The sequence below is a fragment of the Polaromonas sp. genome (assembly GCF_039930745.1).
In the GTDB taxonomy this organism is placed as follows: Bacteria; Pseudomonadota; Gammaproteobacteria; order Burkholderiales; family Burkholderiaceae_C; genus Polaromonas.
Genome location: NZ_JBDTTH010000005.1, coordinates 57,672 through 110,763, shown reverse-complemented (window position 1 = coordinate 110,763; position 53,092 = coordinate 57,672). Strand labels below are relative to the sequence as shown.

At 61.6% G+C, this 53,092-nt stretch carries 50 protein-coding genes, 1 pseudogene and 2 riboswitches (1 of these 53 running past the window's edge); of the genes and pseudogenes, 24 read left to right on the top strand and 27 right to left on the bottom strand.

Features of this window, described 5'->3' with window-relative positions:
- Positions 1–195: 195 nt before the first annotated feature.
- Entirely contained in the window at positions 196–1,416 is a 1,221-nt protein-coding gene (phaZ, locus tag ABI660_RS03620) for a polyhydroxyalkanoate depolymerase (RefSeq protein ID WP_348065033.1), read from the bottom strand.
- Positions 1,417–1,574: 158 nt separating this feature from the next.
- Here phaZ and ABI660_RS03615 point away from each other — a divergent pair, with 158 nt between their 5' ends.
- A complete protein-coding gene (locus tag ABI660_RS03615; protein WP_348065031.1) occupies positions 1,575–2,234 on the top strand; it encodes a glutathione S-transferase in 660 nt (219 codons plus the stop codon).
- Positions 2,235–2,423: 189 nt separating this feature from the next.
- Here the strand turns inward: ABI660_RS03615 and ABI660_RS03610 are convergent, their stop codons facing one another.
- Together ABI660_RS03610 and ABI660_RS03605 are read right to left on the bottom strand one after the other, a co-directional pair.
- Positions 2,424–2,843, bottom strand: coding sequence for a cupin domain-containing protein (locus tag ABI660_RS03610; protein ID WP_348065030.1), 420 nt, complete (start codon positions 2,841–2,843; stop codon positions 2,424–2,426).
- Positions 2,844–3,075: 232 nt separating this feature from the next.
- Positions 3,076–3,471, bottom strand: coding sequence for a nuclear transport factor 2 family protein (locus ABI660_RS03605; RefSeq protein ID WP_348065028.1), 396 nt, complete (start codon positions 3,469–3,471; stop codon positions 3,076–3,078).
- A gap of 144 nt (positions 3,472–3,615) precedes the next feature.
- Between ABI660_RS03605 and aroC the strand changes: the two genes are divergently transcribed.
- On the top strand, positions 3,616–4,710 hold the full coding sequence (gene aroC / locus ABI660_RS03600; protein ID WP_348065026.1) for a chorismate synthase: 1,095 nt from the start codon (positions 3,616–3,618) through the stop codon (positions 4,708–4,710).
- A 14-nt stretch (positions 4,711–4,724) separates the two neighbouring features.
- Positions 4,725–5,936, top strand: a complete 1,212-nt coding sequence (locus tag ABI660_RS03595; RefSeq protein ID WP_348065024.1) for an MFS transporter — start codon at positions 4,725–4,727, stop codon at positions 5,934–5,936.
- Between the two features lie 100 nt (positions 5,937–6,036).
- Here the strand turns inward: ABI660_RS03595 and ABI660_RS03590 are convergent, their stop codons facing one another.
- Positions 6,037–6,918 (bottom strand): DMT family transporter, encoded by an 882-nt coding sequence (locus ABI660_RS03590; protein WP_348065022.1) that lies wholly within the window; start codon positions 6,916–6,918, stop codon positions 6,037–6,039.
- Between the two features lie 162 nt (positions 6,919–7,080).
- Positions 7,081–7,833, bottom strand: coding sequence for an IclR family transcriptional regulator C-terminal domain-containing protein (locus ABI660_RS03585; RefSeq protein ID WP_348065043.1), 753 nt, complete (start codon positions 7,831–7,833; stop codon positions 7,081–7,083).
- Positions 7,834–8,059: 226 nt separating this feature from the next.
- On the opposite strand from ABI660_RS03585, the gene ABI660_RS03580 reads away from it, so the two are divergent.
- The 11 genes from ABI660_RS03580 (at position 8,060) to ABI660_RS03530 (ending at position 18,153) form a co-directional block, all read left to right on the top strand.
- Positions 8,060–8,986 carry a shikimate dehydrogenase gene (locus ABI660_RS03580; protein ID WP_348065020.1) on the top strand — a complete coding sequence of 309 codons (927 nt, stop codon included), beginning with the start codon at positions 8,060–8,062 and terminating at the stop codon, positions 8,984–8,986.
- 44 nt (positions 8,987–9,030) lie between these two features.
- Positions 9,031–10,020, top strand: a complete 990-nt coding sequence (locus ABI660_RS03575; protein WP_348065018.1) for a tripartite tricarboxylate transporter substrate binding protein — start codon at positions 9,031–9,033, stop codon at positions 10,018–10,020.
- 74 nt (positions 10,021–10,094) lie between these two features.
- The gene (locus ABI660_RS03570; RefSeq protein ID WP_348065016.1) at positions 10,095–10,595 is read left to right on the top strand and encodes a tripartite tricarboxylate transporter TctB family protein; all 501 of its coding nucleotides are present in this window, start codon (positions 10,095–10,097) and stop codon (positions 10,593–10,595) included.
- A complete protein-coding gene (locus ABI660_RS03565; RefSeq protein ID WP_348065014.1) occupies positions 10,592–12,085 on the top strand; it encodes a tripartite tricarboxylate transporter permease in 1,494 nt (497 codons plus the stop codon). The genes ABI660_RS03570 and ABI660_RS03565 overlap by 4 nt, the downstream gene beginning before the upstream one ends.
- A 30-nt stretch (positions 12,086–12,115) precedes the next feature.
- On the top strand, positions 12,116–13,015 hold the full coding sequence (locus tag ABI660_RS03560) for a 4-hydroxyphenylpyruvate dioxygenase (protein ID WP_348065012.1): 900 nt from the start codon (positions 12,116–12,118) through the stop codon (positions 13,013–13,015).
- Between the two features lie 8 nt (positions 13,016–13,023).
- Positions 13,024–13,929: a sugar phosphate isomerase/epimerase family protein gene (locus ABI660_RS03555; RefSeq protein WP_348065010.1), complete on the top strand. Its 906-nt coding sequence runs from the start codon at positions 13,024–13,026 to the stop codon at positions 13,927–13,929.
- A 25-nt stretch (positions 13,930–13,954) separates the two neighbouring features.
- Entirely contained in the window at positions 13,955–15,208 is a 1,254-nt protein-coding gene (locus tag ABI660_RS03550) for a lyase family protein (RefSeq protein WP_348065008.1), read from the top strand.
- A 170-nt stretch (positions 15,209–15,378) separates the two neighbouring features.
- On the top strand, positions 15,379–15,816 hold the full coding sequence (gene arfB / locus ABI660_RS03545; RefSeq protein WP_348065006.1) for an alternative ribosome rescue aminoacyl-tRNA hydrolase ArfB: 438 nt from the start codon (positions 15,379–15,381) through the stop codon (positions 15,814–15,816).
- Between the two features lie 415 nt (positions 15,817–16,231).
- Positions 16,232–17,002: a transglutaminase family protein gene (locus ABI660_RS03540; protein ID WP_348065004.1), complete on the top strand. Its 771-nt coding sequence runs from the start codon at positions 16,232–16,234 to the stop codon at positions 17,000–17,002.
- A gap of 116 nt (positions 17,003–17,118) precedes the next feature.
- Entirely contained in the window at positions 17,119–17,463 is a 345-nt protein-coding gene (locus tag ABI660_RS03535; protein ID WP_348065002.1) for a hypothetical protein, read from the top strand.
- Between the two features lie 33 nt (positions 17,464–17,496).
- Positions 17,497–18,153, top strand: a complete 657-nt coding sequence (locus ABI660_RS03530) for a phospholipase (RefSeq protein WP_348065000.1) — start codon at positions 17,497–17,499, stop codon at positions 18,151–18,153.
- Positions 18,154–18,262: 109 nt separating this feature from the next.
- Here ABI660_RS03530 and ABI660_RS03525 read toward each other — a convergent pair whose 3' ends face one another.
- From ABI660_RS03525 to ABI660_RS03490, 8 genes and pseudogenes are all read right to left on the bottom strand, one after another.
- Entirely contained in the window at positions 18,263–19,051 is a 789-nt protein-coding gene (locus ABI660_RS03525; RefSeq protein ID WP_348064999.1) for a hypothetical protein, read from the bottom strand.
- A 502-nt stretch (positions 19,052–19,553) separates the two neighbouring features.
- The gene (locus ABI660_RS03520; RefSeq protein ID WP_348065041.1) at positions 19,554–20,309 is read right to left on the bottom strand and encodes a sulfite exporter TauE/SafE family protein; all 756 of its coding nucleotides are present in this window, start codon (positions 20,307–20,309) and stop codon (positions 19,554–19,556) included.
- A 12-nt stretch (positions 20,310–20,321) separates the two neighbouring features.
- A complete protein-coding gene (gene gcvP, locus ABI660_RS03515; protein ID WP_348064997.1) occupies positions 20,322–23,219 on the bottom strand; it encodes an aminomethyl-transferring glycine dehydrogenase in 2,898 nt (965 codons plus the stop codon).
- Positions 23,220–23,251: 32 nt separating this feature from the next.
- Positions 23,252–23,617 carry a glycine cleavage system protein GcvH gene (gene gcvH / locus ABI660_RS03510; RefSeq protein ID WP_348064995.1) on the bottom strand — a complete coding sequence of 122 codons (366 nt, stop codon included), beginning with the start codon at positions 23,615–23,617 and terminating at the stop codon, positions 23,252–23,254.
- 25 nt (positions 23,618–23,642) lie between these two features.
- The gene (gcvT, locus tag ABI660_RS03505; protein WP_348064993.1) at positions 23,643–24,785 is read right to left on the bottom strand and encodes a glycine cleavage system aminomethyltransferase GcvT; all 1,143 of its coding nucleotides are present in this window, start codon (positions 24,783–24,785) and stop codon (positions 23,643–23,645) included.
- 43 nt (positions 24,786–24,828) lie between these two features.
- Positions 24,829–24,931, bottom strand: a riboswitch (glycine riboswitch).
- A 23-nt stretch (positions 24,932–24,954) separates the two neighbouring features.
- Positions 24,955–25,057, bottom strand: a riboswitch (glycine riboswitch).
- Between the two features lie 15 nt (positions 25,058–25,072).
- Positions 25,073–25,627 (bottom strand): hypothetical protein, encoded by a 555-nt coding sequence (locus ABI660_RS03500; protein WP_348064991.1) that lies wholly within the window; start codon positions 25,625–25,627, stop codon positions 25,073–25,075.
- A 70-nt stretch (positions 25,628–25,697) separates the two neighbouring features.
- Positions 25,698–25,883, bottom strand: a pseudogene (locus ABI660_RS03495) (TRAP transporter large permease subunit); the annotation flags it as partial.
- A 135-nt stretch (positions 25,884–26,018) separates the two neighbouring features.
- Complete coding sequence (locus tag ABI660_RS03490; RefSeq protein WP_348064989.1) at positions 26,019–27,026, bottom strand: acyltransferase; 1,008 nt, start codon at positions 27,024–27,026, stop codon at positions 26,019–26,021.
- 350 nt (positions 27,027–27,376) lie between these two features.
- Between ABI660_RS03490 and epsA the strand changes: the two genes are divergently transcribed.
- From epsA to epsG, 6 genes are all read left to right on the top strand, one after another.
- Complete coding sequence (epsA, locus tag ABI660_RS03485) at positions 27,377–28,129, top strand: XrtB/PEP-CTERM-associated transcriptional regulator EpsA (protein WP_348064987.1); 753 nt, start codon at positions 27,377–27,379, stop codon at positions 28,127–28,129.
- Entirely contained in the window at positions 28,122–29,549 is a 1,428-nt protein-coding gene (locus ABI660_RS03480; RefSeq protein WP_348064985.1) for an undecaprenyl-phosphate glucose phosphotransferase, read from the top strand. Before epsA ends, ABI660_RS03480 begins: the two co-directional genes overlap by 8 nt.
- A 199-nt stretch (positions 29,550–29,748) precedes the next feature.
- On the top strand, positions 29,749–30,912 hold the full coding sequence (gene epsL / locus ABI660_RS03475) for an XrtB/PEP-CTERM-associated polysaccharide biosynthesis outer membrane protein EpsL (RefSeq protein ID WP_348065039.1): 1,164 nt from the start codon (positions 29,749–29,751) through the stop codon (positions 30,910–30,912).
- Between the two features lie 51 nt (positions 30,913–30,963).
- Positions 30,964–31,848 carry a polysaccharide export protein EpsE gene (gene epsE, locus ABI660_RS03470; protein WP_348064983.1) on the top strand — a complete coding sequence of 295 codons (885 nt, stop codon included), beginning with the start codon at positions 30,964–30,966 and terminating at the stop codon, positions 31,846–31,848.
- A gap of 2 nt (positions 31,849–31,850) precedes the next feature.
- Positions 31,851–33,239 (top strand): chain length determinant protein EpsF, encoded by a 1,389-nt coding sequence (gene epsF / locus ABI660_RS03465; RefSeq protein ID WP_348064981.1) that lies wholly within the window; start codon positions 31,851–31,853, stop codon positions 33,237–33,239.
- On the top strand, positions 33,236–34,168 hold the full coding sequence (epsG, locus tag ABI660_RS03460; protein WP_348064979.1) for a chain length determinant protein tyrosine kinase EpsG: 933 nt from the start codon (positions 33,236–33,238) through the stop codon (positions 34,166–34,168). The genes epsF and epsG overlap by 4 nt, the downstream gene beginning before the upstream one ends.
- On the opposite strand, the gene ABI660_RS03455 is transcribed toward epsG, so the two are convergent.
- Positions 34,131–34,466 carry a VanZ family protein gene (locus ABI660_RS03455; RefSeq protein ID WP_348064977.1) on the bottom strand — a complete coding sequence of 112 codons (336 nt, stop codon included), beginning with the start codon at positions 34,464–34,466 and terminating at the stop codon, positions 34,131–34,133. The two genes, epsG and ABI660_RS03455, sit on opposite strands and share 38 nt — an antisense overlap.
- Positions 34,467–34,654: 188 nt before the next feature.
- Here ABI660_RS03455 and ABI660_RS03450 point away from each other — a divergent pair, with 188 nt between their 5' ends.
- The gene (locus ABI660_RS03450; protein ID WP_348064975.1) at positions 34,655–35,347 is read left to right on the top strand and encodes a WecB/TagA/CpsF family glycosyltransferase; all 693 of its coding nucleotides are present in this window, start codon (positions 34,655–34,657) and stop codon (positions 35,345–35,347) included.
- 36 nt (positions 35,348–35,383) lie between these two features.
- On the opposite strand, the gene ABI660_RS03445 is transcribed toward ABI660_RS03450, so the two are convergent.
- The 11 genes from ABI660_RS03445 to ABI660_RS03395 all read right to left on the bottom strand — a co-directional run bounded on the left by ABI660_RS03445 (position 35,384) and on the right by ABI660_RS03395 (position 48,640).
- Complete coding sequence (locus ABI660_RS03445; protein ID WP_348064973.1) at positions 35,384–36,001, bottom strand: serine acetyltransferase; 618 nt, start codon at positions 35,999–36,001, stop codon at positions 35,384–35,386.
- On the bottom strand, positions 35,989–37,005 hold the full coding sequence (locus tag ABI660_RS03440; protein WP_348064971.1) for an NAD(P)-dependent oxidoreductase: 1,017 nt from the start codon (positions 37,003–37,005) through the stop codon (positions 35,989–35,991). The genes ABI660_RS03445 and ABI660_RS03440 overlap by 13 nt, the downstream gene beginning before the upstream one ends.
- A complete protein-coding gene (locus tag ABI660_RS03435) occupies positions 37,002–38,693 on the bottom strand; it encodes a GMC family oxidoreductase (RefSeq protein ID WP_348064969.1) in 1,692 nt (563 codons plus the stop codon). The genes ABI660_RS03440 and ABI660_RS03435 overlap by 4 nt, the downstream gene beginning before the upstream one ends.
- Positions 38,690–39,850, bottom strand: a complete 1,161-nt coding sequence (locus ABI660_RS03430; RefSeq protein ID WP_348064967.1) for a glycosyltransferase family 4 protein — start codon at positions 39,848–39,850, stop codon at positions 38,690–38,692. The genes ABI660_RS03435 and ABI660_RS03430 overlap by 4 nt, the downstream gene beginning before the upstream one ends.
- A 76-nt stretch (positions 39,851–39,926) precedes the next feature.
- A complete protein-coding gene (locus tag ABI660_RS03425; RefSeq protein WP_348064965.1) occupies positions 39,927–41,009 on the bottom strand; it encodes a glycosyltransferase in 1,083 nt (360 codons plus the stop codon).
- Positions 41,010–41,013: 4 nt separating this feature from the next.
- Positions 41,014–41,976 carry a glycosyltransferase family 2 protein gene (locus tag ABI660_RS03420; protein ID WP_348064963.1) on the bottom strand — a complete coding sequence of 321 codons (963 nt, stop codon included), beginning with the start codon at positions 41,974–41,976 and terminating at the stop codon, positions 41,014–41,016.
- A gap of 8 nt (positions 41,977–41,984) precedes the next feature.
- Entirely contained in the window at positions 41,985–43,472 is a 1,488-nt protein-coding gene (locus ABI660_RS03415; protein WP_348064961.1) for an O-antigen ligase family protein, read from the bottom strand.
- Entirely contained in the window at positions 43,456–44,973 is a 1,518-nt protein-coding gene (locus tag ABI660_RS03410; protein WP_348064959.1) for a lipopolysaccharide biosynthesis protein, read from the bottom strand. The genes ABI660_RS03415 and ABI660_RS03410 overlap by 17 nt, the downstream gene beginning before the upstream one ends.
- Positions 44,974–44,975: 2 nt before the next feature.
- Positions 44,976–45,320, bottom strand: a complete 345-nt coding sequence (locus ABI660_RS03405) for a hypothetical protein (RefSeq protein WP_348064957.1) — start codon at positions 45,318–45,320, stop codon at positions 44,976–44,978.
- A gap of 92 nt (positions 45,321–45,412) precedes the next feature.
- The gene (gene galE, locus ABI660_RS03400) at positions 45,413–46,519 is read right to left on the bottom strand and encodes a UDP-glucose 4-epimerase GalE (RefSeq protein ID WP_348064955.1); all 1,107 of its coding nucleotides are present in this window, start codon (positions 46,517–46,519) and stop codon (positions 45,413–45,415) included.
- 435 nt (positions 46,520–46,954) lie between these two features.
- Positions 46,955–48,640, bottom strand: coding sequence for an electron transfer flavoprotein-ubiquinone oxidoreductase (locus tag ABI660_RS03395; RefSeq protein ID WP_348064953.1), 1,686 nt, complete (start codon positions 48,638–48,640; stop codon positions 46,955–46,957).
- Between the two features lie 139 nt (positions 48,641–48,779).
- Here ABI660_RS03395 and ABI660_RS03390 point away from each other — a divergent pair, with 139 nt between their 5' ends.
- From ABI660_RS03390 to ABI660_RS03380, 3 genes are read left to right on the top strand one after another with little or no spacing between them, the layout of a single operon-like run.
- Positions 48,780–49,562 carry an SDR family oxidoreductase gene (locus ABI660_RS03390; protein WP_348064951.1) on the top strand — a complete coding sequence of 261 codons (783 nt, stop codon included), beginning with the start codon at positions 48,780–48,782 and terminating at the stop codon, positions 49,560–49,562.
- A 38-nt stretch (positions 49,563–49,600) separates the two neighbouring features.
- Positions 49,601–50,503 carry a DMT family transporter gene (locus tag ABI660_RS03385; protein WP_348064949.1) on the top strand — a complete coding sequence of 301 codons (903 nt, stop codon included), beginning with the start codon at positions 49,601–49,603 and terminating at the stop codon, positions 50,501–50,503.
- 55 nt (positions 50,504–50,558) lie between these two features.
- Complete coding sequence (locus ABI660_RS03380; RefSeq protein WP_348064947.1) at positions 50,559–50,978, top strand: acyl-CoA thioesterase; 420 nt, start codon at positions 50,559–50,561, stop codon at positions 50,976–50,978.
- Between the two features lie 69 nt (positions 50,979–51,047).
- Here the strand turns inward: ABI660_RS03380 and ABI660_RS03375 are convergent, their stop codons facing one another.
- Both ABI660_RS03375 and katG read right to left on the bottom strand, forming a co-directional pair.
- Positions 51,048–51,623: a peroxidase-related enzyme gene (locus tag ABI660_RS03375; RefSeq protein ID WP_348064945.1), complete on the bottom strand. Its 576-nt coding sequence runs from the start codon at positions 51,621–51,623 to the stop codon at positions 51,048–51,050.
- Positions 51,624–51,746: 123 nt separating this feature from the next.
- On the bottom strand, positions 51,747–53,092 hold the 3' portion of the coding sequence (gene katG, locus ABI660_RS03370; protein ID WP_348064943.1) for a catalase/peroxidase HPI. The gene runs 841 nt beyond the window's last position; only the last 1,346 of its 2,187 coding nucleotides appear in the window; the start codon falls outside the window, past its right edge — the gene reads right to left on this strand; it ends in the stop codon at positions 51,747–51,749.

Sequence of the window (53,092 nt, the reverse complement as noted above, 5' to 3'; positions counted from 1 at the left end):
TCTTTGGCGAAGCAAAGACAAAGTGCCTCGCCCGCCGGGGCGAGACCCGGCTTGCGGGCAGACCACAACCAGTAGACGCAAAGGCAGCTTCGGCAAGCCCAGCCCGAATGGTAAAGCTATATAAAAAACGCTACAAATTCAATAGCTGGTTGTGCCCGTATCCAAAGGGCTGGGGCTCGGTTTCTCTATGGAGATTCACCCCATGCTGGCGTGAATCATCTCCCGCACCCGCGGATAAATCTGCTGGTTCCAGCGCCTGCCGCTGAACACCCCATAGTGCCCTACACCCGTCTGCACATGGTGGGTTTTCATGAACGGCCGAATGCTGCTGCACAGGTCTTGCGCAGCCACGGTTTGGCCGACCGAGCAGATGTCGTCGCGCTCCCCTTCCACTGTCATCAGCGCGGTGCGGCGGATGGCTGCGGGGTTGACGATGCGGCCGCGGTAGCTGAGCTTGCCGACGGCTAGGTCGTAGGTCTGGAACACTTTTTCAACCGTTTCCAGGTAGAACTCGGCCGGCAGGTCGTTCACGGCCAGGTATTCGTCATAAAACACGCGGATCACGTTGGCCTTGTCGACGTCCCCATCCACGAGGTGCTGGTACATGTCCTTGAACGACTTTTTGTGGCGGTCCAGGTTCATGCTCAAAAAGGCGCTTAACTGCACAAACCCCGGGTAGACGCGGCGCATGTAGCCGGCGTGCGGTAGCGGCACGTGGCTGATCAGGTTTTTCTCGAACCATTCGATGGGTTTGCTGGTGGCCAAGGCGTTGACGGCGGTCGGATTGACGCGGCAATCGACTGGGCCGGCCATCAGCGTCAGGCTGCGCGGCTGGGCCGGGTCGTCGTCCTCCGCCATGAGGGCAGCGGCCGCCAGCGCGGCCACGCAGGGCTGGCACACCGCCACCACATGGGTGCCGGGGCCGATGGCCTGGGTGAAGCGGATCATGTGGTCGATGTAGTCGTCCAGGCTGAAGGGGCCGTGGCGCAGCGCCACATCGCGTGCGTTGTGCCAGTCGGTGATGTAGACATCGTGGTCCTGCAGCAGGGTGCGCGCGGTTTCGCGCAGCAAGGTGGCAAAGTGGCCTGACAACGGCGCCACCAGCAGCACCGGCGGCTGGTGTGGCCGCCCGGGCGCGTCCTCTTTTTTGAAACGCAGCAAGGTGCCGAAGGGCATGGACAGCACGGTTTCTTCCGTCACCACCAGCTCGCGCTCGCCGACCTTGACCCGGGTGATGCCGTAGGCTGGCCGCGAATGGGTCACCCGCAGGCGCGAAAACACTTCCATCGAGGCGGAAATTTTTCGCAGCCAGGTTCCCTCGGTTTTGCCCAGCCAGAGGGCGGCGCTGCTGCCTTGGGCCAGCAGGCGAAAGGGCGACATCAGGTCGGACTGGGTTTGATAGGCCTGGTAAAGCATGGGTGTCCTGGCTTGAAGCGGGGCTTGTGGCCCGGTGCACGCTGTGCAGGCAAGTTACGGGCCAGTCGCCGTTTGTCATTCAGCTGGCACAGGCCTTGCGGAGACGGTTGCCTTTCCCGCAACAGCGGGCACCCCGTTTCCTGGTGAGGAGCAGTGCCATGGCCACCAAAGCCGTTTTGACGATCAGCAGCAAGAACTACGGCGCCTGGGCCTTGCGCGGCTGGCTGATGGCCAGGCTCTCCGGGTTGGACTTCACCGAAAAAATCATCTCCCCGGACGATCCGGCGATGAAGGCAGAAATGCTGCTGCTCGCGCCTTCCATGCTGGTGCCTTCGCTGCAGCACAACGGCGTGAAGGTGTGGGACACGCTGGCCATTGCCGAATACCTCCATGAAATCAAGCCCAAGGCCGGGCTGCTGCCAGCAGACGTCAAAGCGCGAGCGCATTGCCGCGCCATCTGCGGCGAGATGCATTCAGGCTTTTCGTCCATGCGTTCCTCGCTGCCCATGAACCTCAAGGCGCATTTCCCCAGCTTCAAGATCTGGTCGCGCGCGCAGGCTGACATTGACCGTGTGGTGGAAATCTGGAAGGAATGCCTGGGCAGCTATGGCGGGCCCTACCTGTTCGGCAAGCAGCCCTGCGTGGCCGACGCCATGTATGCGCCCGTGGTCACGCGCTTTCTGACCTACGACGTGGCGCTGGACAAGGCCTGCATGGCCTACTGCAAACGCATCATGGAGCTGCCCGCCATGAAGGAGTGGGTGGCTGCCGCGAAGAAAGAACCTGACGACATTGACGAGCTGGACGCTGAGTTTTGACGCCCCCGTAGCGGCCTGACGGCCGCTTCCCCCCACTGGGGGGCGGCGCCTGCGGACTGGCAAAGCCAGATCCGCGGCCCCTGCTGGAAAAAAGCAAATGTGCGTGTGCACGGAATTCCCAGTCAAGCAGGGGCCGCGGCCTGCAAGGCCTCGGGCGCTACACGCAGTGAGCAACCGTGGGGGCTCTATTCACCAGGGTGTGGAAGGCGGAATCTCGCAGACCGGCTCCACATCAATCGACTTGAAGTCAGCCGGTGAGACGATCTCCAGGTACTCCATGTCGGGTGAATAGTCGAACAGGTAGTGGCGTATGCCCGGGCGCTGGTGCACCACGTCGCCGACTTCCACCAGGGTTTCCTTGTCTTCGTACATGAAGCGGGCCCAGCCTTTGATCATGATGACAATCTGGAAGTCCGCTTCATGACGGTGCCAGCCTGTGCCTGTTTCTGGTGCCATGTTTGCCTTGACCAGGTGCGCAATCACTTTTCCGTGCGTCGCCTCGGCAATGCCAAGATCACGGTAGAGAAAAAAATCGCGCAAACCGCCAGAAACAAACTGAGTGTCGCCGGGCTTGACGTGGGAAAACTGCGTCGCAGTGCGATCGAGCATGGAAGCTCCTTCTGCCAGTGAAATGTTGCGTTGCAACAAGCAGGAAGTGTTCCAGTCCCGGCCGCGATTTTGTTTGTTCGCTCGGATAAGGACGGCCACGGATGGGTGACCTGATCATTTCACTGCGACCATCAATGTCTGACCGGACGCACGCTCCCTGATTTCCGCCATGCAAATTCGTGGGGTGAGTTACGCCCCCTGACAACGGCCAGGGCTTTGGGAAATGCGTCGTTCAGTGTTTCCGGCTTTCTACTGGCGTTTCCGTGTGCATGGCACAAAGCCACTGCCCATCCTTGCGTGTCCATACGGATGAGTCTGCCATTTCCTGCCTGATCTCGTCGGATTTTCCGCGCGTCGACATCGCCTGCTTGACGTTGTAGGTCAACACAGCCGTGTCCTCGGTGGGGAAGACCACATTCATGTCACTGAGCTTGAACGACTTGATCACCATGCTTCCCTGCTCGGCCATCTTTCGGTACCCCGCGTGGTCGAACTTCATGGACCCGTGGGAGCTGACCATCAGCGCCGGTTCGTCCAGCAGGGTCAGGGCGGTGTCCGTGTCTTCATCGACCAGGGATTGCCAGAACTTGTTTTCCAGGGCGATCAACTCTTTGCTTGCAGCTTGCATGTCGTACTCCTTTGAAGGTAAAGAATCAATATGCGTCTGCGCTGCTCGCCCCGCCGTCACATGAAGCGCCTATCGCCGGTAAGCGTGTTCCTACAGGCGCGGGCTGAGGCCGTGCTTTTCCACCATCTGGGATAATCCCTCCCCATGAGCGGCAACACCTTCGGCACCTTATTCGCAGTCACCAACTTCGGTGAATCCCACGGCCCGGCCATTGGCTGTGTGATTGACGGCTGCCCGCCGGGCATGGCGCTGAGCGAGGCGGACATCCAGGGCGACCTGGACAGGCGCCGGCCCGGCACCAGCAAGTATGTGACGCAGCGCAACGAGCCGGATGCGGTGGAAATCCTTTCCGGCGTGTACGAAGGAAAAACCACCGGCACGCCGATTTGCCTGCTGATCAAGAACACCGATCAGCGCAGCAAGGACTACGGCAACATCCTGGACACCTTCCGTCCTGGCCATGCGGATTACAGCTATTTGCAGAAATACGGCATTCGCGACCCGCGCGGCGGGGGCCGGGCGTCGGCCCGGCTGACCGCGCCCATGGTGGCGGCGGGCGCGGTGGCCAAGAAGTGGTTGCTTCAGACATACGGCACCACCTTCCGCGGCTGCATGGCGCAAATCGGCGATATCGCCATTCCGTTCGAGGCCTGGGAGCATGTGCCGAACAACCCCTTCTTTGCGCCGGTGGCCGACGTGACCAAGCTGGAGGCTTACATGGACGAGCTGCGCAAAGCCGGCGACTCCTGCGGCGCGCGCATCCGCGTGACGGCCAGCGGCATGCCGGTGGGCTTGGGCGAGCCGCTGTTCGACAAGCTCGACGCCGACATTGCCTTTGCCATGATGGGCATCAACGCCGTGAAGGGTGTGGAAATCGGCGCCGGGTTCGCCAGCGTCACCCAGCGCGGCACCACGCACGGCGATTCGCTTTCACCCGCAGGCTTCAAGTCGAACAACGCCGGCGGTGTGCTGGGCGGCATCAGCACCGGGCAGGACCTGGAAGTGTCCATCGCCATCAAGCCGACCAGTTCCATCCTGACACCGCGCGAGTCGGTCAACATGGCAGGCGAGACAACGTCTGTCATCACCAAGGGCCGGCACGACCCCTGCGTCGGCATACGCGCCACGCCGATTGCCGAAGCCATGCTGGCGCTGGTGGTGATGGAGCATGCCCTGCGCCAGCGCGCGCAGTGCGGTGATGTGGTGTCACCCATGAAAGCGATCAAGGGTTCTGTGTGAGCAAATCGTGACCCATGTCTGAAGGACCTCCGGCGGCCGGGCGCCGCCAGCTGGTGCCGTTTGCGGCCTTGTCGGCCAGCTATTTCGCCCATATCGGCTTTTTCAATCCCTACCTGCCGCTCTGGCTCAAGGACCTGGGCTTCAGCATCCTGGCCATCAGCCTGCTGACCTCGGTGCAGGCCGCCACGCGGCTGTTTGCACCTTACGGCTGGGGCGCGCTCAGCGACCACACGGGTGAGCGCGTCAAGCTGCTGCGTTACGGCGCCACGGTGGCGCTGATCTCCTCGCTCGGCTTGTGGCTGGACTTTGGCTCTGCTTATGGCATCTGGTGGCTGACCGCCGTGCTGGTGGTCATGTTCTCCCACACCAGCCCCATGATGCCGGTGAGCGAAGCCGCTATGGCGCACCTGATCAGCCAGGGCGGCGCTTTCGATGCGCGGCGCTACGGCCGGGTGCGGCTGTGGGGTTCGCTCGGCTTTCTGGTCACGGTGTTTGCCGCCGGCAGCTGGTTCGAGTTTTTTGGCATGGGCCATTTTCCGGCCTGGACTTTCCTCTCGCTGCTGGCGGTGACGGTCAGTGTCTGGCTCTTGCCGGATGTGAAGGAGACCGCCGGCGCGCATGAGTTGAAGCTGCCGGTGCTGCCGGTTCTTTTCCAGCGGGCGGTGCTGTGGTTTTTTGCCTCGGCGTTTTTCCATGTGCTGGCGCACATCGGCGTTTATGTTTTCTTCTCGCTCTACCTGGACGCCATGGGTTACAGCAAGACGATGATCGGCGTGTTTTGGGCCTTCTCGGTGATTGTGGAAATCGGCTGGTTTTACACCCAGGGCCGCTGGTTGCCGCGGCTCAGCCTGACCGCGTGGCTGATGGTGTGTTCGGCCGCCATGGCGCTGCGCATGGGCATCACGGCCGCGTGGCCTGGCGTGCTGGTGCTGCTGTTGTTTGCGCAGGCCTTGCATGCGCTGACCTTTGCCACCCACCATACGGTCTGCACCGCACTGCTGTCGCACCATTTCCCCGGACGTCTGCGCGGCCGCGGGCAAGCGCTTTACGTGGTGGTGGCTTATGGCCTGCCCGGTGTGTTGGGCGGCCTGGCCGGCGGCTTGCTAAGTTCGGCCTTCGGGCTGGTCAGTGTGTACTGGGCCTGCACCGTGGCGAGTGTGGTCGCGACGGCTTGCGCCTTTGTTGCCTGGCGTGTGCAGCGCGGCCTGGATGCCGCTGCGCGCTGATTTCTGAAAATTAAAGGTGTTTTATGCCTCCAGCCCTTATGGGTCGGGCGCAAGCAGCTCCTGATTTCGTAGCGTCTGACCGGCTGCGGGCTGCAGACGCTCAAGAGTCCCGGACCGCCTTGAAAGGGTTGAAACCGGTGATCAATGCCGTCGCGGTCAACACCAGCACGCAGCCGGGTGCCATGCCCCAGGTGACAGGCTCACCAAGAAACATGCCGCCCCAGGCCACGCCGAAAAGCGGAATCATGAAAGCCGCCGAGGTGGCAGCGCTGGCGGGAATTTCGCGCATCAGCCGCATGCTGATCCAGTACATCAGCCCTGAGGTGAAAAGACCCAGCACCGCCACCGCGATCAGCGCGCCGTGGGTGTAGTGGGCCGAGGGCAGGGCGGCGCCTGCGGGCAGCAGCAAGATCAGCGCGGCGGCCACATGCACCACGGCCGAGGCGGGCAGCGGGTGATACGCCATGGTGGCGCGCTTCATCAGGATGGAGCCCAGGCCATAGCCTGCGGCCGCGCCGGTGCAGGCCAGGGCGGCCAGCACGACGCGCGGCGTCACAGCCACCGGGCCGAGCTGCACCAGCAGCGCCACACCGGCAAACCCCACGGCGCAGCCCAGCAGCCGGCGCGAGGTAAGCCGCTCCTCACGCGCCAGGGCAGCACCCAGCACGCCGAACAGCGGCGCGGTGGCGTTGAGCACGGCTGAATAGCCAGCCGGAATGACCAGCGCGGCCCAGTTGAACAGCACAAAGGGCGCCACCACGGTCAACACGCTCAGCAACGCCAGGCGCGGCCAGGCACCGCGCGGCGGCCAGTGCTCGCGCAGGGCGCGCATGAGAAGGGTCAGCACCACGGCCGCCAGCAGGCAGCGCACACCGGCCAGCAGCCACGGGCCGAAGGCGGGGCTGGCGATGCGCAGCAGGGGAAAGGAGCCGCCCCAGAGAGCGGACATGGCGATGAGCTGGAGGAAGTGTCGGGTGTGCATGGAGCCCGGCCATTGTGCGCGATCCGGCATCGGCTTGCCGGGCCGCAACTGCATCGCTGTGGTCGGCATATACAGTGAAATCAGCCTCCAGCCCATAAGGGACGGGCGCAAGCAGCTATCAAATAGGTAGCTAACCAGGCGCGGCGCCTATGGGCTGCAGCCTCAGATCAGGTTGCGCATGGCCTGCGCGGTTTCGCTGAGCACCGACAACACGCGGGCTACCGCGTCTTCGCTGGATTCATGCCCCATGGGCATGGTCACGCTCAGCGCGCCGGCGACTTCGCCATGCCGGTCGCGCAGGGGCACCGCCACGCCGCGGAAGTACAGATCGAGCTGCTGCTCCGAGATGGCCCAGCCCTGGGACCGCACGCGCGCCATCTCGATGCGCATGCGTTCCTTGCTGCTGATGGTGAAAGAGGTGTAGGCCTTGAGTTCGTGCGTGGCCAGCCAGTGGTCTATCCATGCCTGGTCGCGCAGCGACAGCATCAACAGTCCGGCGGCCGTCACCTGCGCCTGCACCCGTGCGCCCAGCACATAGCCGGTGTTCATCACGCGATTGGAGCCATTGCGTGCGATGTACACGATCTCGTCGCCGTCCATCACGCTCACGTAAGCGCTCTCCTGGGTGCCCGCTGTCACGCGCTGCAAAAAAGGCTGCACGATGCGTGGCAGCCGTGCCGACTCCAGGTAGGACTGCCCGAGCCGGAGCACACGCGGCGTCAGCCAGAACAGCTTCCCGTCTGTGGCGACATAACCGAGATGCTCCAGCGTCAGCAGGTAGCGCCGCGTGGCCGTGCGTGTCAGGCCGCAGCGCTCGCCCGCCTGGCTGGCGGTCAGGCGCGGGTTGGCATCGTCAAAACACTCGATGATGGACAGGCCTTTTTCCAGGCCGGCAATCCAGTCGCGTTTGTCCAGCGCCGTGCGGGCGGGCGCGGAAAGCGTCGTCGTGAGCCGTGATGGGGCGCCGAGGCTGGTGTTGGAAGACATGGGGTGTAACCCTTGGTTTGTACGCTCATCGACCAAAAATGTTCGTTAATCGCGCGCATGCAGATTGTGGCTGTTCAAGTGGTCCATGAAAAGCCCTAAAGTTCGGCGCAAGTCACGTTTTTATCGATTGTCGAACATTCAGAGTCCTGAGCAAATGCTGTCCTCCATCCGCGGTTCAACCGACGTTTTTTTGATTCCCGGCGACCCGGTGGAGCAGGTGCGTGCGCCCGAAGTGTTCAACCTGGTTTTCAAAAGCCTGGGTATCGACGCCGTGCTGGTTCCCGTGCATGTGACCGCCGGCGATATCGAAAATTTTGTGCGGACCGCCTTTTTGGCCAGGAACATCAAGGGCATGTTTCTGGCCATTCCCCACAAGTCGCTCGTCATGGGCCTGCTGGCCCAATGCAACAAAGAGGGGCGGGTGGCCGGCGCGGTGAACGGCATACGCCGCAATGCCGATGGGCAACTCGAGGGCGGCTTGTTTGACGGCACGGGTTTTGTCTCGTCGCTCGACTATTTTGACGTGGCCTATGCGGGCAAGCGCGTGCTGATTCTGGGCGCTGGCGGCGGTGCCTCGGCCATAGCCGCCTCGCTGGCGCTGGCAGGCAGCAGTGCGCCTGCTGAAATTGCCCTGTACGACCCGGTGCCCGGCAAGGCGCAGGCCGTGGCGGCGCACATTGCCGCCGCCGTCCGGGCCGCGGAGGCGCGGGTGCTGGCCGCTGCCAGCAGCGACCCGGCGGGTTACGACCTGGTGGTCAATGCCTCCCCCCTGGGTTTGCAGGCCGGCGACGCACTGCCTTGTGATGTGTCGCGCCTGGCACCGCACGCGGCTGTGTTCGACATCCTGATGAAAAACCAGCCGACACCGCTGGTTCGCGCCGCTCGCGCGCGCAAGCTGGTGGCACAGCCCGGTTTCGAGATGCTGATACAGCAGACCCCGCTGTATCTGGATTTTTTCGGCTTTCGCGAGGCAGCAGCGGCGGTTCGGCGCGATGCCACCTTCCTGCGTGAATGTATTTACCCGAAGGCGCTGCATGGCGAGATCCGCCCTGAATCGCCTGTCCCCGTTCCAACCCCGTGAGTCCGGGCCCGAGACTCGTCACACCATCCAAAAGGAGACAATTCATGAACCTTCGCCGTCAACTGCTGGGCGCAGCCGCCCTTGCACTTTTTGCTTCGGTCGGCTCGGCACAGACCTACCCCGACCGGGAAATCTCGGGGATCATCCAGTGGGGTGCCGGTGGCGCTACCGATGTGGCCACGCGTTCGCTGGTGCCGTATGCCGAGGAAGCGTTGGGCAAAAAAATCGTGCTGCAAAACAAGCCGGGCGGTGTGGGCGCGATTGCCACCAACTTCGTCATGCAGCAGGCCGCCGATGGCTACACGGTGCTGTTTGGTGCTGAAAATCCACAGTTGCACCCGGTGCTCGGCCTGAGCGATCTGGACTATTCCAAGTTCTACCCGGTCAACATCATTGCCCGCGGCAATGTGCTGGTGGTGACCACGCCCAACAAGCCCTGGAAGACTTTCAAGGACCTGCTGGCCGAGGTGCAGGCGAATCCCGGCAAGGTCAAGCAGGGCTCCACCGGCACCGGTGGCCTGCCATTCACGGTGAGCTCGATGATCTCCACCGTGGCCAAATTCCCGGCGACCTCCGTGCCCTTCGATGGCGACGGCCCCGGTGTCACCGCCCTGCTGGGCGGCCATGTGGATTTCATGTTTGTGGGTGCCGGCGCTGCGGCTGAACACATCAAGGCCGGCCGCCTCAAGGCGCTCGGCGTATTGTCGACGGAAGCCTATGAAGGCATCCCACCCATCACGGCGGACCTGCCGGCCATTGGCAAATACCTGCCCTGGGGCCCGTTCTACGGCGTGTTCGTCAAGCGCGATGTGCCCGATGCGGCCAAGGCCAAGCTGGTCGCCGCCTTCAAGACCGCCGTGGACAATCCGAAGTACCGTGAACTGATGGCCAGCCGCGGCAACGCCATGATGAATCTCTCGGGCGCTGAGGCCGAGGCCTTTCTGAAGAAGTGGCAGTCCGTCACCGCCTGGACTTACCAGGAAGTGGGCGTTGCCAAGAAATCGCCGGCTGAACTCGGCATTCCCAAGCCCTGAGGCCGAGGCGCAGCACGGTGTGCGGGCGAACCGCACACCGCGCTGCACCGCCTTCTTTTCACCAGGAGATCTGGATGCATACCCCCCGTGACCGGCGCGCCGGCGAACTGGTTTTCACGCTGCTGCTGGTTGGCTTCAGTCTGTTCATGCTGTGGCAGGCCTGGCGTATTTCTCAATTTGAATCGCTTACCTCGGCGGGCGCCTTCCCCATGTTTGCCGCCGCGGTGATGCTGGTCACCGGCCTGGTCATTGCGGGCCAGACCGTCCGCGTTAGGCCGGTACCGGCGCAGCCCGGTGAATCGGTAGCGCGGCAGTTTGTCCGGCAGATCACGCCGCTTGTTGTGGTGTCTTTCACGCTGGCCATTGTGGTTTACATGCTGCTGCTGGACGTGCTTGGTTTTCTGCCGGCGTCCTATCTTTTCCTGGTGGTCTCGATGTGGCTGCTGGGCAGCCGCCGCATCATGCTGAACCTGGTGGTCAGTGCGCTCAGCCTGGCCGCCATTTACCTTGTTTTCCAGACGGTGTTTTCGGTGGTGCTGCCCAAGGGCGCGTTGCTGCAGCGGTGGTTGTCATGAGTGAAGCGCTGTCATTTTTCTTCATGAGCTGGATAGATCCCAAGCTGCTGTTCCTGACGGCGGTAGGCACTTTTGCGGGCATCTATATCGGGGCTATTCCCGGCTTGTCGGTGACCATGGCGGTGTCCATCCTGATTTCATTCACCTTCAAGTGGAATGTGAACGACGCACTGGCGCTGATCTCGGGCATTTACCTGGGCGGCGTGTATGGCGGCTCGCGCAGCGCCATCCTGCTCAACATTCCTGGCGCGCCGTCCGCCATTGCGACCGGCCTGGACGGTTACCCGCTGGCCAAACGCGGCGAGGCAGGCGCGGCCATCGGTTTGACCACGGTGGTGTCGGTGTTCGGCGGCTTCGTCGGTATCCTGACGCTGGCGATTGCCGCACCTGCAGTGGCCAGCCTGGCGCTGAAGTTTGCGCCGCGCGACTACCTGATGCTGGCGATCTGGGGCATCCTGCTCGTGGGCAGCCTGTCGGGTGATTCCCTGGCCAAGGGCATTTTTGCCGGGGCACTGGGCGTGCTGATCGGTTCGGTCGGGCTGGACCCGATGACGGCGGAACCGCGCTTTACCTTCGGCAGCCTGCAGATGACGGCTGGCATTTCCTACGTGGCGGCGATGATCGGCTTTTTCGGCGTGGCCGAGGTGCTGGCCCAGCTGCACGAACTCAAGCTCAAAGCCGTCAAGCAGGACGTGTCCAAGATACTGCCCTCGTGGCAACTGGTCAGGAAATACCTGCCGCTGGCCAGTCGTACGTCGGCCATCGGTGTGGTGGTCGGCGCCTTGCCCGGGGCCGGTGGCGACATCGCGGCGCTGATGGCTTACGACCATGCCAAGCGCAGCGTCAAGAACCCGTCACGGCCGTTCGGAGAAGGAGCTTATGAAGGGCTGGTGGCGCCGGAGTCGGCCAACAACGCCGCGGTGGGTGGTGCCTACATCCCGATGCTGACGCTCGGCATCCCCGGCGATGCCGTGACCGCGGTGATCATCGGCGCCATGTACATCCACGGCCTCAAGCCCGGGCCCATGCTGATGCTGGAAACCCCGCACCTTTTCTGGTTCCAGGTTGGCGCGCTGACGCTGGCCAATTTCTTCCTGCTATTTTTCGGCCTGACCGGCATCAAGATGTTCGCAAAGATCGTCGAGACGCCCAAACCCATTTTGCTGCCGCTGATCCTGGTGCTGTCTTCCGTGGGGGCTTACGCCATCAGCAACAACCCGGTTGATGTTTACTGGATGCTGGGCTTCGGCGTGGTGGGTTACTTCCTGAAAATGTACGGCTTCCAGGTCGGTCCGGTGATATTGGGCATGATCCTCGGGCCGCTGATGGACAAGTCCTACCGCCAGGCCATGATTTCAGCCGAGGGCAACATTACCCAGTTCGCGGGAGAGTTTTTTACCTCGCCGCTGTCTTTCATCATTCTGCTCGCGCTGACGCTGACCATCATGAGCCAGACAAGCTGGTGGCAGCGCCTGCGCGGGCGCGTTTGAATTCCGCCATGATCTGAAACGGAGACCGCCATGAACACTCAACCGGCAAACGCAGCCGATAGGGAATCCATCACCGAGCCCTCCAACCCGCTGGGGCTGAATGGCATCGAGTTCATTGAATACGCCACCTCCAAGCCGCAGGCGCTCGGCCAGGTGCTGGAGATGATGGGTTTTCGTCCCGTGGCGCGGCACCGCTCGCGCGAGGTCCTGCTGTACCGGCAGGGCGACCTCAACATCATCGTCAATGCACACGGGCAGGCAGTGCCCAGTGACGCGGCGAGCGACAGACCGGTGATAGCGGCCATGGCCTTGCGCGTGCGCGACGCGGCCGCCGCCTACCGCCGCGCGCTGGACCGCGGCGCCTGGGCCGTGCCGTCCCGTGTCGAGGTGATGGAGCTCAACATCCCGGCCATCCACGGCGTGGGCACCAGCCGCATTTACTTTGTGGACCGTTACGACAAGTTCTCCATTTACGACGTGGACTTCGTGCCAATTCCCGGCGTGGACCCCAAACCGCCAGCTGTCGCCGGCCTGCATTTTTTTGGTGTGGTGCAGTACATCGGCAATGATCGCACCGAAGACTGGTCGGAGTTTTACCGGGAGCTTTTCGGCTTCACCGAGTTGCCGGCCGAGCATCGCTTCGGCATCCTGCCCAAGGGGCGAATTTTGCAGAGCCCATGCCCGCAGGTAACGCGTTTTTACATCCAGTTGATCGAGCCCGAGGCCGGTGTGCTCGATGTCGAAGACGACGAAACCCTGCAGCGCGTCGGCCTGGGCACGGCAGACGTGCTGGCGACCGTGGCGGAGCTCGGCAAACGCGGTGTGGAGTTTGTCGAATCGCGCGGTGTGCACACCGAAGACCGCGGCGCGCTGACGCGAAGCTGGCTGGGCGGCCTGAGTTTCGAGCTGGTGCACGACGCGCGCGAGTGAGGATGGGCATGAATCATCACAGCGGAAACATCAACGATTTCGGGATGGACACCATCTCGCTGGCCGGTACGCTGGAGGCCAAGCTGCAAGCAGTGCGTGAGGCTGGTTTCAGCCAGATCATGCTCGCCGCGAAGGATCTGGTCGGTCATGCCGGTGGCCTGGACGCGGCGGTGGCCGCGGTGCGCGCCAGTGGTCTGCGTGTGACGGGTTTCCAGGTGCTGCGCGATTTTGAAGGCCTGTCTGGCCATCTGCACGACTACAAGATGGACATCGCAAAATCCATGCTGTCCATGTGCCACCAGCTTGGCTGCCGTTTGTTGTTGATCTGTTCATCAACTTCGGTCCACGCCGCCGGCGACAGTCAGGCACTTGTGAAGGACCTGCGCAAGCTCGCGATGCTGGCAATTCCGATGAACATCCGCATCGCCTACGAGGCGCTGTCCTGGGGCCGCACCGTCAACGAGTTTCCGCAGGCTTGGGACTTGATCTGCCAGGCCGACATGCCCAACCTCGGGCTGGGCTTTGACTCGTTCCACATGTTTGCGACCAACACGCCGCTCGATGAGCTGGACATGCTGGATCCCGAGAAGATTTTTCTGGTGCAGCTGGCCGACTTCATGTGGACGGAGATCAAGTCGGTCGAGGAGCGCATAGCCACGGCGCGGCACTTCCGCGTGTTTCCTGGTGAAGGCGTGCACAGCGAGGCGTTGGCTGCACTGGTGATGCGGCTGCACGGGATGGGTTACCGGGGCGACTACAGCTTTGAGGTCTTCAACGATGACTACCAGCAGATGCCGCTGGCCACCGTTGCGGCGCGCGCGCATCGCTCGGCCTTGTGGCTGGGCGAGGAGGTGCTGCGTCGCTCAGTGCCGCTCCCCAATCAGATCCGGCTCAAACGTAAAACGGGCGGTTGAACCGCCTTATTGAAGCCCGCACCGCATGAGCCCGATTTTTGAAGGTCCTTTGACGACGTCCGAAATGCTGGAGGTTTTCAGCGAGCGCAATTTTCTCGAAGCCATGCTGCGTTTCGAGGCCTCGCTGGCGCGTGCCCAGGCCAGCGTCGGCCTGATTCCGGAGGCCGCGGCGCAGTCCATCATCGGCACCTGCAAGGCCGAGCTGTTCGACGTGGCGAAGATTGTGCGTGAAGGCGGGCGAGCCGGAAGCATCGCGATTCCCCTGGTCAAAAGCCTAAAGGAAACCGTGGCGCTCTTCAACCAGGACGCAGCCGCCTATGTGCATTTCGGTGCAAGCTCCCAGGACCTCATCGACACGGCGCTGGCCCTGGTGACGCGCACGGCGCTGGACCTGATCGAGAGCGATGTGCGCAAGGCTGTTGATGCCCTGCTGGTGCTGGCCCGGCAGCATGTCGATGATCCGGTGCTGGTGCGCACGCTGATGCAGCCTGTGTCGGCCACCAGCTTTGGCCTTCAATGTGCGGGCTGGGCCGCGCCGCTGGTGCGCAGCCTGCAGCGTCTGCAGCTTGCCCGACCTCATGCCCTGGGCGTGCAACTGGGTGGCACTGTCGGTACGCTGGGCCGGATGCAAAACAAGGGAAAGGACGTGGGGCCGGACGTGCTCGCCCTCATGGCTGCCGAGCTGTCGCTTTGGGCGCCAGACTTTGCCTGGCAGACGCAGCGCAGCGAGTGGGTGGCCCTGGGTTGCGAACTCGGCCTGCTGGTCGGCAGCCTGGGGAAAATGGCCAGAGACCTGGCACTGATGAGTCAGTTTGAAGTGGGCGAACTTGCCGAAGCCGTGGAGCCCGGGCGCGCCGGTTCGCCGGTCATGCACCGACGCAAGCTTGTTGCCTGCACGGTGGCCCTGGCTGCCGCGCAGCGCGCACCGCAGCGTGTGGCGGCCCTGCTGGCAGCCGTGCCGCAGGAGCAGGAGCGGTTGCTGGGCAATTGGCAGGCCGAGCTGGCCGAATGGCCAGGACTGCTGATGTCGGCGCACGGGGCGGCCCGCGCGATGGCGCTGGCTTTGCCAGGTCTGCAGGTGAATGTGCAACGCATGCGCGCGAACCTGGAGGCCGTGCGCGAGACGCTTCCGCCGGAAGACGCTGCGCAGTGGTTCTGCTCCAGGCTCGCCGAGAACGCCGCCGAGCTGGCCCGCGCGCAGACCAGAATGCTTGTTGACGTTCTGGCGACGCTGGCTGAAGCGAGGGGCGAGGCAAACGCAGCGAAAGCGGCTCTGTGAGCGGCTTGGCCTTGCCCGGCGATTGGATGTCCCCGCTCAATGAAGCCTGTCTGTGATGTGCTCACCGGCCGCGCAGAGCGGATAATCACCGTGGCCGCGGCGCTGCGAGCTGTGCAGCCATCCCGCGTTCCATTTGCCGCCCGCCGTGCGCTGGCCCTCCAGGATGTGATTTGAAACAGGAAGCGACACCGAAACCAGCCATCACCGTCCCCTGGGTGGGTGAACAGGATGTGGAGATCAGCGCCATACGCGCGCAGGGCGCAGGTGGGCAAAACGTCAACAAGGTTTCCAGCGCAGTGCACCTGCGCTTTGACATCGCAGCCTCTTCGCTGCCCGACGATGTGAAGGAACGGCTGTTGGCGCTACGCGATAGCCGCATCACGCAGGAAGGTGTGCTTGTGCTCAAGGCCCAGCAACACCGCAGCCAGGACATGAACCGCGCCGATGCACTGGTCCGGCTCAACGAACTCGTCAACAGCGTCGCCACACCACCGCGCGTGCGCCGCGCCACCAAACCGACCTATGGGTCGAAGCAGCGCCGCCTGGCCGGCAAAAGCCAGCGCTCGGAGATCAAGGCGACCAGGGGCAAGGGCGGGGTCAGCGAGTAGCTGAGGCTGCGGGCGCGAAAGCAAGGAGGGCGGTTGGGTCACGACTGCAGCCCAGGCGGGCGCGCTCTTGCAGGAGTCCTGTTCGTTCTTCAGGCGGGGCCATCCGGTTCATTCGTCAGCACAGCCAGACCCCCGGACCTCTGGTATCGCGCGGATTGGCAACGCAGCCATGGCGCAAGAGACGCGTTTTCAGGGTCCAGATCGTGTGCAGCATTGCACTAAATGATGAAATCGACACTTCGCCCTTTAACGACGGGAATAGTTTGCTATTGAAGTAATAGCGAGTGAGCGTGGTCTTCCCTCCGGTGGGTCACCTGGACCCAGGATCACGTCACGGCAGGAGCGAAACCGGAATTTGCCGCAGTCCGGTGCCTGGGGGTACGATGCGTGAATTGTTCACTCCGTCGATGGTTCCATGGAGTCACTTGCCGCACGATTCGATTCGCCCCGCCGGCTGTACAAAAGAGCCAGCGACCGGCCGCAGGACTGGCTGGGTACAACGCCACTGCTGGACCTGGACGATCCCAAGCTGCGCCTGAAGGCCCGCTCGCTGGTCCAGCTGTGCCGTACCGACCGTGACAAGGCCCTGGCCATCTATGGCTTCGTCAAGCGCCTGCCTTATACCAAGCGTATCAAGCTGCACTACCCGACGGCCCGCGACGTGCTCGAGGCGCGCGGGGGCGACGGCGACGACAAGGCGACGCTGCTGATCGCGCTGATGCGTTCTGCCGGCATCCCGGCGCGATTGCGCTACATGGAGATGCGCGGCGAGATGCTGCGCGGCCTGATCCCCAGAGCCACACCGGCGGCGCGCCCGCTGGCGGAGTTCTGGTTAGGTCATTGGGTGCGCACCGACACCTACATCTTCGACGCCGACTACGTGGCTGCCGCCCGCGAACGCCTGCAGGAAAACGGCTGGACGTGCGGCTGGGGCATCCACATCAATGCCCAACTTCTGTGGGACGGGAAGAACGACGCCTTCCTCGGCGGTGCGCCTACCGACCAGGATCCCATGCTCACCCGGCTTTTGTGCGTGGTGAGCGATCCCCTCGAGCTGGTGTCGGCGTCCCTGCGGGGCAACGGGCTGCGTTACCGTCGATCGATGCGGGCGTTGCAATGGAATATGCTGGCGCCCACCATGATCCGGGCCATTCGCGAGCTACGGGCCAACTCGCGTTTTTATTGAATGCGCTGCGCCGGACAGTAGTGGATCCATGCCACCCAAAGCACAGAAGTTGCTCATACCTCTCTGATGCTGCCCGCCCTCTGCGCTACTTCGCCTCGCTGACCACGGGCAAAAACGTGCTCTGGTGTTACCTCATCTGGTACCTGGTCACGGTGGCCTACCACTTCGACCCGTTCCCGGCCATCTGGCTCAACTCTTTGGGCATCAGTATCGTGATCGGCGTGGCCCTGCTCTTGAGTGTGGGAACGGGGAGCAAGGGAAAAACCGACCGCTGGCAGACCTTTCGCCTTTTCCTCATGCCGTTTGGCGTGTCCAGCTTCTCATCCCTGATCAAGGGTCGCGGCTACATCCTGATCGTGCCGCCACAACTTGGCGAGCAGCTCATGTCGGTGGGGCTGTGCGCGGTGTTTGTGCTGGGGGTGCTCGCCCTCAAGCGCCTTCTGCCGCAGCCGTCTGCATGAATGCCGGGCACAATGCCCGCAGGAGTTTTGCCCATGCTTGATTTGCCCCTTTCTTTTTTGCACCGACCCGCCGATGCGGCAAGTGCTGCACCCTGGCTGCTGGTGCTGATGCACGGCGTCGGCAGCGACGAAGAAGACCTGTTTGGCCTGGCGCCTCATGTGCCGCCGCAGTTTCACGTTATCAGCCTGCGCGCCCCGTATGTGATGGGTCCAGGCGCTTACGGCTGGTTTGAGTTTTCCATCAACCGGGTGGGCGACCGCATCATCAACGAAGCGCAAGAGGTCGCCAGCCGCGCCATGGTGGCAAAGACTGTGGCTTCAGCCGCACAGCAACTGGGCGTCCCGCCCGAACGTGTGGTGGTCGGCGGCTTCAGCCAGGGCGGCATCATGTCGCTCTCGCTGCTGCTAACCCGGCCCGTGCTGCTACAGGCCGCGATGGTGCTGCACAGCCGCCTGTTGACACAGGTGGTGCCATTGGTAGCAGCGCCAGAAGCGCTGGAAGGAAAACAACTCTGGCTCAGCCACGGCACGCATGACCAGGTGATCCCGCTGACCAATGCGCATGTGATTCGCGATTTGGTGAAGACGCTACCTATTGAGCTGAGTTACGCCGAGTATCCGAGCCAGCACGAGCTCATTGAGCGGGAGTTGGTGGAGGCGATGGGGTGGTTGGAGGGATTGACTGCCTGAGTTTTCATCACGGACTTGCTCCGGAATCCTGGAGCCCTGATTTATTTTCGGAGATCAGGTATCGATAGATGGCCGAAGGCGACACTTCTTGACCTCTCTTCCAGGAATATCAGATCCCTGCAACTGGTCTTCCCATGGCCGCTTTCCGGGCCTTGGTCTCAGACGGAAACCTCGGGTTGTAGGAAAAGAACCTCGTCGAAGTTTTGAATGTGGTTGCCCACCCTACGAGTTCGCCACTGGAGTCAGCGTAAAGGCGGATGGTTCCTTTGCCCAGCCCTTTGACCTTGTTCGACGGGTCAGCCAATCTGCTGTCGTCATCGCCGGTATAGGCTTCGTTCGAGTCGATGACGGAAACTTCGAACTGCCTGGTTTCTTCAACGATCGGTTTTCTGGGGACGATTTGTTTCGGCTGGCCGTTGATCAAAAATACATGGCCCGTCGTGCCTGTTTTCCTTTTGTCTTCCACATTCAGCATTGCGTGCGCCAGCACGTCCCCGGGCTTTAAATCTTCGACTTTGGTGATGCGTGTAAAGCCCCCCTCTTTTTCGATGGAGAGGACGAAATCTTCTGCGGTGTGTTTTTTCCGATTGGGCGTCCATTCCAGAAACGACATCTTTGATTGCGTCGAGTATTTGGCTCGTTCAAAAATAGCCAGCAAGAAGCCGGAGCAATCAGCCCTCATCGCATACTTGTTCGAGAAGATATCTCCCGGAAAGCTGATAGACCGTTCCCTGAGCGTGTATTGATTGTCTTCAGGCTTGATGTTTTCAACCAGCTCACGGGCGACAACCAGGTGCCTGGGAACTACCGTGAAATCGGTCTGTGCCTTCGCCAGCGAACAGCAAAGCAATACGGCAGCGGCACAAAAGAGGAGCGGCCTTCTTAAACGCATTCTCATATCTACACTCCTGTGCGCTTCGATTTTTTAAGATTTACCTACCAGCTGACACGTCACGGGAATGCCTTGCAAGCCGGCGTTTGAGCTGGGTGGACCGCCAGCGGCCTGGTCCATGAGGCGGATGATGACCTGAAGAGCCTTGCGGGTCAAGCCGTTGGTGCGTTCCTTAGCCCCGTTGAGTGGTTAGGCCGCACATCACCGGAATAATCGCCAGCAGCTATATCTCTCGGCGGTCTTTGTAGTTCCAATTCTTGCTCTGCCGCTGCGCGTCCGTATCGAACAATCTGTTGAACTCATTGCTGTCCCTTTTGCTTGGAACGCTCGCTGATCTCCTCACAGAGAGCAGCCAGCCCGAATGACGGATGGCGGGCACGCCGAATAGGGCAACCGCAACGAGGCAGCGTATTGCTAGAGCTCCCGCAGGCAACTGCCTCTGAGCCAGCCAGCCGTGGGTCTGGTGACCTCCTTCAAATGGAGGGGAGCACAATCATTGACCCCATGCTCAGCCCAAGCGCCGCAACAAGCCCGGCACCGACGAAGCCAACAAAGCCACTCCGGTACAAGTCAGCAAACTCAGTACGACCTTGCGAAACGTTGCTTCGCTGATGCCGATGTACAGCCGCGCGCCCAGGAGCGACGGAATCAGCATGGCAGGTGCGACGATGGCGAGGTAAGGGAGGGTGGCGGTGCTGATGATGCCGGTGGCGAGGTAGCTGCCAAAGGTGACCAGCAACATGGACAGGTTGAAGTTTTGCACGATGGCGCGTTGGGTGTCTTTGTCCGTGCCGCGTAGGGTGCACCACAGCGTGGGCAGTACGCCGGTGAAGCCGCCGAGTGCACCCATGACCCCGCCACCGGCACCGATCAGCGCATCAGCCACGTGGCCGCCTCGCGTGATGCGGGGCAGTTGCGCGCTGAAGAGCATGGCCGGGCACCAGACAGCCAGCAAGCTTCCCAGAAATGCCTTGAACACCTGCACGTCTACCCGCGGCAGCAAGAGCATGCCAAGCGGAAGGCCCAGCAGGCCGCCCAACACAAAAGGCGCGAGGCGTTTGAGGTCAAAGCCGCGCCGCACGGTGATGGCTGCGATGATCTGACCGGTCAACGCGCCAAAGACAGCCATGGCAGCGGCAAGGCGGGGGTCAATCGTCCAGGCCCAGAAGGACATGGCGACCAGGCCGAAGCCGAAACCCGACAGGCCCTGCACAAAACCTGCAGCAATTGCGCCAGCAATGATGACCAGCGTCTGCGGCTCCATGCTGCTCAAAGATCAGCTGGCGTAATCGCTCACCGGCACGCAGCTGCAGAACAGGTTGCGGTCGCCATATACGTTGTCCACCCGGCCCACCGGCGGCCAGTACTTGACCTGCTTGAGCGTGGCCAGCGGAAAGGCGCCGGTTTCGCGCGAATACGGCCGGTCCCACTCGGCACCCAGCAGGCTGGCTGCGGTGTGTGGTGCGTGTTTGAGCGGATTGTTGTCCTGCGGCCAGTGCCCCGCCTCAACCTTGCGGATCTCTTCACGGATGGCGATCATGGCGTTGATGAAACGGTCCAGCTCGGCCAGGGTCTCGCTTTCGGTGGGTTCGACCATCAGCGTGCCGGGCACCGGGAAGCTGAGTGTCGGCGCGTGAAAGCCGTAGTCCATCAGGCGTTTGGCCACGTCTTCGGCGCTGACGCCGCTGGTTTCCTTCAGCGGGCGCAGATCCAGAATGCATTCGTGCGCCACATGGCCATTCTCGCTGGCGTACAGCGTCGGGTAGCGGTCTTTCAGGCGTGCGCTGATGTAGTTGGCGCTCAGGATGGCGATCTCGGTAGCCTGTTGCAGGCCTTCTGCGCCCATCATGCGGCAGTACATCCAGCTGATAGGCAACACGGCCGCATTGCCAAGAGGCGCTGCTGATATGGCGCCCACGCCATTGACCGGAAACCCCGCGGTGGCATGGCCAGGCAGGAAAGGCACAAGGTCGGCCACGACGCAGACGGGCCCGACACCGGGGCCGCCGCCGCCGTGCGGAATGCAGAAGGTCTTGTGCAGGTTCAGGTGGCTCACGTCGCCGCCAAACTCACCCGGTGCGGCCACGCCGACCAGTGCGTTCATGTTGGCGCCGTCGACATAGACCCGGCCGCCGTGCGAATGCACCAGTGCGCAAAGCTCTTTCACCCGTGTTTCAAACACGCCGTGCGTGCTGGGGTAGGTGATCATCATGCAGGACAGATTGGCGCTGTGTTGCTCGCACTTGGCCTTCAGGTCGGCCATGTCCACATTGCCCTGCGCATCGCAGGCTGTCACCACCACCGTCATGCCGGCCATTTGCGCGCTGGCCGGATTGGTGCCATGGGCCGATGAGGGAATCAGGCAGATGTTGCGGTGGCCCTGGCCTTGTGCCTCATGGAAGGCTTTGATGACCAGCAGGCCGGCGTATTCGCCCTGGGAACCGGCGTTGGGCTGCAGGCTGATGCCGGCGTAACCTGTGGCCTGGCAAAGCCACTCGCGCAGTTGCCGGTCAAGATCGGCATAGCCTTGCAGTTGCTCTTGCGGGGCAAAGGGGTGGATGTTGGCGAACTCGGGCCAGGTGACGGGAATCATCTCGCTGGTCGCGTTGAGCTTCATGGTGCAGCTGCCGAGCGGGATCATGCTACGGTCCAGTGCCAAGTCCTTGTCGCTGAGCATGCGGATGTAGCGCAACATGCTAGTTTCGGAATGGTGCGTGTTGAACACCGGGTGCGTGAGGAATGGCGTGGTGCGGCGCAGCTCTTCGGGGATCAGCGGCTCAACGCCTTTTTCGAAATCGCTCAGGCGCGGCATGGGCTTGCCTGGTTTGACAAAGAAGGACCAGAGCATTTCCAGGTCTTCGCGCGTGGTGGTTTCGTCGAGCGAAACGCCCAAGTGATTGTTCAAGCGATATCGCAGGTTCGCCTCCGACTGGTGAGCGCGATCAGCTATCAATTGTGTAGCATCTCCTGTCTTGATGGTGACCGAGTCGAAGGCGCTGGCGTTAGTTATCTCGTAACCCATCTGCTGCATGCCGCGCGCAAAAATGGCGGTGTAGCTGGCTACGCGCTGCGCGATGCGCTTGAGGCCTTGCGGGCCGTGGTACACCGCGTACATGCTGGCCAGCACGGCCGGCAGCACCTGGGCCGTGCAGATGTTGGAGGTGGCCTTTTCGCGGCGGATGTGTTGCTCGCGGGTTTGCAGTGCCAGGCGGTAGGTCGGGTTGCCGTGCACATCGACGCTGACGCCCACCAGACGGCCGGGCAGGGAGCGTTTGTATTCATCGCGACAGGCCAGGTAGGCAGCATGGGGGCCGCCGTTGCCCATGGCCACGCCAAAGCGCTGGGTGCTGCCCAGCACGATGTCGGCGTCCCATTCACCGGGAGGCGCCAGCAGCGTGAGTGCCAGCAGGTCGGCAGCGACGCAGAGCGCTGCCCCATCTACATGGGCTTGTCCAGCCAGGGGGCGCAAGTCATGAATGCTGCCTGTGGTGGCCGGGTACTGGGCCAGCACGCCGAAGTAATTGCCCTCAGCCATCAGCTGCGGCACGGTCACGGCGGCGGTGCTGACCTTGACCTCAATGCCCAGCGGTCTGGCGCGGGTTTGGATGACCTCGATGGTTTGCGGATGGCAATCGCCAGCCACGATGAAGACATTGCTCTTGCTCTTGACACTGCGTTTGGCCAGGGTCATGGCTTCAGCGGCGGCGGTGGCCTCGTCCAGCATGGAGGCGTTTGCAATCGGCATGCCGGTCAGGTCGCAGACCATGGTCTGGAAGTTGACCAGCGCCTCCATACGGCCCTGTGAAATTTCAGCCTGGTAAGGCGTGTAGGCGGTGTACCAGGCGGGGTTTTCCAGGATGTTGCGAAGGATCACACCGGGTGTGTGCGTGCCGTAATAGCCTTGGCCGATAAAGCTCTTGAACACCTTGTTCCTTTCAGCCATTGCCTTCAGCTCTGCCAAGGCCTGGGCTTCGGTGGCGGATGCCGGAATCGCCATGGCATTGCGCCGTGCGATGCTACGCGGCACGATACCGTCGATGAGTTCACGCCGCGAGGCAGAGCCCACCACGTTGAGCATGTGTGCTTCGTCAGCATCATCGATGCCGATATGGCGGGCAATGAACTCGGAAGCGTTTTCAAGCTCGCGCAGGGGCTTGGCGGTTGGCATCAGCATGGCAGGTCCCGTATCAGGCGGTTGCAGAAAGTTCAGGAGCCGGAGAAGGCGGTGTAGCTTGTCTCGTCCATCAGCGCGTCAAGCTGGCCCTTGTCGGACAGTTTGACCTTGAAGAACCAGCCTGCGCCCAGCGGATCGGTGTTGGCCAGTGAGGGATCGTCGCGCAGCGCCTCATTGACTTCAGTCACATCACCGCTGAGGGGCATATACACGTCGGCCGCAGCCTTCACGGACTCCACCACGCCGGCGACCTCCTTCTGGGCCAACGTGCTGCCAACAGAAGGCAGGTCGACAAATACAACGTCACCCAGTGCGTCCTGGGCGTGGTGGGTGATGCCCACTGTGGCGATGCTGCCGTCAACTTTGATCCATTCGTGGTCTTCGGTGTACTTGATCATGGGGTTCTCCAAAAAATATAAAAATTCAGCCGCGGAAATAACGATTCGGAACAAAAGGCATGGCGCTCACTTCCATGGGCACAGGTTTGCCGCGCACGATGGCGTTCACGCGTGTACCGATGGCCGAGAACTCGGGCTTCACGTAGCCCATGGCCACGGGTTTGTCGATGGTGGGGCCGAGCAGGCCGCTGGTGACCTCGCCAATCGGCGTGCCATCTATGCACTCCAGTTGCGTGTGATCGCGCACAGGGATGCGCTCCAGTGCTGTCAGGCCCACACGCTTGCGCGTGAGAACGGCCGGATCCGCGAGCTGGGCCAGCACCTTGTCCGCACCCGGGAAACCGCCTGCGCGGGCACCACCGTTGCGGCGCACTTTCTGGATCGCCCAGTTCAGGCTGGCTTCAACCGGTGTGCTGGTGCTGTCGATGTCGTTGCCGTAGAGACAGAGCCCGGCTTCCAGCCGCAGCGAGTTGCGTGCGCCCAGGCCGACCGGCTTGACCTCAGGCTGGGCGAGCAGGGCGCGGGCCAGGGTGTCGGCCTGTGCGGCAGGCACGGAAATTTCAAAACCGTCTTCGCCGGTGTAGCCGCTGCGGGTGAGAAAGCAGTCGCAGCCTGCCACGTTAAAGCGCCCGCCGGTCATGAAAACCAGTTTTTCGACACCCGGAGCCAAGCGCGAGAGAGCGTTCACCGCCTGCGGACCCTGCAACGCCAGCAAAGCCATGTTCGGCATGGGAATAACGTTGCAGCGGCTACCGATATTTTTCTGGATATGTGCGATGTCACCGACTTTGCAGGCGCCATTGACGATGACAAAAATATCGCCGCCGTTGAGGTAGTCGCGGTTGAAAAACATCAGGTCATCGATGATGCCGCCGTCGTCGTTGAGCAGCAGGCCGTAGCGCTGCTTGCCTGCGGGTAGGTCGATCACATCGACAGGAATCAGGGATTCCAGTGCGGCTGCGGCGTTTGGCCCCACAAGGCGCAACTGGCCCATGTGCGAGACGTCGAAGAGGCCGGCGGCGCTACGTGTGTGGTGGTGCTCGGCCATCAGGCCGGCCGGGTACTGCACCGGCATGGAATAACCGGCAAACGGGACCATGCGCGCGCCGAGTTCCAGATGCAGGTCGTACAGAGGCGTTTTCAGCAGTTCAGGGGCGATGGCGGACAAGGCGTTCTCCGGGGCAAACATACAACATGGCCATGAGCCATGGGCTGCCCCTGCTGTCCTCTTTACCTGAGAGATTCGCCTGGCGATGCAGGTTTGCTCCTTCGGTGGGCCGCCTCATGGGGGGGCCTCTCTCCAGTAGGGAACGCTGCCTGGCGGGTGTTCGGCCGGGCGGCGCTTGCCAGTCCTTTTGCCTGAGCGTTCAGAGCACCATTGGGGTGCCGCATGCGCCTTCGGCGGTTTTCTCGAGGAAAACTCTCTCCTGACCCGTCAAGTGTAGCTGAACCGTCTCAGGCTGCCCCCTCGGCAGGCAACAGCATGGCAATCCGTTCACTGATGGAATCAGCCCGTTCGTGCCCCGCGATTTCCCCGATCGCCCCGATCATGTCGCGCGACGCAATCAGCATGGCCTCACGGTCTCTGGCGCTGCGCAAGCTTTCCCGGAAGCGCTCTGCCAGATCCGGGTGCCGCTGGGAAAACATGCGTTCACAGATATCAAAAAGAAACATCCGCGTGGTCGCCAACGACCTCTTTCCGTCAAACTGGTCTGCTGAAATTGGAGCGGTAGCCGACGAGACCTTGCTGGCCTGCAACTGCCTACCGGCTTTTGGCGGCTGTGTTGAACCGGACGCAGGCCCCGGCGAGCCGACGGATGGGATGTGCAAAAAACCTTCACGCAGCAGTTGCAGAGCAATTTTCTCGCCATCCCCATTGAACAGCGGCCGCAAGTCCTGTGCAGACCGGCTTCCGTCGGCCAGCAGCAGCAAGGTGCGCTCGCGCTGGCCAAGCGTTCGGGTGCCGGGCTGAAGCTCAGCGCGTGCGCGGTCGGTCTTGTGGAGCTGCATGGGACCTCATAGGCAATGGAGGCCCCAAGCATGAACGCAGAAAATGACAGGCGTGTGAAATTTTCTTCCGTTAGCGGGCGTACAGCAGATCGCGCAGGCCCAGCGAGATGATTGGGACATGAGTGACCACCACCAGGCAAGCGACGATTACCAGCACAAAGGGAATCAGGTGTTTGATGATTTTGTCCAGCGTTATCCGTGCCACCGTACATGCTGCAAACAGGTTTACGCCAAAGGGCGGCGTGATCATACCCATCAGCTGTTTTGCGACGTCGACAGCGTCCTGTCTTCAATCACTTCCGGCAGGGGTTGCTCCGCGAGTTGCCGAAGACGGCCAGGAACTGGCGAAAACCAGCGCGGGTGGGTCTTGTTGCCGGCAGAGCGTCTCCGGCTAAACGGCGGCTTCCGCTCTGCTGACTCGGGTCGTTTTTACTTTTGACGTGCTTCCCAGCAGCCAGAGGTTCAGCGTTTCATTGCGGCCGATGATCTGCGCGCAGACAATCGGGCCGAAGATGCCGGCGACGACACCCGGCGGCAACAAGGCGTAGGTGTCTGTCACCCCCATTTTATTGAGGAAAATCCGGCTGCTCGCAGTGAAGAAGACATGGAGCAGGTAGATGGCAAAGGAATACGCGCCTATGTAGGCCAGGGGACGTGACTCCCAACCGCTTCGAAGCAGCAGCACGCCGGCAGAAACACCGATGGCCAATGAGACCAGTACCCACACCGCATGTTCCTTCATGTATGGCGGAAGCAGCACGACAACCGCAAGGCTGGCTATAAGTGCTGTCGCAGCCAGAAGGCGTGGTACAGAACCACGGATATCGAAGCGTTTGCAGGCCAGTCCAGCAAGGAAAAAAGGCATCAGATAAAGTGCGCCGCGCACTCCAAAATAGTTGGTGAACCCAGGCAGAGCGAAAAGTAAGGCGCTGGCTCCCCAAACCAGTGCAAAACTGGGCACTGTGGAGAGGGCTTTCAGGTGTTCGAGAAGAATGACCAGCAGAAAAATGACGAACAGGGCTTCAAGAAACCAGAAGTGCCCCACCGGCAGGACATGCAGCAGCCACCAGTTGTTCACGCTGGCATTGGCACCTGGTGTGATGGTTTGCACGATGGCGTAAAAGGTGCCTACGGTCAGGAGAGGCAACAGGAGACGCCTCACTTTGCCCTTGATGAAGCCTGGTGCGTTTCCCTGGTAAGGGCGAAACGCATAGACATAGCCCGATATGAAAGAGAAAAGCGGCATGCGGAAATAGGCGAGCATGTCGTTGAACGTTCCCAGCCAGTGTCCGTCCGGAAGTTTCAAGCCCTCTGTCGGCGTGGCGCCTACGGTGTGAAAGAACACCAATAGCATGCAGGCGATACCCCGCAATGTATCGACTTCTATGCTGCGTTTCATTTTCGTGCCTGCCATCAGTTCGTCTTTCTATTTTCAAAATCAGGCCGTCAAGGGTAAGCCCGGTTGCACCCATATCGCGCGTTCCGTCAGGAAACTTGTGGGATCAAACTGTTGCAACTCGTATCTGTGTGGAAATGTGCAAAGGCGGATGACGCGAAACGTAAGCATTCGCCTACACAGTGCTTGCACGTTTCCTACGCTGAGTATGCGGCGCGGTCGATTACGCTCCTTAAAGAGGTCCGTCATTCTTCAAAGATTGCAGCGCACCGCAGGGGATAGAGCTAAAAATGAACACAGGGATGTCGTACGCAACCATGAAGACTCACATGTCGCACCGCGACGGTGCTGCCGTGCGCTACCTGCACTTGATCAGGCAAACCGAGGCTCTGGAGCGTCACATCGACCTGCTGCAATGGCTGCAGGGAGACGTGCAGGACTACCTGTCGCACGACATCCTGTTAGCCGGGTGGGGAGACTTTCGCGAAGGCACGGTGCGGCACGACATTTTGTCGAATCTGCCGGGCGCGCGGTCCTATAGCGATGGCACGGACAGCCTGCCTTTCCTGCTCGGTAAATTCCACGATCACTGGCTTGCAGCAGGGAGGATGCCCTGCAGACTGAACTTTCACGAGTTTGACTATTTGCTGGGCAGTGCCAGCTTGCCGGGGTCATTCACCGCTGCATTGCGTGGCATGCGTTCCGCACTGATTCACGGTTTGTGTGACGAGCGGAACGGGCAAGAGTGCCTCTATGTGCTACTGGACACGGAAGATATTCCGGTCGAGCCTGCGAGTACGGCGCTCAGGGTGCTGATGCCCTCCATCGACGCGGCGTTGCGCCGGATGACCTTGCTGCCGCAACAGCGTGGTGGCACCTCAAGGCCGGTACGAAATTTGCAAGAAGACGTCAGTGGCTTGAGTGAGCGCGAAACCCAGATCATGGCCTGGGTGGCGATGGGAAAGACCAACTCGGAGATTGGAACCATTTTGAATATCAGTGGATTCACGGTGAAAAATCACATGCAGCGCATTTTCCAGAAGCTCAATGTTTTCAGCCGCGCACAGGCTGTCTCCAAAATGAAGCAGGTGTCGCTGGATGGCTGAGATCAATCAGGCTGCTTCCGCGTCGGCCTGGCTGAACAGCCGCGAGCCGCGCTCCGCGGGGCTGGGCAGAAGCAACGTCTTCACGGTGATCGAAGCTGCCCTCGACCCGCTGGTGCTGGTGTTCTCGCTTTGGGCGTTGGCCTTTTACTTCGAGAATTCGATAAGCCCGTCCTATCTGATCCTCTCGATCATCGTTTTTTCGTTGACCTTTCCGGGCAGTTCGCAGCTTCGCCTGCCGATCTGGCGGGTATTTTTCAACATTGCTTTCCATTGGCTCTGGATTGCGGGCCTGTTGCTGTTGACGGGGTATGCAACAGAATCGTTCTACAAATTTTCGATGACCGTTATCGGCAGTTGGCTGTGGCTGGCCCCGGTGGCCCAGGCGGGAGCGCACCTGGCGCTGAGAGCCGCAGCGCCGCAGCTGTTGAAACTCCAAGGTCCCCCCGGCAAGGCCGTGATTGTGGGCATGAACGACCAGGGCGCTTCCCTGGCTGAACATATTACGGGCTCCCAATACTCGGGTATTGAGCTTATGGGGTTCTTTGATGACCGCGGTGAAGGGCGCAGGGGGATGCAGGGTGAGCACCAGCTGATCGGGAAAATCGAGGAGCTGCCAGCCTACGTCAAACGGCACAGGATCCAGTTCATTTACCTGTCCTTGCCCATGGCTGCAAGGCCGCGCATCCTCCAGGTGCTGGACGGCCTCAAGGACACCACGGCTTCCATTTATTTTGTCCCGGACATGTTCATCACCGACCTGATCCAGGGGCGCAGTGATTCGGTGTGCGGCGTCACCGTGATATCGGTCTGTGATACTCCGTTCCGGGGTGTCAACGGTGTGCTCAAGCGCGGCAGCGACATCGTGTTGTCCTTGCTGATTCTTCTGCTGATTTTTCCGGTCATGCTGATGATCGGATTGCTGGTGAAACTGGACTCGCCGGGGCCGGTCATTTTCAAGCAGCGACGGTATGGCCTGGACGGCGAGCAGATCCTGGTCTACAAGTTTCGCTCCATGGCTGTGACGGAAGATGGTGGTGCAATTCGCCAGGCGCAGAAAAACGACTTGCGTGTGACGCGCCTGGGGGCTTTCCTGCGCAAGACCTCGCTCGATGAGCTGCCTCAATTCATCAATGTGCTGCAGGGGCGCATGAGCATCGTGGGGCCCAGGCCGCATGCCGTGGCGCACAACGAAATGTATCGCACGCTCATCAAGGGTTACATGGTCCGTCACAAGGTCCGTCCCGGAATCACGGGCTGGGCCCAAGTCAACGGCCAGCGCGGCGAAACAGACACGCTGGACAAAATGCAGGCGCGAATCGATTGCGACCTGGATTACCTGCGCAACTGGTCCCTGCAGCTGGATTTTTTCATCATCTTTAAAACAATACGCCTGGTCTTCAAGGACAGCTCCGCTTATTGAAAGGCCTTGAATCCAACAGAGCGCATTAGGGCGAAAGAGCTATTGCTTCAGCCCTCTCCACATTCGTAACATTCATGCACACCATCTACCCATACCTACCGGCACCCCACGCGGGTCGCCCGGACTTCACGTTTTGCCTTATCCGGCAAGGGGGTTTCTTTTGATCTCTTGTCGCACACTTATTCCTTTTCCACTGGCAGTGCTCGGATTTGTTCCCAGCATGGTTTTGGCGGACGATCTTGACACGCTCCAGTTCCAGGCTGGCCAGTCTGTCGAACGCGACAGCAATGTGTTCCGGTTGTCGGATTCGGCCAATACCCAGGCCGTGATCGGATCGCCCACCCGATCGGACACCATTGCAGTCACGACTTTGGGTATCAAGTTGAACAAGCCTTATAGCCTGCAGCGGTTCGAGCTGGATGTGAACGCCCAGGACTATCACTATCAGCGGTTCTCCCATCTGGACTTTACGGCGCTCAACTATGCTGCGGCCTGGCGATGGAGCTTTACCCCTGCTCTGCATGGGAACCTGACTTCCGACCGGAAGGAATACATCGACACCACAGCAGACGTGCAGAATTTTGGCCAGGTCAGCCATCGAACCACCCGTTCGACGGTGTTTGACGCCGAGTACGAAATCGACGGCGCCTGGCGCCTGGTGGGCGGCGTTTTTGACCGCAGCAGCAAGAGCAGCGAGACTTCCACCTTCGAGGCGGATACCCATGTCGAAGGTGCGGAGGCCGGCGTACGGTATGTCTTTCCTTCCAATACCTCCATGGCGTATCGCTTCAGGAACGGCGACGGTGATTATCCAGGCCGAGCCCTGTCACCGGTGTTCGCCCGCAGCTTCAAGGATCGGGAACACGAATTCCGGCTGGACTGGGCGCCCACCGCGAAGACGATGTTGCGCGGCCGGCTGTCGCACTTCGACCGATCACACGACGACTTTGCAGCGCGGGATTTTTCTGGCTTTGTAGGCCAGTTGGATGCGACCTGGGCTGTCACCGCCAAAACCGCTATCGCTGCCGGCGCGGTACGTGAACTCGGCAGTTATCAGATAACAACGGCCAGTTATTTTGAGGGTCACCGGTTCTTCATTGCACCAACCTGGAAGCCGACGGAGAAAACGGCCCTCCGGGCGCGCTATAGCCACGGCGTGCGTGATTACAACGGGGCTCTTCCAGGCTTTGTGGAAAGCAACCGCCGTGACATCACGAAGCAGGCTTCCCTGGCATTCGACTGGATGCCCTGGCGCGCGCTCAAATTGACCGCTTCGCTTCAGCGTGACAGGCGTACCTCCAGCGAACCGGGTTTTGATTACCGGAGCAATACGGTTGGACTCTCGGCCCTCGCCAGTTTTTGATGGGCTGGGCAGCTTCATCTTTTTTGCCATGACCATTCCAGAGGTATTCCCATGACACTCCACATTCGTTATTTCGCGACAGCATGGCTGATTGTTTTTTCAATCGCTGGATTTGCACAGACCGGTGCTCCGCTGCAGGCTGCAACTGCACCCGTCGCAGCGGCAGCTGCAGTTGCAACGCCAGGAGAACAGGCTTCGATACCAAGCAAGCAGGACTACCGGCTGGGTCCCGGTGATGCCATCGGTGTTCAGGTCTATCAGAGCCCCGACCTTTCCGTGGACGCGCGCGTGTCTGAAAGCGGGGTGATCAGCTACCCGCTTGTGGGCAGCCTGCAGCTTGGCGGGCTGACCATCGCCGAGGCTGAAAAGAAAATTGCCGATGCCCTGCGTAACGGCGGCTTTGTCAAAGTCCCGCAAGTCAACATTATTCTGCGGCAGGTGCGAGGCAATCAGGTAGCGGTTTTGGGCCAGGTGAGCCGACCGGGCCGCTTTCCGATCGAGACCACCAATACACGTGTCAGCGACATGCTGGCCGCAGCAGGAGGTACTACCCCCACTGGGGATGATGTGCTGATTCTCACGGGCCAGCGCGATGGCAAACCGTTTCGCAAAGTGATCGATATCCCGGCGCTTTTTTTGAATGTGAAGTCGGATGAAGACATCCCGGTCGCCGCTGGCGATACCCTGTATGTCAACAAGGCGCCCGTGTTCTACATCTATGGCGAGGCGCAAAAGCCCGGCCCTTATCGCATAGAGCGCGGCATGACGGTCATGCAGGCTCTGGCACAGGGCGGTGGCCCGACCGCGCGCGGTAGCCAGAACCGGCTGCGTATTCATCGGCGCGATGCGACAGGCAAGGTGGTGGAAGCGGTGCCTCAGCTCACTGATCTGGTCCGCCCTGAAGACGTGATTTATGTCCGTGAAAGCATTTTTTGACCATGACACTCCATCAATTCCTTTTGATATTACGGGCGCGTTACCCGGTGGCCTTGTTCATTCTGGTCGCCACGGTGCTGGCCGCGCTTGCGGTCAGTTTTCTGCTTCCGGCCAAATACACAGCACAGACCGCGGTGCTGGTCGACATCCGCTCGCCGGACCCGCTGGCGGGGACAGCGGTACCCGGTGTGGTTGCACCGAGCTACATGGCCACCCAGGTTGACATCATTGGCGGTGATCGTGTTGCCCGACAGGTTGTCAAGGCGATGAAGCTGGACCAGGCTCCGGGGATCAGGGAGAAGTGGCAGGAAGCGACCGAAGGCCGCGGAGAACTCGACGCCTGGCTCGCCGGCTCTTTGCAGCAAGGCCTGGATGTGCGGCCCGCCCGGGAGAGCAATGTGATCAACATCACCTACAAAGGAAATGATCCTGAATTGGCGGCGGCAACTGCCAATGCTTTTGCACAGGCCTATCTGGACATCACCCTGGCGCTCAAAACCGAACCTGCACGGCTTTATGCGGAGTGGTTTGACGAGCAAACCAAAGCCTCGCGCGCGAAGCTGGAAGAAGCCCAGGCCCGCCTGTCGCAATACCAGCAAAAGGCCGGCATTGTTTCAAGCGACGAACGTGTGGACTACGAAACCACCAAGCTGGCGGAAATATCCTCCCAGCTGACGACCGTGCAGGGAGAAACCACAGACAGCCAGAGCAAGCGCAATTCCCGTGGCGATACTGTCGCCGAGGTCATGCAGAGTCCCTTGATCAATGGCCTGAAAACCGACATTGCCCGGCTCGAAGCCAAGGTCCAGGAAGCCAGGTCGCGGCTCGGCGTGAATCATCCCGAGCGGCAAAGCCTCGAAGCCGAGCTGACCTCCCTGCGCAGCCGCCTGTCCAGCGAGGTGGGGCGTGTCACGAATTCGATCGAGACGACTTACCGCGTGGGCAAGGACCGCGAACGGGAGCTGCAGGGAGCGCTTGCAGCGCAGAAAGCACGTGTCATGCAACTGAACAAGGAGCGCGATGAGCTGAATGTGTACCGGCGCGACGTCGAGTCGGCCCAACGCGCCTATGAGACGGTGACCCAGAGCGCATCGCAGACCCGCTTGCAAAGCCTGTCCAACCAGACCAATGCCGTTCGCCTCAACACCGCGACGCCGCCCTCTGCACCGTCCAGCCCGAAGCTGCTGCTCAATCTGCTGATTGCAGCTTTTGGCGGAACCCTTCTGGGAATTGCGTGCGCCGTATTGCTTGAACTGATGAACCGCCGGGTGAGATCCACCGAAGATCTGGTACACATGCTGGACTTACCGGTGCTGGCTAGCATTGTTTCCAGTGCAGGCACAGCCCGGTTGCCCGGCTCGCATCGTCTCACATTAGGAAGGTCCACATGAACAGAGCTCCGCCCCAGACGATCAGGTCAGTGCCACTGACCGTGCCCAGCAAACCCGCCACGGGCGCTGGGCGTTCCATCGGCACCATCCTGGTTGACTCAGGAAGACTTTCACCACCTGATGCCCAGCGCATCCTGGATTTCCAGCGCGAACGAGGCGTGCGTTTCGGCGATGCCGGCATTGCCCTTCGGCTGATAAGCGATGACGATGTTCGTTATGCCTTGTCCATCCAGTTTGGCTACCCGTACCTGGCCCGAGGCAGCACCCTGAGCCGGGAGCTGGTTGCAGCCTACCAGCCCGGCAGCCGTCCTGTGGAACAACTGCGTGAGTTGCGCAGCCAGTTGATGCTGCGCTGGTTCGACACCGGTGCAGACCGAAGGGGACTGGCCATCGTCAGCGCGGGAGCCGGAGACGGGCGAAGTTATATTGCCGCCAACCTCGCCATTGTTTTTTCGCAATTGGGGGAGCGCACCCTGCTTGTTGATGCCGACATGCGCGCGCCGCGCCAGCATCACCTTTTCAATCTTGGCAGAACAGCGGGGCTGTCGGACATGCTGGCGGGCCGTGCCGGCCTCGAGGCGGTAGTTGGTATTGAAACCCTGCAGGACCTGTCGGTGCTGCCTGCCGGCGCCATTCCTCCGAATCCGCAGGAGCTGCTCGGTCGCCAGGATTTTTCCAAGCTTCTGCAGTCCCTGGGCGAGGATTTCAGTGTCATCATCATCGACACGCCGCCTGCCAGCAAGTGCGCGGATGCCCACACGGTGGCGGTGCGTGCCGGCGCTGCGCTGGTGGTCGCTCGGCAAGACAGGAGCTCTGTGCCGCAGCTGGCCCGGTTCACGAACGGCCTGCGGGAGTTTGGTGTCGCCCTGGTCGGTTCGGTCCTTAACGATGTCAAATTCGCCTCTGGATCAGCCAGTGCCGCCAACTGAGCGCGGCCGCGGCAAGCGCTCCGCCTGCGGCGTCGGCGAGGAGGTCGCTCCAGCTGGCCGTCCGGCCGGGCAGATAGGCTTGGTGCCACTCGTCCGTGATGCCAATCAGGAGGGCGCCTGCGATGCAATAAAAAACCCTGGGCCATCCACGCTTGCCGGTCGCCAGGCCGAAGGCCCCACCTATCCACGCAAAGGTAATCACATGCGCCAGTTTGTCCCAAGGGGAGGGAAACAGGCCCATGGCAAAAGCCTGGGTGCCAAGTACATACAGGCCCGCGCTGGCCAGAATTACGGTCATGGCGGCCAGCAAGCGGACGCTTCTCCGCACTGCCTGGCTACAGGAGATGCGTGCATGGCTTTCCATCAGAAACACGCCCCTGGTGTCGCTGCTGCGAACGCGAGGGTTGCAACATGATGCGCGGTAGTCCGGACGTCTGTGCAGACTGGCAGGAACGCTGGGATTATCTCGTTGACAAAATTGAGCGCGTGCAAACCACGACGCAAGAGCAGCAACTGTTGGCCCGGCTGGGTCAGCCTGATGGTCCGTTTGTTCTGGCTTTCGCCAACGCGCATGCCATGAATTCGCTGGCGAACTCGGCACCATTTTTTGAGGCCCTGCGTTCGGCAGACATGGTGCTCCGGGACGGTTCGGGCATGGCCACGCTGTTCAAGCTGCTGCGTCTGCAGCCCGGGCTCAATCTCAATGGAACCGATCTGATCCCCCAACTGCTCAGGCAGTTCGACGGACGTTGCATTGCTTTTTATGGAACGGAGGAACCCTATCTGCAACGCGCCTTGCAGCTGGGTGCGCGGGAGTTTGCCCCCAACAGCCGTTTTGTCAGTGCCCATGGTTTTCATGATACCGGCGTTTATGCAGGTCTTGCCCTTCTGCACCAGCCTGCCCTGATCGTTCTCGGCATGGGCATGCCGCGGCAGGAGGAGGTGGCTGCTGCCTTGCGTTCGGTGCTGACTTTTCCTTGTCTGATTGTTTGCGGTGGTGCCATCATTGATTTTCTGGGTGGCAAGACGCCTCGCGCCCCGGTGTGGATGCGCCGCAAGGGGCTGGAATGGGTCTTCAGGCTGGCGTTGGAACCGCGCCGCCTGTTTCAGCGTTATGTGATCGGCAACCCTCTTTTCCTGACACGAGCCCTGCGCCTGGCGTCCGTGCGCCGTGCTTGAGCCCTGTCCTGAAGCCCCGTGTTTTGCGTCGGGGGATCAAGGTGCAGCGGCAGGATGCCGAGAAGGCGAAGCGTCGGAGGACGGGTCCCAGCGGTTGTCCACATCGGGTGTGCAATCGTTCTTGACTATTTCCCCCGGGTTGCCCATCACGACACAGCGAGGCGGAATACTCTCGAGAACATAGGCGCCGCCGGCTATCCGACTGCCTTTGCCGATCGTCACACCGCCCACCACGATCGCGTGCGGGCCGATCCAGACCTCGTCTTCAATGACCGGATAGGTGGTGGACCGAAGTCCTTCACTGTCGATTTGATCGCGCCGCCCCAGGGTAACGCCGTGAAAAAGGGTCACATTGCTGCCTATGCGCGCATCCGCCGTGACCACAATGCCTCGTCCATGGGTCAATGCCAATCCAGCGGCAACAGGTGTTCGCCAGGGGAGTTCAATACCAGCCCATTGACTTGCAAGACCGTGCAACAGGCGCGCGGGGACGAAGAAGATCCAGCGAACGGCCGAAGGGAGTTGCCGCGTAGCCTGGCACCAGCGCAGAGTGACCACGACGCGATACGCCTCGCGCAAGAAGAAGCCCTTGACCACCAGCCACCAGCTGAAGCGTCCAAACTCGCGGTAGGTATCTGCTTTCAATGCATCCACAGCGGTTTACCCATCATTTTCCCGGAGGAGCTGTACTTCCCGGAGAACCAGGCCGCAGAACTCTGCAGGCCTTCCGGATAAGGTGTCCATGTCAGGCCCAGTGTTTGCGTGGCGAGGCTGGCATCGAGGTGAATATGCTGTGTCCATAGCCGGAGCAACCCCGGTGGCATCGGACTGGGTAGAGCGGTTTGTTCTTTTCCCAGACGCTTGAGCAGTAGCTGCGCCAGCTTGAGTGGCGGCCCCGCCAGCCAGGCGTCAAGCTGCAGCTGCCGCCGCGAAATACGCCTTACCGGCGTGGCGTCCAGCGCAAGCGCCAGATCCACGAAGAAGTCGTTCCAGCGCGGGCTGTCGGGGGCTGCCAGGTTAAAGGCGGGCGATTGTCCCGGTGCGACGGGCAGCCGCAATGCAGCCACCAACGCCTGGCAAACGTCATCCACATGAACCAGGTTTGACCAGCCATCGCCTGCGGCACCCAGATCGCCCAGGCGTCCGGAATGCAGCCAGCGTCCTGTACGTCCCACCCAGAGTTCGCTGCCCGGCCCGAAAACGCAACCAGGCCGCAGGATCACCGCCTCACCGCCCTGGCGTGCATAAGCCGCTAAATGCGCTTCGGCCTCACACTTGGCGCGACCGTACCATCCCAGAGCCGGATCGAGCGCTGCGTCTTCACGAAGCTCGCCTTCCGCCGGTCCGTAAACCGACATGGTGCTCAAGTGAATGATCCGCGGACAGCCGCCGGCCAAGCCCGCTTGCACGAGTGCTTCAGCACCTCCAGAAATGGAGGCGGCATCACCGGCGACGCAATTGACCACGGCATCAAAGCGCTTAAGCACCGAAGTCAAGGCTGGAACATTGCGCGTGTCCAGGGTCATGGCGTCAGGGGAGGAGACAGCGCTCACCTGGCTGCGTGACGCGCCCACGGGCGCCGACCAACTTGTGGCCCGGAGCACTTCCATCATCCGGCGGCCGATGTGCCCGGTGGCACCCAGTACCAGTACCCTCATGCAGCTACCTCGAGGAGTTCCGCGGGCTCCCTGGCCTGCAGCCTGCGCGAGAGGGTGTCGCCCAGCCTCAGCGACAGGGCAATGAGCGTGAGCGTGGGATTGGCTTGGCTGGAGGTGGGAAATACCGCGCTGCCCGCTATGAAAAGATTGTGCACGGAATGGACCTGGCAGTCGGCATTAACAACACTGGTGCGCTCGTCGTTGCCCATACGTGTGGTGCCAATGTGATGGCCTCCATACGCCCCAAAACGCATGAGGTCCTCCTCCAGGGTTGAACGGTTGTATTCAAGGCGGGCGGTGCCGCTTTGTTCAAATTCCCGGACGAAAACGTCCAGGGTTCGCTGGACTGACTCGATATCGGCCTGGCTGTAGCGCCAGTCCACCCGCAGTTTCGGCATGCCGAGGGCATCCATCTTGTCGGTAAGCATGACGCGGCTGCTGGCTTGTGGCAGTTGCTCCCCATGCATTTCCAGGCTGAAGCGGTTGGTACGGTTGCGCAGGATCACTGACGGGAATTTCCGGCTCGCGAGGGTTCGGTGGGTTACCCAATGACCCAGAAATGCGGCGGTGTCGATGGGGTCGGTCACCACATTGAGCAGGTGGCGTGCGTAGGTGCCCAGCGTGGGTGCTTTGCCATCGTGCAAGCGCTTGCTGTATTCGTAGCTGATCAGCTTGCGTGCCAGAAACAGCCCGGACAACACGCCGCTGCGGTGCGCGGGGTCGGTGATACGCGGGAAATGCAGGCGGCCGACCGCATTTGCCAGACCCAGGTGCCGCTGCTCGCCAGCCGTGACTGACAGGCGCCGCCGGCAATAAACCCCTTCGGGCGCCAGTTCGTACCCATGCCGCACGCTACCCGGTGAGCCGTGGACCGTCAGCATGCCGACATTCCCGGCAATGTGGCACATGTAATAACGGCCCACCACGTCGTGGTGATTGCCTATGCCTGCAGGCGCTGTATCGCGCGAAGCCAGCAGCAGGCGCGCAGTTTCCAGGCCCCCTGCAGCCAGCACTGCTGCGCGCGGCGTCACCGAAAACCGTTTGCCGGCCAGCGTGGCCACCTCGATCATGCGCACGGCACGGCCGTCCGGTTGTAATCGGATGCCGGTGCAGTTGGCCCCGAGCAGAACCTCCACACCGGCAGCCAGCTGCAGCCGCTTGGCATAACGGGTTCCGAAATGGGTAGGACAGGAGAAACGTTCAAGCCCGCTTGTGCGGACCCGCGTGCTGCTAAAGCCGCGAATCAGCGGGGCCACGTCCGGACCGAGCGCCTCCTCGGCGTTGTAGCTGAAGCGGCCGGCCTCCGCCAGGGCATTGGCCTCGGGGTAGTAGGGCAACAGGTCTTCGTACGACAGCGGCCAGCCGCTGTGGGGGATGTGGTCGCGTTTTTCAAAGTCGATCGGGTCAAACGGCATGCAGCGTCCGCCCCAGATGGCTGTCGAACCACCCAGGCGCCGCTGCCGGTACTTGTCCGGTGGGCTGTGCAGGCGTTTGTCGGCGATCTCTCCCTCATAGAGGGACTGGGTTTTTTCATCTGCCTTCAAGAATCCGGACTCCAGCATCAGCACCGAAAATCCTTTTGCCGAGAGGGCCAGCGTGAGCGCGATGCCGGCTGGCCCGCCACCCACAACGCAGACGTCGGCCTGGAGGCATGCGCCGTGGGGGATGCTGTTGGCACTGGAAATCAAAATGAGGCCTCCTCGATCGGTGTGCTGTTTTCCAGCGGCTGGCCCGCGATGCCGAAATGGCGCCGATGGATGTGCGCAATGCTGGCGGAAAAGCGCCTCAGTGAAAACTGCAGGTCATACAGTGCGCGCCCATTGCGCTCAAGGGATTCCCTCAGCGCAGGCTCCCGCAGCACCCGCTGCAGGGCCGCAGCAAGCCCGGCTACGTCGCCGGGTTGGACGAAGCAGGCGTTGACGCCGTCAGTCAGAACGAAAGGGATTTCCCCGACCGGGCTGCAGACAACGGCCACGCTGTTGGCCATGGCTTCCAGGATGACCAGGGGCAGGCCCTCGTCATAGGAGGCAAGCACCAGCACATCGGCGCGCGCCATCAGGCGCGACACTTGCTGCTGGTCTGACCATCCCGCAAAGCGGACAAAGCTGTCTAGGCCCAGTTCTCGCGCCTTCTCCTGGTAGCTACCGACATCGCCGCCACCAGCGAACGTCACTTCCAGCCGGGCAGGATCGAAGCCGGGCACAGCCATGGCGTGTAAGAGATCGGACACGCCTTTGCGTTCTGTCAGATTGCCGACAAACAGGATGCGCTGCACGTCTTGTGCCGCCGCATCGCGCCGCGTCTCGGTAGGCTCCGGAACACCGTTGATGACAATTTCGATGCGGCTGGCAGGGACCTTGAGTTCCTCGCAGACAAAGCGCCGTGCCGCGCTGCCCAGTACCACACAGCAGGAGGGCAGGGAGAAAATCCAGCGTGCCAGGGCCTGCAGCGGTCGCGGCCAGGCCCGGTAGGCGTGGTGCAGCTGTGCCGCGTGCAAATGCAGCACCACCGGTACACCGAGGAGACGGCACAGGGCGATGACCGCGGCTTTTCTGAAGAAGCTCAATCGTTCCGCCATATTCACGTGCACCCCGGCCAACCGCCCATTGAGCCTTCCGCGCACGATTTTCCCCAGGGCCGCAGCAAGGAACCAGGAGGAAGACAGCGCATTGGCACCGCCGCGGGTGTCCAGCGGCCGCAGTTCGGCGGTACCGGGCGGTGGATTGAAGGCTTGCGCCTGGATGAGGTAGTCCGCCACCTTGAACATTCCGCCCCCTTTGGGAGTCCAGGGACAGGCGATGTAGATGTAGTTGCCGCTACGCATCGGCGCGGCTGGGGGGAACATGGATTGATTTGCTGGCATGGTTATTTCCGGAATGCAAACAGGAGGAGAGCGGCTGCGGCCTGAACAGGACAGGACACTAGCGAACGCCGCCCCGGACCGTTTGTGAGAAAGGACCCATGGGTTCCCGGAGAATGCGGCTGGAAATGGCTTCTCGCGCAGGGCGTTGTGGTTGCACCAGTCCACGCAGGAGTCCGGCAGCATTGAAGCACCACGACACCACCGAGTACAGTGCTTTGGTCAGCGAGCGTTTTTTCCAGGCCATCAGCATCACGGGTGCCGCAACGAGCAGGCCGAAGCAAGCCAGGCGCGGCAACCCGGGCAGGGGCCAGAAGGGGACGCTGGCAAGCAGAGCCCACCACAGCAGTACCGCCAGGTAGAGGCGCAGTTCGTTCAGACCCTGCAACACCAGGCGCATGCGTGGCTGGCCGGCGGCGGCGCGAACCAGTTCACCCAAGCCGCAGATGTAGCGGCTGCGCCAGCGCTGCAACAGCAGTTGATAGGGAGGAGCGTCGTGGCCAAAGTGGTCGGCTGCCTCGACTGGCAGGCGCCATAGCTGCCAGCCCAGCGTGCGCAGCCGCACTGCCAGGTCAAATTCTTCATAGCTGTGAAGGTTGCGGTCTGAAAAGTAGCCTGCAGCCTCGATGGCAGCGCGTCTGTAGAAGCCGCCCCCGTCGAGACGATCAACGCGGCCGGGCGCCCGGTGGGCCGGGCTACGTTCCGCGCGCGCGCGGTATTCCAGACTCTCGGTGTTGCCTTCGACCACATGGCCGCCGACACCTGCGACTTCCGGATACCCGGCCATAAAGTCCATGGCTTGCTCCAGGAAGCCTTCCCGCATCTGCATGTCACCGTCAAGAATGTAGACAAACTCGCCGCGTGAATGCTGGAAGCCCAGCTGAGGACCGACGCCGCAGCAACGCTCGTGGGGATGCATCAGCTGCACGATGCGTATCGGGTAATCGCTCGCCAGCTCCACGGTGCGGTCTGTGGAGCAGGAGTCGGCAAGGATGACTTCGCCGCCCACGGGGGCGACCGCGCGCAATGCACTTTCTATGGTTGACCTTATGCTTTTTTCTTCATTTAACGCCTTGATGATGACCGACACGCGGCAAGGTGGTGGCGATGCTCGTCCAGGGCTGGAGAAGTTTTCAGGTTTCATGTCTTTATCTCGCATCGGGCGGGGTGGCTGTCCTGCGCATGCGCCAGAGTTCCCAGTTCTGGATCGTCTGGCCGGGTAAAAGCAGCGCAATGACGGCTGTCAACCACCAGCGTCCGCTGTTGATGGCGCGACGGCCCCGATACAGGCAGCGCAGCGCCTCGAGCCGGTTGCCTGAAGCCACGGCCTGGCGTGCCAGCGTCACATCGTGTTGTGCTGCCAGCCACAGGCTTGATCCGCGCAGTGAGGGGCTCATGGCTCCGGAAATGGCACGAAAGCGCAAGCGCTGCAAAAACGGTGGAATGGTCGAAGCGATATGAGTGGTGCTCAAACTGCCTTCTGCTGCCACACGGTAGGCCATTAGCGGAGCACGAACCAGCGCAATCGGAGTTTGCTCTGCCAGCCGAAACCAGAGGTCGAGGTCTTCGCCTTGCGACTCCCCGGGCGGAAAACAGGGTTGCATTTGCCGCAGCCGTGCGGTTCGCGAAGAGACTGCGCTGGTGCACAGTGATGGGCCTCTCATCCATCGCACCGGTAAATCCGTGATGAGTTCCACGTCCGGCGGGTTGGCGTATTCCGGCCAGCGGGGTGGCCAGCGGTCCGGGCTGTCCGGGATAAACACAAACCCGGAGGCTACGGTGTCTGCTTCCGGGTGAAGGGCTTGAGTGGCCACAAGGGTAGCCAGATAGTCCGGATGGTGCCAGTCATCCGCATCGAGAAATGCCACCCATTCACCTTTAGCCAGCTCGATCCCGCGGTTGCGCGCGGCAGAAACGCCGGCGTTGGCCTGGCGTACCAGGCGCACGCGTGGATCGTCCACGGCAGCAACCAGATCGGGGCCGCAATCGGTGGAGCCATCGTCAATCACGATGACCTCAAAATCCGTAAAGGTCTGCGCCAGTGCCGAGTTCAGTGTGCCTGCGATATAGGACGCTTTGTTGTAAAGAGGAATGATGATGGAAAACTTCATGGAGCGAATCAGGTGGCCGATGGCTGGCGGGTGGTGAAGGCCGCCGTGGATGCCGGGCGATGCGGGGCAGGCCGGGCCCGGGCCAGACGGGCGTCGCTGGCGGCACTTGCCAGCGTCATCAACAGCAACATATGCGTGACCAGTTCGGACCCATAACCGAACAGCAGAAGGGGGACTTCACTGATGGAGCGCATGGCCAGCGCCACGAACAGTGCCAGCGAGATGCCATGGCTGGCACGCGCATACCTGACGGACAGCACCAGCAGTACCAGCGCATACACCACCAAGGCCACGACACCGACGATGCCGGCGCGCGCGAGGGTGTCCATGAACTGGTTGTGCCCGTGGGTTGCGGCAGGCATGCCGATACTTGCCCGGAAACTGGCGTCCCACAAGGAAGGCCCATAACCAAAGACCGGATTGCGCTGCCATTCGTCCCAGGCGACAGCCCAGATCCGGTCGCGGCCGGTCAAGGAGGCGAGTTGGGCGCCTTCGGCGCTGTCAAAAAAACTGCCCAGCCTGCCACCCACATCACCGAATATCAGCAGCAGCAGCAAAGCTGCCACTGCGGCCATGAAAGCCAGCAGGGAGGCGATGCCGAACTCGGGGCGCACCGGATCACCCACACGGCGCCAGAAAGCCGGACCTCCGCGCACTGCAATGATGCAGGCCGAGCACAGGATGAATGAAATCCATGCCGTTTTGGACTGGGCCATAAAGAGCACGCCCAGCCCGATGGCCCATGCCAGCCGGTTCAGCCACATGCGTCGATAGGGGCATGCCAGCAAACACAGCAAACCAATCTGCGCGAGCATTCCCAAAGACACCGCATGGGTCGCCAGGCCCGCCAAGCGCGGTACGCCGGGCAGCAGGCCCTGGGAGTAGGAAGTTTCAAGCACCATGCTGGTCTTGAAGGGGATCAGCAGCAGCCCTGCCACCATGAACAGCAGCAGAGCGTTGCGCGCAGCCCTGAAGGCATGGTTCAGTTCATCGCTTTGGGCCAAGACGGCCGCCATGCCGATAACCAGCGGATAAATGTAGGCATGGGAAAGCTTCGGGTTGGCGCCCAGCAGCCCCGGGGCCGCTACCGTACCCAGCCAGAAAATAAAGAAACCCACCAGGATTGCGGAGGGCATGAGCACCGCTTTGTCCCGTTTCAACCAATGGGTGAGAATGCGTTCGCAGGCTATGGTCAGGAGAAGCAGCGATACCAGGGGCTGGGCCAGACTTTGCAGTGGATGCTGGATCGGCACATCGAGCTCGCTCACGCTCAGGGGTACAGTGACATCGCGACCGGAAAGCACCACGGAAAGCACCTGCATCAGCAAGATTGCATAGAACATCCAGTGCAAATAGCCGTGGCTGCGCCGGGAGGTCAGCTGAACAGCGCCGGCCATGCCCAGCGTCGCCCCGAATGCTGCCAGTACGGCGCCTGTCAGGAGAACGGAAATAATGATGACCTGTTCCATGATGGGGCGTTCAGAGCTGTTGCTCACCCATTGTTTTCACTGGCATTGGCGGGCTGGCCCGGCGCAGAAAGTGCGTAAGCCGGGGCACAAACCGGAGCACCATGGCGGCGGCCTGTTCACCGAGCACTTGCGGACGCAAGGCCACGACGGAGGCGAGCAGGACGAGGGCAATGAATGTGCTGGCCATCAGGGAAAGCAGTGGCTGCCCGGACCTGCCTGCAAGCTCCTGGCCGGCCAGGGCACCAGCTACTGCCAGGGTGCTCAGCAGCAACCCGCGCGCGAGGTGAGGCAGCAACCCTGTCCAGTTCAGCTGCACCGCACGAAACGCTGCGGCACCGACTACCCCTGCCCGCAGCACGAGCAGCAAGGCGGCTACGCTGGCTGCTGAGAGGATGCCCTGGCCGGCAAAGAAATAAAAACCAAGGGCACCCGCGGCAACCAATGGCAGTTGCAGCACAAACTCATAGTGCTTGCGCCCGGTATTCCAGAGAACTGGCGTGGACAGCCCCCAGATCACATAAGCCGGCATGCTCAGGAACAGGATGGCCAGCACCCATGCCGCACCGCTCCACTGGGGTCCATAGAGCAGACGCACGAGGTCGGCGGAAATGACGGCAAGAAAGACAAAGGCCGGAACCGCCAGAACAAGAATAGTGGCCAGCATCTGGAAATAGGCTTGGCCCAGCCTTTGCTGCTCGTTCTGGAGACGCGCACCGGCGGCCAGGAAAGCCGGTTGCAAGGCACCCAGCAGCAAGGTGTTGGGCATGGTGGCCAGGTTGTAGGCAACGTTGTACAAGCCCAGCGCCTGGGCATTGAGCAGCCGGCCTATCAGCACGCGGTCCATGTTGTTGAGCACCCAGTTGATGATGTTGGTGAAAAAAACCGTGCGGCCGGTGCCCACCGCTGAGGCCGCATCGGGGTACCAGAAAAGCGGGCGCACGGCATGCGGCTTGAGTGCATAACTGGCGACCAGTTGCACAGCGGCTTGCACGAGCCAGGCCGCCACCAAAGCGCCCGTGCCCCATCCCAGCAATGCCATGGGCATGCCGACAGCAACGTAACCTGCCGCGTAGCTGCCGACCTGCACCAATCCGACGGCCCGAAAGTTCAGATCACGCTGCAGCAGGTAGGTGGCCGGGGCCGCCGCTGCTGTTAGCAGGCAGGCGAGCGATAGCCACTCAATGACCGATTCCGCCCGGGGTTCCCTGAAGTATTGCGCGAGCAGGGGTGCAAGCAGATACAGTGCAAGCATGGTTATGGCGCCTACCAGCAGCTGCCATGTCCAGGCGAAACGGATGTCCTGGTCCCGCAGCGTGGTTCGCTGAAGCAGGCTCCAGCTAAAGCCAAAGCCGGAAACAAAGGTGGCGAAGGTCAACACGACCATACCAATTGCGAAGACACCGAAGATCTCCGGCCCGAGCGTGCGGGCAAGCACCACTTGCGCCAGCAATTGCAGGACAAAACGGGCGGCGGTGGAAACCGCACTCCACTTGACCGCTGTCACGCCAGGCCGGCCGAGCCCGCCCATGCTCAAGGCCTTCCTGCTTTTGACCGCCGCACGGCAATGGCGGCCATCAGGACCAGCGTGGCCAGTAGGGTGCCATAGGGCAGCTCATCGGGCTCGTCCGGCTGGCTGGCAACAGTGCCTTGGGCCATCGGTCGGCCCGGCGCCGCAGTGTGCGCCGCGCTGACCTTGATGGCTTCCTGACCGGGTTGCAGCTTCATGCGGGTCGTTGCCTCGGGGGCCTTTGCAAGCTGTTTGGCCTTGACGATTTTGCTGGTGTTTGCAGCGGGAAGTGCGCTCGGGCCGGGTTGGGCCGCGGCCGATGTAAGGCAGGCGGAAAAAAAAGCGGATGAGAGCAACGTAAGACGCATGAAGGTCCTCTTGTGGAGGGGAAAGAGGAGTTTGTTGTGCAGTGCAGCAATAAACAATAGTCCGAATGGGCCATGGCTGTCCGGCGCTGGAGTCAGACAACTCCGCCGGTTAGGGCCGGGCTGGCAACTCCCGCCCGGAGAGAGTGCACGGGGCTGGTGGGCGCATTTCCGGCTGTCCGGTAGCCGTCAGGGTTGTTTTGCTGCCAGCGCCAGGAGTCGCGGCACATGTCGTCAATGCTGCGGGTGGCACGCCAGCCCAGAAGATCCTCCGCCATCGATACATCGGCGAAATACTTTGCGACATCGCCGGCACGCCGCGGCGCGAATTCAAAAGGAATGGGCTGGCCGCTGGCGCGTTCAAACGCGTCCAGGACGCCGAGCACACTTGTACCCTCACCCGTGCCCAGATTGACCGTGAAACTCTGTTCCCGCGCCAGCAGCGCGCGGACCGCTGCCACATGGCCTTCGGCCAGATCTGAAACGTGCAGGTAGTCCCGCACACCCGTGCCGTCGGGTGTAGCGTAGTCGTTGCCGAACACGCGCAGTTTGGCGCGCTTGCCGACAGCGACTTGGGTGACATAGGGCATCAGGTTATTTGGTGCGCCGCTGGGATCTTCGCCGATCAAGCCGCTGGGATGCGCACCTACAGGATTGAAGTAACGCAAAACCCCCACACGCCAGGAGGGATCTGCCCCTTTGAGTGAGGCGAGGATGTTTTCACACACCAGTTTGGTATGAGCATAGGGGCTTTCCGGCATGCATGGAGACTGTTCCGTGACCGGAATGTGTGCGGGGTCACCGTAGACCGTTGCGCTGGAGGAAAAGACCACAGAACGGCAGTCGGCAGTTTCCATGGCCTGAAGCAGGCTGACCAGTCCTCCCACATTGGTTCGGTAATACCGCAGCGGTTGTTCAACACTTTCCCCGACCGCCTTGAGCCCGGCGAAATGAATGGCGGCAACGCAGCCATGGCGCTGCAGTACTTCTGTAACCAGTCCGGTGTGAAGAACATCCCCACGCTCGCAGACCACGCGCTGGCCGGTCAGATGCTGCAGCCGGTCCAGCACCACCGGGTGGCTGTTGGAAAAATCATCAAGAATCACAGGCTGGTAGCCAGCCTCGACCAGGGCGACGTAGGTGTGGCTGCCTATATAGCCGGCGCCGCCGGTTAGCAATACATGGGGTTTGTTCAAAGTCATTTTGAAAGAACCGGGAGAGCCGGTGTGGTTGAAGGAGGTGGAGAGCCACGAAATTCGACGGAAAGCGGCGTTGCGCTGTAAAGCGCAGCCACGCTAGGGGTGGCGCGATCTTCAACTGCGTGCTTATAGATTCCCCGACTGCCGAAATAGCCTGTGTCGGAGGAGAACCATTGTGTGCGTCAGACATCGGCCCGATGGAGGGGATGTGCCGACAAAGCGTGACCAATCGTTCGCCCGGCACGCTGTGGGCTGGGGCTGAAACAGCCGTTTTCTCCCGATGGGACGCGTTCAGCGCGTGACACCGCACATCCGAGTCCGGCGACAGAAAGTCACAAGTTTATAAACGACTTGCTTTCCTCGCTGACGCTGACGGGGCTGCAAAAGTCGCGCAAAAAAAAAGCCCGGAAAACCGGGCTCTTTTGGAGCTGAGCGGTTTTACATACCGCTGTAGTTTGGACCGCCACCGCCTTCTGGCGTGACCCACACGATGTTCTGGGTCGGGTCCTTGATATCGCAGGTCTTGCAGTGCACGCAGTTCTGCGCATTGATCTGCAGGCGGTCGGTGTTGTCCGGATTTTTTACGAACTCGTACACACCGGCCGGGCAGTAGCGCGATTCCGGACCGGCGTAGGTCGCCAGGTTGATGTTGACCGGCACGCTGTCGTCCTTGAGTGTCAGGTGGGCGGGCTGCTGCTCTTCATGGTTGGTGTTGGAGACAAACACCGAGCTCAGGCGGTCGAAGGTGATCTTGTTGTCGGGCTTGGGATAAACAATCGGCTGGCATTCTGCAGCCGGCTTCAGCATCTCATGGTCGGCCGTCTTGCGGCGAATCGTCCAGGGCGGATTGCGGATACCGAGCTTGGGCAGCAGCCACTGCTCAATGCCGGTCATGAAAGAGCCGAGGTACACGCCTTTCTTGAACCACTGCTTGAAGTTGCGCGATTGGTTGAGTTCGGCGTGCAGCCAGCTCTTGGCAAAGGCTTCGGGGTAGGCGCTGAGTTCGTCGTGCTGGCGCCCGCTGGTGACGGCGTCGTAGGCTGCTTCTGCCGCCAGCATGCCGGTCTTGATGGCTGCATGGCTGCCCTTGATGCGGGCGGCATTCAGGTAGCCGGCTTCGCAGCCGATCAACGCGCCACCGGGGAACACTGTTTTGGGCAGGCTGACCAAGCCACCGGCCGTGATCGCGCGCGCGCCGTAGCTGATGCGTTTGCCGCCCTCCAGGTAAGCCTTGATGCTCGGATGGGTCTTCCAGCGCTGCATTTCCTCGAAGGGGCTGAGGTAAGGATTGGTGTAGTCCAGGCCGACCACCAGACCCAGCGTGACCTTGTTGTCTTCCAGGTGGTACATGAAGCCGCCGCCGTAGGTCTTGCTGTCCATCGGCCAGCCGGCGGTGTGCACCACCAGACCGGGCTTGTGTTTGGCGGGATCGATTTCCCAGAGTTCTTTGATACCCAACGCGTAGGCCTGCGGGTCCTTGCCGTCATTGAGCTTGAATTGGGCCATCAGCTGGCGACCCAGGTGGCCGCGTGCGCCTTCCGCAAAGATGGTGTACTTGCCGTGCAGTTCCATGCCGAGCTGAAAGTGGTCGCTCGGCTGGCCGTCCTTGCCGACGCCGAGGTTGCCGGTCGCCACGCCCTTGACGGAGCCGTTGTCGTTGTAGAGCACTTCGGCGGCCGCGAAGCCGGGGAAAATTTCAACGCCGAGGTTTTCCGCCTGCTGCGCCAGCCAGCGCACCACATTGCCCAGGCTGATGACATAGTTGCCTTCGTTATGGAAGCACTCGGGCACGAAAAATGCCGGTGTTTTGGTGGCACCCGTTTCGCTGAGGAACAATACCTCGTCGCTGGTCACGGGCTGGTTGAGCGGCGCTTCGAGTTCTTTCCAGTTCGGAATCAGCTCGGTGAGGGCCTTCGGGTCCATGACTGCGCCGGAGAGAATGTGCGCGCCAGGCTCAGAGCCTTTTTCAAGCACCACGACCGAAAGCTCCGTGCCTTTCTCTGCGGCCAGCTGTTTCAGTCGAATGGCAGTCGCCAGGCCACCGGGGCCGCCCCCGACAACGACCACGTCGTATTCCATTGCTTCGCGGGGGCCGAACTGGGCTAGTAATTCTTCGGTTTTCATGGTGGACTCGCTGATAATGATTTTCAGGAACGGTGGCCCTTGGGTAACGGCCGCAGGTTTCGCGCCTGATTTTATGTCGTGAATCCGGGGCATCGAACGACCGTTCGCATTCGTACACTTTTATTGAGAGGAGCCTCTAATGGCTTATAGCCTGGATCTTTCAGGGCGTGTCGCACTTGTGACCGGCGCATCAGGCGGACTGGGTGCGCAGTTCGCCAGGACCTTGAGCGGCGCCGGCGCTGCGGTGGTACTGGCCAGCCGCAGAATGGACAAGCTCAAGGCATTGCGTGCACAGATCGAAGCCGAGGGCGGCGATGCCCACGTGGTCATGCTCGATGTGACGGACCATGCCAGCATCAAGGCCGCGGTTGCCCATGCGGAAACCGAGGTCGGGCCCATCGACATTCTCGTCAACAATTCGGGCGTGAGTACCACGCAGCGCATGCAGGACGTGAGCGAAGACGACTACGACTTCATTTTTGGCACCAATGTCAAAGGCGCATTTTTTGTTGCTCAGGAAGTCGGCAAACGCATGTTGGCTCGTTCGCGCGGCATGGCACCCGGCAGCTTTGCCGGCGGCCGCATCATCAACATCGCGTCGATGGCGGGCCTTCGCGTGTTGCCGCAGATCGGCGTGTACTGCATGAGCAAGGCCGCAGTGGTGCAAATGACCAAGGCCATGGCGCTGGAGTGGGGCAAGTTCGGCATCAACGTCAACGCCATCTGCCCGGGCTACATCGACACCGAGATCAATCATCACCACTGGCAGACCGAGCAGGGCCAGAAGCTGGTGCAGATGTTGCCGCGCAAGCGCATCGGCAAGCCGGAGGACCTGGACGCATTGCTGGTGATGCTGGCCAGCGGCCAGAGCCATTTTGTCAACGGCGCCGTCATTGCTGCGGACGACGGTTTCGGAGTCTGAAGCTTGCGCCGGGTTTTATTCCTTGCCGTTTTTCGCTGATGCTTACCGGTGTTCTAGCCGGCTTGGCAGCCGGTGCGCTGTGGGGCCTGGTTTTTGTGGCGCCCCGCATGGTCAACATGGGCGTTGGCGGGTTTTCGTCGGTGGACCTGATGGCGGGCCGTTTTGCCGTTTACGGCCTCGTCGCGGCGCTGGTGATGCTTGCGGGCTGGCGCAGCAGGCGTGTGCCCAGCTTGCGCCAGGCCGGTGCTGCGCTGGCCATGAGTGTGCTGGGCTTCAGCGGTTATTACCTTCTGCTGGTGCTGGCCATTCGCGATGCGGGTACCGAGGTGCCTTCGTTGGTCATTGGCACCATTCCACTTTGGGTCATGCTGCTGGGCAAGCCGCAGGGCCTGCGCTGGCCCTCACTGCTACCAGGGTTGGCACTCACGCTGGCCGGACTGGCGCTCATGATGGGCTCCACGCATGAGGCGGGCCAGGACACGACCCCGCATTTCCGGCGCGGCATGCTGTTTGTTTCTGCCTCGCTCGTGTGCTGGACGGCTTTTGCCATTCTCAACTCCGCGTGGCTCAAGCGGCACCCGGAGGTCAATGCCACCGACTGGGCGAACTGGCTGGGCATCGCCACCGGCCTGGGTGCGCTGCTCATGTGGGCGGTGGCAGGCTCGGACTTTCATGCAATGGCTGCGCACGAGGACTGGGGCACCTTTGTGCTGCTTTGTGTGCTGGCCGGTGTGGGTTCCACCTGGCTGGCCACGATATTGTGGAACGTGGCCAGTCAGCGCCTGAGCGCCAGCCTGTGCGGGCAGCTCATCGTCAGTGAAACAATTTTTGCCTTGCTTTATTCTTTCGCGTGGGACGGCCGCTGGCCCACCGCTGCGCAGCTCGCCGCCTGCGTGTTGTTCACACTGGGCATTCTCGTTTCCATACGGGCGCATCGGTGAATGCTCATCCCGGCGATGATCTTCCTTCCGCCATTTTTTGCCTCCAGGCAGCACCATGAAAATTGAAATACCCGAGAAGAAAAAACTGGTTTTTGAAATGAACATCCCCATCCGCTGGGGCGACATGGACGCTATGGGCCATGTCAACAATGCGAGCTATTTCCGCTACCTTGAAACGGCCCGCATCGACTGGATGTATTCCATCGGCTGCGTGCCGGACCCGAAAGGCGAGGGACCGGTCATCGTCAACGCCTTCTGCAACTTCTACAGGCAGCTCGAATACCCCGGCGACGTGCGGGTGAAGATGTATGCCAGCGACCCGGGCCGCACGACATTCGAGACATGGGGCACGATGGAGCGGGCGGACCAGTCCGGCGTGATGTATGCCGCTGGCGGTGCCACCACGATCTGGGTGGACTTTCCCACCCAGAAAGCCGCCACCTTACCGGACTGGATGCGCATCATTGTCAGTTGATGGTCAAATTGGCCTCCAGCCCTTGATGGACGGGCGTAAGCAGCTAGCAAATATATAGCTAATCGATTCCTATTTCTGTTTGGGTACTCGGCCCATCAGGTAGAACTCGGGGTTGGGCATCATGCTCGAGAAGCTGGCGATGCGGTTGGACAGCCCGAAAAAGGCGGTGATGGCCGCGATGTCCCAGATGTCTTCGTCGTTGAAGCCGTGCGCATGCAGCGCGGCAAAGTCGGCTTCCGCGACCTCGTGCGAGCGTTCGCAAACCTTCATCGCAAAGTCCAGCATGGCGCGCTGCCGCGGCGTGATGTCGGCCTTGCGGTAGTTCACCGCCACCTGGTCGGCCACCAGCGGCTTCTTCTCGTAAATCCTCAGCAGCGCGCCGTGTGCCACCACGCAGTACAGGCATTGGTTGGCCGCGCTGGTGGTGGTGACGATCATCTCGCGGTCGCCCTTGGTGAGGCTGGACTCCTCCCTAAGCATCAGCGCGTCGTGGTAGGCAAAGAATGCCCGCCATTCGGCGGGGCGGCGAGCCAGCGCCAGGAACACATTCGGCACAAACCCGGCTTTTTCCTGGACTTCGAGGATTTTGGATTTGATGTCTTCGGGGACGGTATTCAGGTCGGGGAGAGGGTAGCGGCTTGTCATGGACTTGTCTCTCATTGCGGGTTGGTGTGGCAATGATACGTTTGCACGCATGGAAAAAAAAGCCCGACCACCGGCCCGGATGTCTCCGGCCGGTGGTCGCCCTCCTGTTTGAACGTCGGTGTATTACGCCAGGTCGTAGCGATCCAGGTTCATCACCTTGGTCCAGGCCGATACGAAGTCGCGCACGAAAACTTCTTGCGCGTCGCTGCACGCGTAGACCTCCGCGATGGCGCGAAGCTGCGAGTTCGAACCGAAGACGAGATCGATCACGCTTGCCGTCCACTTGACTTCGCCTGTTGCCCGGTCACGTCCTTCCAGCACGCCTTCCGATGTCGCAGACTTCTGCCATTTGGTGCGCATGTCGAGCAGGTTCACAAAGAAGTCATTGCTCAACGTCCCGGGGCGCCGGGTGAAAACACCGTGTCCGGCGCCGGCACTGAGGGCGCGCAAGCCGCCGACCAGCACCGTCATTTCTGGCGCTGTCAGCGTCAGCAGGTTGGCGCGGTCCACCATCAGTTCGGCTGCTGATCCATGCTGCCCGGCGCGGCTGTAGTTGCGAAAGCCGTCTGCGGCGGGCTCGAGCACGGCGAAGGACGCCACATCGGTCTGCTCCTGGGATGCATCTGTGCGCCCCGCAGAAAACGGAACCGTCACCTCGTACCCGCCCTTTCTGGCGGCTGCTTCCACCGCGGCGCAGCCGCCCAGAACGATCAGGTCCGCCAGGGAAACCTTCTTGTTGCCGGACTGTGCAGCGTTGAACTTCTGCTGGATCGCCTCCAGGGCGGCCAGTACCTTGGCCAGATCGGCCGGCTGGTTAGCCTCCCAGTCTTTCTGCGGCGCCAGGCGGATGCGTGCGCCGTTGGCGCCGCCGCGCTTGTCGCTGCCGCGGAAGGTGGAGGCGGAAGCCCACGCTGTGTTCACCAGCTGGGAGATGGGCAGACCGGATTCGAGGATGCCGGCCTTCAGGGCTGCAATGTCCTGCTCGCCGACCAGCTCATGGTCCACAGACGGAAGCGGGTCCTGCCACAGCAACTGGTCCTTGGGCACCAAGGGACCCAGGTAACGCGTGATGGGGCCCATGTCACGGTGCGTCAGCTTGTACCAGGCCTTGGCAAAGACATCTGCAAACTCCTGGGGATTTGCCATGAAGCGCCGCGAGATTTTTTCGTAGGCGGGGTCCATGCGCATGGCCATGTCGGCGGTGGTCATCATCGGGGCATGGCGCCGTGCGGGATCGTGCGCATCTGGCACCGTGGTGGCCGCAGCCGGGTCTTTGGGCTTCCATTGGTGGGCGCCTGCGGGGCTTTTGGTCAGTTCCCACTCGTAGCCGAACAGGTTCTCAAAGTAACCGTTATCCCATTGGATAGGGTTCTTGGTCCAGGCACCCTCGATGCCGCTGGTGACGGTGTGCACGCCGTGCCCCGCGCCGAATTTGTTGATCCAGCCGAGGCCCTGGTCCTCAAGGCTCC

Excerpts from the sequence above, each read along its gene's own strand:
- phaZ (WP_348065033.1), bottom strand. The coding sequence starts at position 1,416 with ATGCTTTACCAGGCCTATCAAACCCAGTCCGACCTGATGTCGCCCTTT.
- ABI660_RS03615 (WP_348065031.1), top strand. The coding sequence starts at position 1,575 with ATGGCCACCAAAGCCGTTTTGACGATCAGCAGCAAGAACTACGGCGCC.
- ABI660_RS03610 (WP_348065030.1), bottom strand. The coding sequence starts at position 2,843 with ATGCTCGATCGCACTGCGACGCAGTTTTCCCACGTCAAGCCCGGCGAC.
- ABI660_RS03605 (WP_348065028.1), bottom strand. The coding sequence starts at position 3,471 with ATGCAAGCTGCAAGCAAAGAGTTGATCGCCCTGGAAAACAAGTTCTGG.
- aroC (WP_348065026.1), top strand. The coding sequence starts at position 3,616 with ATGAGCGGCAACACCTTCGGCACCTTATTCGCAGTCACCAACTTCGGT.
- ABI660_RS03595 (WP_348065024.1), top strand. The coding sequence starts at position 4,725 with ATGTCTGAAGGACCTCCGGCGGCCGGGCGCCGCCAGCTGGTGCCGTTT.
- ABI660_RS03590 (WP_348065022.1), bottom strand. The coding sequence starts at position 6,918 with ATGCACACCCGACACTTCCTCCAGCTCATCGCCATGTCCGCTCTCTGG.
- ABI660_RS03580 (WP_348065020.1), top strand. The coding sequence starts at position 8,060 with ATGCTGTCCTCCATCCGCGGTTCAACCGACGTTTTTTTGATTCCCGGC.
- ABI660_RS03575 (WP_348065018.1), top strand. The coding sequence starts at position 9,031 with ATGAACCTTCGCCGTCAACTGCTGGGCGCAGCCGCCCTTGCACTTTTT.
- ABI660_RS03570 (WP_348065016.1), top strand. The coding sequence starts at position 10,095 with ATGCATACCCCCCGTGACCGGCGCGCCGGCGAACTGGTTTTCACGCTG.
- ABI660_RS03565 (WP_348065014.1), top strand. The coding sequence starts at position 10,592 with ATGAGTGAAGCGCTGTCATTTTTCTTCATGAGCTGGATAGATCCCAAG.
- ABI660_RS03560 (WP_348065012.1), top strand. The coding sequence starts at position 12,116 with ATGAACACTCAACCGGCAAACGCAGCCGATAGGGAATCCATCACCGAG.
- ABI660_RS03555 (WP_348065010.1), top strand. The coding sequence starts at position 13,024 with ATGAATCATCACAGCGGAAACATCAACGATTTCGGGATGGACACCATC.
- ABI660_RS03550 (WP_348065008.1), top strand. The coding sequence starts at position 13,955 with ATGAGCCCGATTTTTGAAGGTCCTTTGACGACGTCCGAAATGCTGGAG.
- ABI660_RS03540 (WP_348065004.1), top strand. The coding sequence starts at position 16,232 with ATGGAGTCACTTGCCGCACGATTCGATTCGCCCCGCCGGCTGTACAAA.
- ABI660_RS03530 (WP_348065000.1), top strand. The coding sequence starts at position 17,497 with ATGCTTGATTTGCCCCTTTCTTTTTTGCACCGACCCGCCGATGCGGCA.
- ABI660_RS03525 (WP_348064999.1), bottom strand. The coding sequence starts at position 19,051 with ATGAGAATGCGTTTAAGAAGGCCGCTCCTCTTTTGTGCCGCTGCCGTA.
- ABI660_RS03520 (WP_348065041.1), bottom strand. The coding sequence starts at position 20,309 with ATGGAGCCGCAGACGCTGGTCATCATTGCTGGCGCAATTGCTGCAGGT.
- gcvP (WP_348064997.1), bottom strand. The coding sequence starts at position 23,219 with ATGCTGATGCCAACCGCCAAGCCCCTGCGCGAGCTTGAAAACGCTTCC.
- gcvH (WP_348064995.1), bottom strand. The coding sequence starts at position 23,617 with ATGATCAAGTACACCGAAGACCACGAATGGATCAAAGTTGACGGCAGC.
- ABI660_RS03500 (WP_348064991.1), bottom strand. The coding sequence starts at position 25,627 with ATGCAGCTCCACAAGACCGACCGCGCACGCGCTGAGCTTCAGCCCGGC.
- ABI660_RS03490 (WP_348064989.1), bottom strand. The coding sequence starts at position 27,026 with ATGAAACGCAGCATAGAAGTCGATACATTGCGGGGTATCGCCTGCATG.
- ABI660_RS03480 (WP_348064985.1), top strand. The coding sequence starts at position 28,122 with ATGGCTGAGATCAATCAGGCTGCTTCCGCGTCGGCCTGGCTGAACAGC.
- epsE (WP_348064983.1), top strand. The coding sequence starts at position 30,964 with ATGACACTCCACATTCGTTATTTCGCGACAGCATGGCTGATTGTTTTT.
- epsF (WP_348064981.1), top strand. The coding sequence starts at position 31,851 with ATGACACTCCATCAATTCCTTTTGATATTACGGGCGCGTTACCCGGTG.
- epsG (WP_348064979.1), top strand. The coding sequence starts at position 33,236 with ATGAACAGAGCTCCGCCCCAGACGATCAGGTCAGTGCCACTGACCGTG.
- ABI660_RS03455 (WP_348064977.1), bottom strand. The coding sequence starts at position 34,466 with ATGACCGTAATTCTGGCCAGCGCGGGCCTGTATGTACTTGGCACCCAG.
- ABI660_RS03440 (WP_348064971.1), bottom strand. The coding sequence starts at position 37,005 with ATGAGGGTACTGGTACTGGGTGCCACCGGGCACATCGGCCGCCGGATG.
- ABI660_RS03430 (WP_348064967.1), bottom strand. The coding sequence starts at position 39,850 with ATGTTCCCCCCAGCCGCGCCGATGCGTAGCGGCAACTACATCTACATC.
- ABI660_RS03425 (WP_348064965.1), bottom strand. The coding sequence starts at position 41,009 with ATGAAACCTGAAAACTTCTCCAGCCCTGGACGAGCATCGCCACCACCT.
- ABI660_RS03420 (WP_348064963.1), bottom strand. The coding sequence starts at position 41,976 with ATGAAGTTTTCCATCATCATTCCTCTTTACAACAAAGCGTCCTATATC.
- ABI660_RS03410 (WP_348064959.1), bottom strand. The coding sequence starts at position 44,973 with ATGGGCGGGCTCGGCCGGCCTGGCGTGACAGCGGTCAAGTGGAGTGCG.
- ABI660_RS03405 (WP_348064957.1), bottom strand. The coding sequence starts at position 45,320 with ATGCGTCTTACGTTGCTCTCATCCGCTTTTTTTTCCGCCTGCCTTACA.
- galE (WP_348064955.1), bottom strand. The coding sequence starts at position 46,519 with ATGACTTTGAACAAACCCCATGTATTGCTAACCGGCGGCGCCGGCTAT.
- ABI660_RS03395 (WP_348064953.1), bottom strand. The coding sequence starts at position 48,640 with ATGAAAACCGAAGAATTACTAGCCCAGTTCGGCCCCCGCGAAGCAATG.
- ABI660_RS03390 (WP_348064951.1), top strand. The coding sequence starts at position 48,780 with ATGGCTTATAGCCTGGATCTTTCAGGGCGTGTCGCACTTGTGACCGGC.
- ABI660_RS03385 (WP_348064949.1), top strand. The coding sequence starts at position 49,601 with ATGCTTACCGGTGTTCTAGCCGGCTTGGCAGCCGGTGCGCTGTGGGGC.
- ABI660_RS03380 (WP_348064947.1), top strand. The coding sequence starts at position 50,559 with ATGAAAATTGAAATACCCGAGAAGAAAAAACTGGTTTTTGAAATGAAC.
- ABI660_RS03375 (WP_348064945.1), bottom strand. The coding sequence starts at position 51,623 with ATGACAAGCCGCTACCCTCTCCCCGACCTGAATACCGTCCCCGAAGAC.